This window comes from Winogradskyella marincola (genome assembly GCF_029624125.1).
In the GTDB taxonomy this organism is placed as follows: Bacteria; Bacteroidota; Bacteroidia; order Flavobacteriales; family Flavobacteriaceae; genus Winogradskyella; species Winogradskyella marincola.
This window is the reverse complement of the sequence record NZ_JARSBN010000004.1, coordinates 403701-458960: the sequence shown is the minus strand read 5'-3', so window position 1 is coordinate 458960 and position 55260 is coordinate 403701. Positions and strand designations below refer to the sequence as shown.

The following is a 55260-nucleotide window of genomic DNA, read 5'->3' as shown; positions in this document are numbered from 1 at the left end:
TCGTTTGTTTGACCAAACCACTCATCTACATAGTTGTTTTTAGAGTAAACTAATGTTCCGTTTCTGTTAAAGATTTCAAGTTTTACAACATTAAAACTACTTAAGTCGAAATTATCGTTTAAGTCATCATTGTTAGGTGATATACCTTCTGGGAAAATACAAGTTTCAGCTTCTTCAACAAAAACAGTTAAAGAGTTAGTACATTCTGTATCATTAAAAGTGATGTCTGCAGTATAATCTCCAGAAACCAAAACACTGTTTAATGTTAAACCAGAAGCGCCAGCAATTAATGCACCATCTAAAGACCAAGTTACGCTTACATCCGAAGCTGTAAAGTTTTCTGGTACAATACCTATTGTAATAGGTGTTGTTGCGTTAGGGCATACAACGTATTCAAATTGTTGGTCAAAACTAGCTAAAGGCACTAGATTAACTTCTAAATTGAAAGATGTAGTTTCATAACATCCTGTGTTGTTGTCTTCCACTCTTACATAAACTGTTTCACCACTACTAGTGTAAGGACTAGTTAAGGCTGCAGCGTTGTTTTCAGCATCATCTTGTGAGGTATGATAAGTAATGGTAACATTTGCATCTGTACTTACTTCGTCATTAATAGATGTAAGATCAAATTGAGTTGTACCATCAACGGTTCCGTCTGTATCATCACATACTACGAAATCTTCTGGTTGATTAGCTATTGGTCTTGGATTAACAACTAATTCTACCTCTGGATAAGGGTTAGATTGACATCCTAAATAGCCATCATTGTATGCATCTGCATCTTGAATTCTCATAAACAAAGTTTCACCAGCACTTGTATAAAGAGGTCCTACAGGATCTATGGCTTGGTTGGCGTTGTCTATACTAGTATGATAGCTTACAACGAAATCTTCTCCTAAGTCTAATGAAGCTGTTAAAGCACCTAAATCAAATTCTTCTACACCATCAGAACCAGGTCCATCACAAACTGTAATGTTTTGAGAATCTACAGTAGGAGCTTCGTCGTATAATTTAACATCGATTAATGCAGAGAAATATGTTTCACTTTGGTCACAAATTCCTCCTAATACTTGTACTTGGTATGTACCAGACTCAGTAACAGTTAAATTAGGTTGGTTATAGTCAGGAATGATAAATCCATTTTCATACCATCTATATTCTTCTACTGAGTAGAAGGTATCTGCTGTTAATTCAACACTTTCGTATCCACAGAATTCAAAAGTTTCATCTGGTGTTATAGGATCTTCTACATCGTCTTCAACTTCACCACCTTCTATAGATAATGTAACATCACAAACAACATCACAATTAGTTCCGTCTGGTGGTCCAGAATCTTGGCTAAAGACATAGTAACCTGGATCTTGAGAGAAGTTAGTGATTAATATTACATAAACTGAGTTTTCAGGCACATCTGTAAGAGTAATAGTTTCACTAGCAGTAGCAGAATAGCTACAATCTGCTATGGTTTCAGGCAATAAATCTACACAGCCACCTTGTTGGTTAACAAATGGTCCCCAAACAATAAAGTCGATATCTATAGGGTTTCCAGATAGATCTACTTGGTCTAAACTAAATACATAATCACCTGCTATATCAATGTTTATTGTGTTCCATTGAGGATCTGGTTGAGATCCTAAACAGTCATAATCTAAGTAAGGAGGTGCTGTTTGGTCACCAACTATACTTTCGTATTGAATTGTTGGGTCAGCACATATAGGTAGAGCATCTAAACAGTAAGTTGGTGTACCTATTGTACTAATACATAAATCGAATGTGCTAGTTTCTGCAGAACTACCAGCAGAGAAAACTCTAATGTAATATGTTTGACCAATAGTTAACGCAGAAGTTATACTATATGTATCATCAGAACAATATAGTTCTACAAGGTTGCCACAATCTCCACTGTAAAGTGCGTGGTCTAAATTTGTAGTACCACCAGTTATATTTTGAAGGTCTATAATTTGTTGGTCACCAGCTGCTACAAATTGAAACCATACATCGTCATCTGGATTACCTCCACAACTTCCATCAGGTATTCCAGAAGGAGTAGCTGCAAGAATAGTACCTGGAGTTACAGATTCGCAACTTTCACCTGGATTTACCGATGCTTCGGTTGCGTTTATACAGTCATCATTACTAGGTGGACATGCTAATACTTCAAAAGATTCACTGCTTATAGTACAGTTGTTATCATCATTATTAGCTACAAAAACTTTAACACTGTTTCCAAATGGGAAAGGACCAGCTTGATATACATCAGCAGTAGGAACAGGTACAGTAGAAGCGTCATAGTCATTAGAAATTTCTATAGAAGAAGCGTCTCCCATATCAGTAACATCTACTTCAATATAGAATTCATTAGTATCACAATCTGTAATTACTGAATAGTTAGCCTCAGGTAATGTACATGTTAATTCTTGAATATTTACTGTGAAGTCTAGCGTTACACCCCAAGAACCATTATAGCAAGGGTTTGGTGTTGCTTGACCACTATCTGCAGTACCAATACGCATTCTATGCACACCTATTGGAGCAGTTAATGGCATTACAAATGAAGCGTCTAATGTAGTTGGGTTTGCATTAGTAGATTCGCCAGAAAAAACTAATTCTGTGTCTTCAAATACAAGGTTGTCATTAAAGTCAATCCAAATATTAGTACCATAAGTAAAGCCTGTTGCAAAAGTTACAGCAACATTGGTATCGATACCTTGGAATACATTTACTGTTGGAGATGTATGATCTTCGTAAGTAACGTCCCCAAAACTTGGGAAGTCTGTAAAACCTATAGTTACGTTAGATACACCTTGACCATCATTACTAGTAGGTTCTGACTGGCAATACCCAGTGTAGAAAGAACCTGGTCCAGAAAATGAACTTAAGTTAGTTGGGTCACATTCTGCTTGCACATAAAAATCATAATCAGTATCAGATGTTAATCCTTCTAATGCAAATGGATTTGTAGTAACACCTGTAACTAAAGTTCCTGTTCCTGGCACAAAACCATCAGGACCATATTCTATATTCCATGTGTCTGCAGTACCTGTTTCTGTCCAGCCTACCTCTGTAGAGGTTAAACTTAAGTTGTTTGAAGTTAAATCTGTCGGCTCAGGACAAGTAGGAATGCCTCTTACTCTAAAGTTATCTACAAATACATCATTATCTTCAGTGTCATCAACAGAACCTTCAGAAGCTAAGATACCAAATTGTACTGTTTGACCTACGTAAGCTTCTAAAGTAACTACAGGATGAGCACCAGTAGCAGGAACAGCAGAAGTGTTGTCGTAAGTAAGTAAAGTAGTCCATGTAGCACCACCATCATTAGTTATAAGTAATTGTACAGTATCATCAGAACCTAATGTACCAGCATTGGTAGAACTTCCAAATTGCATAATACCAAAGTCAAATTCTACTTGGAAAGGACCTCCAGTTAAATCAAATTGAGGAGATAAAATCCAATCGCTTTTACTTGCTTGCCATAAGTTAATTTTATAAGCACCAGTAAAACCGTCATTTAGGAAACCATCAGCAGCCCATGCTCCAGCACCAAGATCACCAGGACCTGTAGTAGCATCTCCACTATCTGCTTCGTCCCAACAGTCTGGGATAATAGTATCAAATTGTTGTAAATAATCAGGAACAAAAACATCACATAAAGTTTCGAATGAAATAGGTCCAGTCCAAGAACTTAAGTCACTTGTTCCACATATAGCTTGTACATAAAAATCATAAGAAGTAACTGGATTTAAACCAGAAACACTATAAGGGTTACCAACATCTGTTGCAGTTGGTGTACCAGTTGGAGGTGTTCCGCTTTCTACAATCTCTATGTTATATTCTACAGCACTACCATTTTCTGTCCATGATAATTCTGCACCATCAGCTGTAATGTTTGCTACAGATAAATCTGTTGGCTCAGGACAAGTAGGGATGTTTCTTACTCTAAAGTTGTCTACAAATACATCATTATCTTCAGTATCATCAACTGTACCTTCAGAACCTAAGATACCAAATTGTACTGTTTGACCAGCATAAGCTTCTAGAGTAACTACAGGATGAGCACCAGTAGCAGGAACAGTAGAAGTATTGTCGTAAGTAACTAAAGGCGTCCATGTAGTACCGCCATCATTAGTAATAAGTAATTGTACAGTATCATCAGAGCCTAATGTACCAGCATTGGTAGAACTTCCAAATTGCATAATACCAAAGTCAAACTCTACTTGGAAAGGACCTCCAGTTAAATCAAATTGAGGAGATAAAATCCAATCACTTTTATTTGCTTGCCATAAGTTAATTTTATAAGCACCAGTAAACCCGTCATTAAGGAAACCATCATTTCCCCAAGCTCCAGCGCCAAAGTCACCAGGACCAGTAGTAGCATCACCACTGTCGGCTTCGTCCCAACAATCTGGGATAATAGTATCAAATTGCTCTAAGTAATCTGGTGTGTAAACATCGCAAGTTGTTGTAAATGTAAAAGGACCAACCCAGCTACTTGACCCACTACCACAATTAGACTGAACATAAAAGTCATAAGATGTTACAGCAGACAATCCTGAAACCGTGTAAGGATTAGATACATTGCTTTCTGAAGGAGTTCCTGTAGGAGGGGTTCCTGATGTAACAACTTCTATATTCCAATCGTTTGAAGAACCACTTTCTGTCCAAGATAGCACAGCATCACTAGAATTAATATTTGAAGCGGTAAGTGCAGTTGGTTCAGGACAAGTAACTTCAAAAATGTTAATATCATCAAAACCAAAACCATCATCAACTACAGAGCCGTCAGAACCAAAAGCAATTCTAAAAATTACGCTAGTTTCACCTGCTAAACCTGTTAAAGCATGTCTTGCAGTAACCCAAGCATTGGTTCCACCTGCTCCTGTACCAGACCAACCTTCTTGCTGACCTCCAGGATTTCCACCAATTGTACCATCATTGAACCAATTGTTAGAGTCACCGTTAGCACCAACATTTACCCAAGTAGTACCACCGTCAATAGATGATTGAAGTACGGCACCATCCCAACTAAATTCAGCATCGTACCAGATGCTTAGTTCTATTGAAGGAGCAGATAGTGAAGAAAAATCAAAAACAGGACTGGTAACCCAAGAGTCTTCATTAACGTTGTAAGTACCAGTTAGATTGGTAACCCAAGAATTATCACCAGATGCAGCACTATTAATAATAGCACCAGCAGGTGTTCCTAAGGCCCAAGTTCCGTTGCCAGTATTGTCGGCAACCCAGCCTCCATCACCAGACTCAAAGTCTTCAGTGTATGGAAAAGTAGTTATTTGTGCTTCAAGGCCTGAAAAAGCAAGCAATGAAAACATAAATAAAAATAGAGTAATCTTTTTCATTATTAATCGGTTTGTTAGAAATTAGTTAACCCTTTGTAATACATTGATTACAAAGGATTTGTTTTTTTTTAATTTTTATGAGGCTTTTGGGAGCATATTGGCATGTTGGTTTTCATACTTTTTACGCACACCCGAATATATAAAAAATGCCTAGTAACATAATGTTAACATTACTATAATAGATGAAATACTTTATTTATCGATAAATGGTTTAAGGTGTTTTGAATTGTACAAAAACAGGGAAATGATCGCTATAACCACCTTTATATTTTTTACCTACGTAGGTTCTAAATGGTTGCCCTTTGAATTTACCATGGTATTGGGTTAAAAATTTTGAATTGAAGACCTCTGCTTTTACATATTTTAGTTTTATGCCATTAGGGTCAAAAAAATTACCGCTTATTAAAATTTGATCAAACATATTCCACTGAAAATCATGATTCAAGCTGCCTTTGTTATAAGACAAAAGCGTACTAAAAGGGTTGTATAATTGACTTTCGTTTTCTAACAACTTAATACTTTCATTGTCTGGGTTATCATTAAAGTCTCCCATTACAATGATTTTAGCATTAGTTTGTTCTTTTTTTAACCTTGAGATAACATTATTTACAACCTTAGCAGCAGCAAGTCTTTTGTGTTCGGTTTCTTTTTCACCTTCTCGACGAGAAGACCAATGATTAACTATAATATGAATATCTTCATTATTTAGTTTTCCTTGTACCAACAAAATATCTCTGGTATAATCTCTGTCTCCAAATTCAGTTTGAAGATAGACAGAAAAAGTTTCAGAATTTTCAACGTTAAAAAACTCCTCCTTATATATAAGAGCAACATCAATACCTCTTTCATCTAAGGAATCAAAATGAACAAAATTATATCCAAGATCTTTTAAATGTTCACTATGTATTAAATCTGTAAGTACGTTGTTGTTTTCAACTTCAGCAAGTCCTACAATTGCAGGTGAAGAACCACTTTCATTTTCACCGATTTGTGAAATGACTGAACCTAACTTTCTTAATTTATTTTGATAGCGTTTATAAGTCCATCGTTTAGCAGATGTTGGTAAAAAATCATCATCATTAGTATAAGGATCATTTTCTATATCAAATAAATTTTCGATATTATAAAAAGCTATTGTAAAGATTTTTGAGTTTTCTATCATGTCATAAAAATATAGCTTTTCAAAAATATACGATGGAAAATCCATTTCCTTAACTTTGTACTTTATTTAATTTATGCTAGAGAAAAAAGATATAGAATTAGAAAGTGTCGTACTTATAGGTATTATCACTCAAGATCAAGATGAAGAACAGTCTAAAGAGTATTTAGATGAGCTTGAGTTTTTAACCTACACTGCAGGTGGTGATGTTGTAAAACGATTTACTCAAAAAATGACTCAGCCAAACCCTAAAACTTTTATAGGTACAGGTAAGATGGAAGAAGTCATGAACTTTGTAAAAGAAAATGAGGTTGGTACTGTAATATTTGATGATGAGCTTTCGCCAGCTCAAGAACGTAACATCAGTAAAATATTAAATTGTAAAATTTTAGACAGAACCAATCTTATCTTAGACATTTTTGCGCAACGTGCACAAACCAGTTATGCCCGAACTCAGGTAGAATTGGCGCAATGCGAATACTTATTGCCACGACTAAAAGGAATGTGGACACACCTTGAAAGACAAAAAGGTGGTATTGGTATGCGTGGTCCTGGTGAAACGGAGATAGAAACAGATAGACGTATTGTTCGCGACAAAATTGCATTGCTAAAGGCTAAGATAAAAACCATTGATAAGCAAATGGCTGTGCAACGAGGCAACAGAGGCAAGATGGTACGTGTGGCTTTAGTAGGTTACACCAATGTTGGTAAGTCTACATTAATGAATGTGATTAGTAAAAGTGAAGTCTTTGCCGAAAATAAACTCTTTGCAACCTTAGACACAACGGTAAGAAAAGTAGTAATTGGCAACTTGCCATTTTTAGTAAGTGATACTGTAGGTTTCATAAGAAAATTACCAACGCAATTGGTAGAGTCTTTTAAAAGTACCTTGGATGAAGTTAGGGAAGCCGATTTATTGTTGCACGTGGTGGATATTTCACATTCTAATTTTGAAGAACATATAGAATCGGTAAATCAGATTTTAGACGAAATTGAAAGCAAAGACAAGCCAACTATAATGGTGTTTAACAAAATCGATGCTTACGAACCAGAACCTTTTGATGAAGAAGATTTGCTAGAAGAACGAACCAAAGCAAACTTTACCATTGAAGAATGGAAAAAAACCTGGATGTCTAGAGTTGGCGATAATGCTCTTTTTATTTCGGCATTGAATAAAGAAAATATGGACGAATTTAGAAAACGCGTTTATCAAGAAGTACGAGAAATTCACGTCACTCGTTTTCCATACAATCATTTTCTATATCCAGACGTTGAAGATATAGAGTAAATTATCTTCAAGATGACAACAAACACCAACCAATTCAAAATTAGGATAAAAAAGATTTTTAAAAACAAGTGGGTAAAATGGCTTTCTGTTTGTGCAGGTGCCATTTTACTGTTTTTGGTTGGTCTTTATATCAGTATATATTTAGGATTCTTCGGGAAGCTGCCTACCACAGAAGAACTCAGTTCCATAAAACAAGAGCAAGCCACCCAACTTTTAGACCACAACGGTAAGTTAATTGGTAAGTATTACATCTATGATAGGCAACCTGTAGAATTCAAGGATTTTCCGAAGCATTTAATAGATGCATTAGTTGCGACTGAAGACAGCCGTTTTTACGAGCACGATGGTGTAGATAATATCAGTCTTATGCGTGTGTTTGTAAAGAATTTAATTCTTAGAGATAAAAGTGCTGGTGGTGGAAGCACGATAACGCTTCAATTGGCAAAGAATTTATATGGCAGAAAAAATTATGCGCTATTTAGTATGCTCATCAATAAGTTCAAGGAATCTATTGTAGCCAAGCGTATTGAAGATATTTACTCTAAGGAAGAAATTCTAACGCTTTACCTAAACACGGTTCCGTTTCCTGATAATACTTATGGGATAGAAAGTGCTTCTTTAAAGTTTTTCGACAAATCCGTAAAAGACTTATCGCTAAACGAAGCTGCCACTTTAGTCGGAACACTAAAAGCCAACACCTACTACAATCCACGAGTGCATCAACAACGTAGTGAAGACAGAAGAAATGTAGTGCTCAACCAAATGGTTAATTATGGGTATTTGGCAAAAGATTCTTTAGAGTTTTATAGTAATGAAACATTAGAACTCAGTTACAAATCTTACAATCACGATTTAGGGTTGGCACCTTATTTTAGAGAGGCGGTTAAACAAGAGCTTTCAAAAATATTAGATACGCTAAAAACACCAGATGGCGAAACCTATGATTTGTATAAGGACGGATTGGTTGTGCATACAACGTTAGACTACCAAATGCAACAATATGCTGAAGACGCAATGAAATCGCACTTAACAAAATTGCAAAGTGATTTTGAAGCCTCTTACGGAAAGTACACACCTTGGAATGATAATTCTAAAGTTTTAAAAGCAGCAATTCAAAAATTGCCAATCGTTAAAAAATATAAAGAAGCAGGTTTGTCTGATGCGCAGATTAAAGATTCTTTAAACGTAAAACGAAATGTTGAATTATTCGGTTGGAAAGGCGATACTATCAAAAACGTTTCTGTAGTAGATAGTTTGAAACATTATCTAAAATTCTTAAACACAGGAATGTTATCCATAGACCCAAAAACTGGTGCAGTTAGGACGTATATTGGTGGTATTGATTATCGTTTCTTTAAGTACGACCACGTTTCCCAAAGTGAGCGTCAGGTAGGTTCAACATTTAAACCTTTTGTATATACTGCAGCTATTGAAAACGGTTTAGACCCTTGTACTTATTTTTCATTAAGGGAAGTGACGTATACCAATTATGACGATTGGACACCAAGTAATGCTGGTAGTGATGAAGAAGATCCTCATATTAATTATACTTTAGAAAATGCCTTGAGTAATTCTGTAAATACCATTGCTGTTAAGGTGTTGGAAGAAGTTGGCATACCAAAAACCATAAAGCAGGTTGAAAAATTAGGCATCACACACGAGTTACCTAATAAACCTTCCTTGGCATTAGGCGTTTCAGAAATTAATTTGAAAGAGCTCACAGGTGCTTATGCGAGTTATGTCAATAAAAGTAAGCCAGTAAAACCATTTTTAATCACAAAGATTGAAGATAAAAATGGAAATGTCATCGCTAATTTTGAACCAGAAGTTGCCGAATCACAAGCTTACAATGATTACACAAGGCAAGTAATGCTTCAAATGATGAAATCTACTGTCAATTCTGGTACAGCGACACGATTACGAAACACCTACGGATTACGAAACGACATTGCAGGTAAAACAGGAACAACACAAAATAATAAAGACGGTTGGTTTGTAGCCTTAACGCCAAAATTAGTAACCATTACTTGGGTAGGCAACGACAACCATAGTATAGGTTTTAAATCAACAGGAATAGGGCAAGGTGCAAATTCGGCATTACCAGTTTTTGCGAAGTTTTATCAAAAACTCAATAAAGATTCAGACTATAAGTCTATAACTAACGCTAAGTTTGAAAGTCCATCTGAAGACGTGATAAACGATTTGGATTGCGAGCCAACTAAACGTGATGGTTTTATTAAGCGTTTGTTTAAAAGGAAGAATAAAAAGAAAAAGTTTGACTAAAAGAAAAAAAGGTTGTTTAAAAGTTATGTTTTGTCAATCTGAACTCGTTTCAGATTCTAAACACTTTGAAAATCTACTTAAATGAGATTCTGAAATAAATTCAGAATGACAGATTTTCTACTTTTAAACAACCTTTTTTTATATACTAATAGTCTTAGAACTTATAGCTTAAACCAATTGTGTAATACGTTTGTAAATCGTTGTCTACATTATCAAACGTTGGTTCGTCTGCAGTTCCCATTGGGTCAAACTGACCAAGAGCATAGTTAAGCGCTTCTTGTTTGTTGCTTCTTAAACCAAAATCGAAACCAACACCAATCATTTTCCATAAGGTGTAGCTAAAAGAGTTAGTCCACGTCCAGTTAGACAAGTCGCTAGACTTGTAACTTTGGAATGTAGAGAAGTTAGATTTAAAAGCTATAGCACCAATTTGTCTTGTATAATCTGCAACGATTTTAGCACCCATAGATGAGTCGAAAATAGCATCGTTATCAGCAAATACAAAGTTGTAGTTTAATGGGTGAATAACCACGATTAAATTATCTAATGGTGTCCAAGTAGCACCAACACCAACGTCTAAGTAACCTGGATCGTTAAAGTTGTTTAATAATGTTGTTCTGTATTCCATTAAACCAGAAACAGCCCACTTTTCGCTTAACTTACGACCATAAAGAGATGATAAGTTAAATACATCTGTAGTAGGTTCAAAATCATCGCTATCAGTATCGATGTCTTTGTTGTCTAATTTTACCCACGCTAAGTTTGTAGTTAAAGAATTTCTCCAGAAATACTTGTCTTCAATTTTGTTGGCAAAAGCATTAAAAGTAAAACCAATATTACCAGAAGAGTTATTTGGTGCGCCTTGCGCATACCAGTTGTTAAAGTTAGATAGGCTTCCTCCAATAGTACCAAAAGCACCTACTCTCCAGCCAGGTAAAGCATCTATCTGAGCCTGTAAGGCATTTGCTTCTGCTTGAAACTTATTTGCCTCAGCTTGTTTTTCAGCTTTTTGTGCTTGTAACTCTTCTTTTGTTTGAGAAAAACCAAACGAAATTGCAAGCATTAAGAATGCTGATAAAAGTAATTTTCTGTTCATAATGAATTAAATTTTAATAATTTAAGTTGTTATAAGTTTTACAAATATACGTGTTTACTGACCTTTTTGGATGTCAGAAAACAGCTAATCACTATTGATTAGACCTTAAATTAATAAAGAAGTCACATTTATTTTTTCCTTTTGAAGAGAGGTACAGAAGAACAAGCTTCACCAAACATTATGGATTTTGCAATTGGCTTAAGTTTTTGAGATAATAAAACCAAAGCATTTGCAGGCACTGGTTTGTTAGAACAACCTTTTATAATTACAGGCATATCTTGATAAACACAAAGGTCTAATTCTGCAATGATTGAAGAATAAATCAAAGATTCTAAATCTTCTAAAGTACCAATTACCGTAAGTTTAGAATAGTTTTGAAGCTCTAAAGAAATTAGCATATAAGCCCAGTCAGGTACAATAGCATCTGTAGAACAATGTAGTGCAACATAGCAATTATTATATTGAGACCAATCGTGCTCAGCAACGTGTGCTCTAAACTCTTTTTCTCTGAGGACTAAACCTTCAAGTAACCAATCTTTTATGTCAAAAAGAATACGTTGCCCATTTGGGTAGTAATCCTCTAAGTCTATCACTTTGAGTTTGCTATTAGCGACTCTATTTATAATTTCTTCTGCCATAAATTATTTTACACTATAGCGTCTTAAGCCGTAGTTTGTTTCATCGCGTTCTATGTATTCTAAAGAAATTTTACTACCATTTTCTACAGGTTGCTCTAGCTTAGAACGATGAATGCTTTCATATGTATCTACACTAATAGCTGTTCTGTTTTCAAGAGTTTCAAAGAGTTTAATGTCTTTAATTTTAGACATCCAGTCGTTTTGTACAACACCTTCAAAAACTTTAGATTTAGAACCGCTTCCATAAGCTATAAAACCTACAGGATTACCTGCAATATCTTTATTGTTTCTGTAATTATCAGATAAAAAGCTCAATAAGGACATAAAAATTGAAGCCGTATACATGTTGCCAATTTCTGAAGAAGCCAATTCGCCTTGTGCAATTCTTGAGTTTACAAAATCACTGTATAGCTTCGATTTATAGGCTTTTTTAGACCAATCTTTTGGGTCTGAATCTTCAGATTTGCCGATTTCATTTTCTAAGTCTTGCTGAAGGTTTGAATCTTTAATCCAATGTAACCAATTGTTGAAAATGATACGTCTTCCATGAAAAGCATAAGGCAAATGGAATACAATATGCTGCCACTTTTCATTAAAATCTGTTGGCTTATTTTGGTCGAAATGTTCTAAGGCTTCAGTAATTCTATCGCTATAACAAGCATTAGAGAACTGTCCGTCAAAAACTGGTTCTTCTTTAAAAACTTCAACAACTTCATTGCTATCTGACCAAAATTCAGAATTTGTAGTAGATATAAATTTAGCAATCTTTTCGCTGGAAGCCTCTAAATCTAATTCACTTAAAAGAGACTTTAATAAATCTGCTTTTTTGTAAGAGCGTCTTGGTTTAAAGAAATCTCCTTCGCTCTTAAAGGCAACTCCCCAAACATCATCAATTGTAATGATAGAAGGGTTATGGCTAATTAATACTGCAACTGCACCAGCGCCTTGAGTGTACTCTCCTGTAGAATTGATATCGTATTTAGATAAATCTGAAGCGATGACAATGGCTTTTCTGCTTTGGTCTTGTTTTACCCAGTCAATACTATTCTGTAAAGCATCTACAGCGCCAACACAAGCAAACGTTAAATCAACAACATCACAGTTTTTAAAGCTACGCTCGCCATAAGTGGTTGCTAATTCTTTTTCAACAATTTCTACAGCGTAAGTTGCCGTAGGTTTAGAACCGTCAATAGCACTTTCGGTACCTAGATATACACGACCAATGTCATTTGGATCGATATTGTTTTGTGTGATAAGGTTGAGTAAGGCATTAGCCGCAAAGGTTGCAGCGTCTTCGCCAATGTTTGGTACTGCCATTTTTTGCAGACCAAGTCCTCTTTTTAATTTTTCTGCTTCAATACCTCTGGCTTCTGCCAAATTATCCATTGTTACATAGAGTTGAGGTACATAAAATGCGATAGCGTCAATTCCTGTTGCAGTCATAAAAAATGTTTTATAGCATTCCTAATTCTAGTTTTGCTTCTTCGCTCATTAAGTCTTGAGACCAAGGTGGATCAAAGGTAATTTCTACTTCGGCATCTTTAACCTCGTTAATAGATTTTACTTTTTCTTCAACCTCTAAAGGAAGGGTTTCTGCTACAGGGCAGTTTGGTGTTGTTAAGGTCATTAAGATTTTTACTTCATAATCTTCATTAACAAAAACATCATATATTAATCCTAATTCGTAGATGTCTACAGGAATTTCAGGGTCGAAAATTGTTTTTAATACGCGTACAATTTTATCGCCTAAAACATTTGTGTCTATTGTTGTTTCGCTCATCTTAATTCAACTGTGTTTGGTATGCAATAGCATACATTTTTAATTGTTTTATCATGCTAACCAAACCGTTAGCTCTTGTAGGAGATAAATGATCTTTAAGACCTATTTTGTCAATAAAATCAGTGTTAGCTTCTATAATATCTTTTGGATGTTGATTAGAAAACACTCTAATTAAAATAGCAATGATGCCTTTAGTGATAATAGCATCACTGTCTGCGGTAAATGCTACTTTATCTTCGTTCATTTCGGCATGTACCCAAACTTTACTTTGACACCCTTTTATGATGTGATCTTCGGTTTTGTAATTATCGTCAATCAGTGGTAGTGTTTTACCTAAGTCTATCATGTATTGATAACGTTCTTCCCAATCATCAAACATTGAAAACTCATCAATTATTTCGTTCTGAATTTCTTCAATAGTCATAATAACATTCATTTAAAACAAAGTTACAAAATAGCTACTGTTTAGTCGCTATTTCTGCCATTGATAATATCTTATTAACTATTGATTCTATTTCTTTTGGTGGTTTGCCATGATCAAAACTAGGTGTCATGGTTAGGACATCTCCTTTTATAACAGATAATGTTGCGTGTGCCGCACCATCGAATGCACGATTGTCTGTTGGCGCTTTTAGTAGATCTAGATTTTCCACTATATTATTGCTCAAAAGGTTGTTTAGAGCTTTCCAGTCTTGAGGATTGCATGGGTAAGTGTCAATGTTTTTTAAATCTCTGTCTTCTGAAATTTTTATGTCTGTTTTTGAAACTTCAATCTGTTTAAAAGAACCTCTTGTAGAGGCTTTATATATAACAGAATACCTTTTGTAATTATCTTGAACAACATCATCTTTACCTGGTCTTGAAGCTTCATTTTTTGTTGCTGTAAAAAGCTTGGTGTCATTGTTTAAAAAAGTAAGTGTATTGTCTTTTATAACAAATGAGTTGACTTTGTTTAAGGCTTCAATAAAGTCTTTTTCTACAGTGTTTAGGTCTGGATTACAGTATTTTTTTGAAGTAACAATTGGTCCGAATTTAATTGTATTTTCTTTAAGAGTGTAGCTTCCAAAAAAAGAATTACAGCCCGAAATACCTGAAGCTTCGTTAGTAGAATCATTAAATTTTATTGTTACAGGTTTTAATGCTACGTCTTTAGATCCTAATTGTTGTAAGTTGTAAGTTCCGGATAAGCTTACTTGAGACGAACTTTCTTTTTGTTCGGTTAAAGTTTCTTTTGCAGAATTACAAGAGCCTGTAAGTATTATAAGTGTAAAAATGCTTAGTAAAAATTTCATAAATAAAGGTTTTATTAATCTAAGTTACACTTTTGATGCCAAACTTTAGATAATCTACGTTAAGTATCTCTTAGCTTGTTATAGAAATTAAGAAAGCATCATTATAGCTTTTTTTAATGAAGCTATAAATGTGTCTACTTCTTCTTTTGTATTATAAAACATAAAAGAAGCTCTAACAGTACCAGGAATTTTAAAATAATCCATTATAGGCTGTGCACAATGGTGGCCAGTACGTACAGCAATGCCCAATTTGTCTAAAATAGTGCCAATATCGTAAGGATGAATATTACCAACGTTAAAAGAGATCACAGATGTTTTGTGCTTAGATGTGCCGTAAATTTTTACACCTTCAATAGCTTGTAGTTGAGAAGTAGCGTACTCTAACAGCTCGTTTTCGTAATTGGCTAGAGTATTAAAGCCAACTGTATTCATGTAATCCAGAGCTGCTCCAAAAGCAATTCCGCCACAAATATTCGGTGTTCCGGCTTCAAATTTATGAGGTAAATCAGCGTATGTAGTTTTTTCGAATGTTACTTCGGCAATCATTTCGCCTCCTCCTTGGTAAGGAGGTAGTTTTTTTAGCCATTCTTCTTTTCCATAAAGTATTCCAACACCTGTAGGACCACACATTTTGTGAGCAGAGCAAACGTAAAAATCGACATCTAATTCTTGTACATTGGCTTTAATGTGCGGAGCAGCTTGTGCGCCATCAACTAAAACAGCAGCACCAACGTTATGTGCTTTTTCTATTATGGTTTCAATAGGATTTATTGTACCAAGTGCGTTAGAAACATGGTTGACAAAAACAAGTTTTGTGTTAGGGTTTAATAGCTTTTCAAATTCTGAAATTACTAATTCACCATCAGTATTCATGGGAATTACTTTGAGAATTGCGCCTGTGCGTTCGCAAAGCATTTGCCATGGCACAATATTGCTGTGGTGCTCTAAAGCAGAGACAATGATTTCATCTCCTTTTTTTAATAACGAAGAAAAACCATTAGCAACTAAATTAATACCATGCGTTGTTCCAGAAGTAAAAATTATTTCGTGAGATAGCTTAGCATTAAAATGCTTTTGAATTTTAATACGTGCTTGTTCATAAGCATCAGTAGCTTCTTGACTCAAGCTATGTACACCTCTATGGATGTTAGCATTATAATTACTGTAATAATCTACAATAACATCTATAACCTGTTGAGGTGTTTGCGATGTTGCTGCATTATCCAAATATATTAAAGGCTTGCCATTAACTTCCCTTTTAAGAATAGGGAAATCCTTTCTTATTTGTTCTACATCGAGAGTGGTATGGCTTAAGACTTTATTCATTTATAAATCAAACCCAATATTTACACCAAGCTTGTTGGCAATTATTTTGGTAATTCTATTTTTTATTTCTGGGATTTTAACAGAGTCTAAAACGTTGTTACTAAACGCAAACATTAATAAACCTCTTGCTTCCTTTTCAGGAATACCACGAGATCTTAAATAGAACATAGCACTTTCGTCTAACTGCCCAATTGTACAACCGTGAGAACACTTTACATCGTCAGCAAAAATCTCTAATTGAGGTTTTGTGTTTATAGTAGCTTTATCGCTTAATAAAATATTGTTGTTAGCCTGAAAAGCATCAGTTTTCTGGGCCTCTTTTTCAACTAAAACCTTACCGTTAAATACGCCTGTTGCGCTATCTCCAAATATACCTTTGTAATCTTGGTGACTCTCGCAATTTGGCTCAATATGGTGTACTAAAGTGTTATGGTCTACATGCTGCTTGTTACCAATGATGGTAATACCTTTCATAGTAGAATCTATACGCTCTCCGTTTTGATAGAAGTTAAGATTGTTTCTTGTAATCTTTCCACCAAAAGAAAAGGTATGCACCTTAGCTAAGCTTTCTCTTTTTTGATCTATAAAAGTGTTGTCTATTAAAGAAGCTGTTTCTCTGTCATTCTGAATTTTGTAGTAATCTACAATGGCACGCTTATTTGTAAAAATCTCAGTAACCGAATTGGTTAAAACCGGATTTTCTGTTAAGCTTTGATGACGCTCAATGATTTGAACATGAGCATTTTCGTCTACAACGACTAAGTTTCTAGGTTGTAGCATTAATGCAGCTTCGTTTCCGGTAGAAAAGTGTAAAATCTGTATTGGTTTTTCTACCAGCTTGTTTTTTGGGATGTGTATGTAAGCGCCTTCTGCAGAAAATGCAGTGTTTAAAGCAGACATACTATCTTTTGAAGCTATTTTGTTGAAATAATTTTCAATGACAAGTCTGTATTTTGGCTTTGTTAAGGCTGCAGACATTAAGCAAACATCAATACCATCATGTGTGGTTTGAGACAAATGCGAAGAATACTTACCATCGATAAAAACAATCTTGTAAGAGTCTATATCGTGAATAAAGTATTTTTTTACATCTTTAAATTCCAGAGCATCTTCATGCTTAGGGAACACACTATAGTCGTGTTTTAATATTGAATTTAAGGATGTATACTTCCAAGCTTCTTGTTTTTTTGTCGGAAAACCGTCTGCTTCAAAGGTTTTTATAGCTTCAGTACGTATATCATGTATAGGTGAGTTAACATCTACTGTGTCCTCAAAGGCCATAAATGATGATACTAATTTTTCTTTTAATTCCATTTTTGTAAGTTGAAATGTTTAAAAGTTGGGTGTTTAAAAGTTAATCTATAAACTTTACAACTTTTTACTTTTTAACTCAAGAATTGGTTAAACCAATTCTTGCTTTATCCAATCGTAACCTTTAGCTTCTAACTCGTGCGCTAATTCTTTTGTGCCAGACTTTACAATACGTCCGTTGTAAAGTACGTGTACGTAATCTGGAACAATATAATCTAGTAAACGCTGATAGTGTGTAATAACAATAACAGCATTGTCTTTAGATTTTAGCTTGTTTACACCATTAGCTACAATTCTTAAAGCATCGATATCCAGACCAGAATCTGTTTCGTCAAGGATAGCAAGTTTTGGTTCTAACATTGCCATCTGAAAAATTTCGTTACGTTTTTTCTCACCACCCGAAAAGCCTTCATTTAAAGAGCGTGATAAAAATTTACGGTCTATTTCTAAAAGTTCAGACTTTTCACGAATCATCTTAAGCATTTCGTTAGCAGGCATATCTTCTAAGCCTTTAGCTTTTCGAGTTTCGTTAATAGCTGTTTTCATAAAGTTAGTGACACTAACTCCAGGAATTTCTACAGGATACTGAAATGATAAGAAAACACCTTTGTGTGCACGTTCTTCGGCAGCTAATTCGTCAATGTTTTCGCCTTCTAATAAAATTTCACCTTCTTCAACTTCATACTCTTCTTTACCAGCAATAACTGAAGCTAATGTACTTTTACCAGAGCCATTAGGTCCCATGATAGCATGTACTTCGCCAGGTTTAACTTCAAGGTTAATACCTTTTAAGATTGCTTTATCTTCTACGCTTGCGTGTAAGTTGTTTATCTTTAACATTGTCTTAGTTTGATAATTTTATAACGTCTTCTTTGTTTGTGTTTGGTTTTTCAACCTTTAATATGTCTTTAATTTCTAAAGCATATTCCCACTCAATATTTGGGTTTGTGTTTTTTATTTTTTTTACTCTAACTGTTACAGGTACAGAAGTGTATAGGTTTTCCTTAAATGGTTTTACTTCTTTATTGAGCTGGTGCATATTGTCATCCACAACTACAGAATAAATAGTGCCATTTGGCGACTGAAAAACCGCAGCATTTTGGTTTTCATCATATACAAATTCGCCTTTTATTGTTATGTAACCGTCGTTTTGATCATAAGATTTTGCACGGTTGTCTTCTAAGTTAGTCTCTGGTTTTGTATCATTTTTACAACTCAAAAAACTAACTAATGTCAATAAAATAATTGCAATTTTTTTCATATCTATCCTACTGAACCTTCTAAGCTGATTTCTAATAATTTCTGAGCCTCAACAGCAAATTCCATTGGTAGTTTGTTAAGAACCTCTTTACTAAAACCATTAACGATTAAGGCTATTGCTTTTTCGGTATCTATACCACGTTGGTTACAGTAAAAAATCTGGTCTTCACCAATTTTACTAGTTGTAGCTTCGTGCTCTATTTGTGCAGTTTTGTTTTTGGCTTCTATATATGGAAAGGTGTGTGCACCACACTCGTTACCCATTAACAAACTATCACACTGTGAGAAGTTACGAGCATTTTCTGCTCTTGGGCTTATTTGCACTAAACCTCTATATGAATTTTGAGATTTACCTGCTGAGATTCCTTTTGAGATAATGGTTGACTTGGTATTCTTACCCAAGTGAATCATTTTGGTACCTGTGTCTGCTTGCTGAAAATTGTTAGTAACAGCAATAGAATAAAATTCGCCTACAGAGTTATCTCCTTTAAGTACGCAGCTTGGGTATTTCCATGTTACGGCAGAACCAGTTTCTACCTGTGTCCAAGAAATTTTTGAGTTTTTCTCACATAAACCACGTTTGGTTACAAAGTTGAAAACACCACCTTTACCTTCAGCATTTCCTGGGAACCAGTTTTGTACAGTAGAGTATTTTATTTCGGCATCTTCTAAAGCAATTAGCTCTACAACAGCTGCGTGCAATTGGTTCTCGTCTCTACTTGGTGCAGTACAACCTTCAAGGTAACTTACGTAGCTTCCTTCGTCTGCAATAACAAGCGTTCTTTCAAACTGGCCAGTTCCTGCTTGGTTAATACGGAAATAGGTAGAAAGCTCCATTGGGCAACGCACTCCTTTAGGAATGTAGCAAAATGAACCATCACTAAATACTGCTGAGTTTAAAGCCGCATAGAAATTGTCTTTCTGCGGAACAACAGTACCAATATATTTTTTTACAAGTTCTGGATGCTCTTTAATAGCTTCAGAAATACTCATAAAGATGATGCCTTTTTCAGCAAGAGTTTCTTTGAAGGTAGTAGCTACAGATACAGAATCTACAACTACATCCATTGCGACACCTGCTAATTTTTTTTGCTCATCTAGAGAAATACCAAGTTTTTCAAAAGTAGCTAATAGCTCAGGATCTACCTCATCTAAGCTATCGTATTTTGGTTTGCTGTTTGGTGCAGAATAATAAGAAATTGCCTGGAAATCTGGCTTTTCGTAGTTAACGTTAGCCCAATCCGGTTCTTCCATTTCTTGCCACACCTTAAAAGCTTCGAGCCTCCATTCTGTCATCCATTCTGGCTCTTCTTTCTTTCGAGAAATTGCTTTTATTATGTCTTCGTTAAGTCCATTAGGAAAAGTCTCAGATTCAATATCTGTATAAAAACCATATTCGTATTCTTTGGTTTTTAATTCTTCTCTTAAATCGTCTTCAGTATATTTACTCATATTTAAGTTAAATGTTCTAAAGGTTTAAAGTTATAAAGTTGAGTTTAAATATTTGATTAAGCCACTTAATAACTTTGAAACTTCATTTACTTTTATATTTAATTTAGAGAATTCATCTTTGTTTATATAATTTAAGTCAAATGCTAAATACAGCTGTGAACGAAATTCACCTGAAGAAGCTTTGGCGATATACAAAAATCTAATGAACTCTTTAGTGGTCTCTCTTTCAAATCCTTCAGCTATATTTGAAGAAATTGAAATACTAGATCTTCTAATTTGATCTCTTAATCCAAAATCTTTAGAAAAAGAGTCGTTTTTGTTTGTAATGTTGTAAATGTCTTTGTTTAATTCTCTTGCTTTCTGCCAAGAAATAATTTCTTCGAAAGACCTAAACTTTGCCATTTACTTTTAAACTTTTTACTTTCTACTTTTAAACTGAGTTATAACGAAAAACTCTCGCCACAACCACATGTTCTGTTGGCGTTAGGATTGTTAAAAACAAATCCTGTTCCGTTTAATCCTCCTGAGTATTCTAAAGTAGTACCAATAAGGTATAAGAAACTCTTTTTGTCTACAATGATTTTTACACCATTATCTTCAAAGACTTTATCTCCTTCGATTTGCTCTTTGTCAAATTTTAAATCATACGACAAACCAGAGCAACCTCCACTTTTAACACCAACTCTAATGTAGTCAGTACTAGGATTGTAGCCGTCGTCACTCATTAGTTCAACGACTTTTTTCTTTGCTTGTTCAGAAACTTTAATCATATATTAGAGCAGATTAATTCTAAATTGAATGCAAATATACGATTTAACTAAGGTTTAACCATATTAACTAACATTATATTAGCATATGATTTTATAGCGTTTTCCTATTGATTAAGAAAATCTGGGCTTGGTAATTTGAAGCTTAAGATGAAATAATTGTCTGAGAGTAGTTTGTATGTGCTTGTTCGATACGCTTAACTCTTCAAAGTTACCACTGGCATCTGTTTTTACAACAGCGTTACAGTGAGAACATGTAAGTTCAGCAGTTTGATCAGAATTCGTTTTAGACTTCACATAATTATGACCAAACACAGCACAGGGCAATGCTTTGCTTGTAGTAGATTTCATTTCATAAAGATTTGGGAGTCAAAAAGTAAGTAAAATGAAAGTAGGAGAATGATTAAATTCGATATTTTTCGATGAAATACACTTAAAAACAAGAATATACCTACAAAATTAATTCTGAAAGTCTGGATTTACTAAGAGTGAAGGGTCAGAAAGTGTTAGTAGAAAGGCTTTTAAATCTGCTTTTTCTTGGTCAGATAATTGTACTCCTCCTTGCGCTACTTTTTTCATTAAAGGATCTATGGTAGGAGAATTTTGAAGTCCTTCACTATAATGATCTATAACTTCGTCTAAAGTAGTAAATCTACCATCGTGCATATATGGTGCTGTGTATTCTAAATTACGAAGCGATGGAGTTTTAAACTTGCCATTATCGTTAGGATCTCCTGTAAAAACACCAAGACCTAAGTCTGTTAATGTAGCGTCTAAGCCATTGTTATGGAAATCATTATCCGTCCAAAGCGGGTTGTTTGGGTTGCCGTGACAATGAAAACAATCTCCTTTATCTTCTCTTAAAAAAATGTCTAAACCATTAAGTTCTTGCTGTGTTAATGAGGCTTGACCAAGAGAATATCTATCAAATTTAGAATTTGCAGAAATCAAAGTGCGTTCAAATTGAGCTATGGCTTTTGTGACTAGATCTTTGCTAATCGTTGAGGTGTTAAAGGCTAATTGAAATAATTCTGGGTATTCCGGATGATTTTGTAATCTATCAATAACATCATCCCAGTTGCTTTGTAGTTCAATAGGATTTGTTACTGGTCCTTCGATTTGCCGCTCTAGACTTAGCTCTCTCCCTGTCCATGTAAAACGTTCGTTGTAATTCCATGCTAAATTAAATAAGGGCATAGAGTTGCGAAATCCTGCAACACCTGCAACACCTATGCTAGTTGGTGTGTTGTCTGAAAATGCATTTTGAGGAGAGTGGCAAGAGGCGCAAGATTTTGAACCATCAGAGGAAAGAATTTCATCAAAGAATAATTTTTTTCCTAATGCAACACCTTCAACGGTTTGAGGATTGTCTGTTGGAATTATTGGAGGAATAATATTGTTTGAAAATATTTCGGGAACATCCAAAGGTAACGCTGCAGGTTGATAACCTGAATCGTCCTTAGAACAACTAGAGAACAGAATAATTGTAAGAAGTGTTAATACCTTTTTCACTTTTCTATCTATTGAAATACATCTCCTAGGCTAAAAGCATTTTGTCCGTTTTGGTACATCATAATCTGCGCTGCAGAATTTGGCATAAGCATCTGGTTGTACATGTTTAGATCCCATAAATTGGGACTTTTAAACCATTCTGCAATATTCATTTTTACTTCAATTTCTACGTCGTTAGTAATATCTATGGCTCCAAGATTTACGGTAAAAAATGTGTCTTGTGGAAATGTAGGATTAACTCCGGAATTATCCACAGCTCTTATTGCATGATAGTTAAATCCTTGTTCCTCCATGTTAGAGTTGATAAACTTGCCATCAAATTGCATGTAGTGGTAGCCACCTCCCATCATTTCTGGTACATTAAAGGATGCTGAGTTTAAATCAGTATGGTTTTTGGCATTATCTTCATTGTCTAAGCCAAAGGTAAAAGACACATTTGTATAGTTGCCAATAGGAATACGAGTGTTTGGTGTGTACTCCGTATTTACTTCATTAGTGAGGTCCACCAGATTATATACATCGAGTTCAATTTCTTCTCCATTTTCTTTTGTAAAAATGATATCTGAAATAACATATCGAAGTCTTTCTAAGCCAATAGTTTCTCCATGTGCATTTACATATTGAATAGGACCAAAATTATAATGTCTGATTAATGCTCCATCCCAATTGTGGGTAAACTTAAATGTTGTTGAAACCTCAGTAACATTACCTGAATCGTCACTAGAGTTGCACGAAATCAGTATAACAAGTAGGCAAAAGAGTGAAACAATTTTTTTCATTTTGATTCTGTTTTTTTAATCAATTTTAATAATCAGCAAATCAGAGAATCCTTTATTTTCTATAATATCACCATCATTGCTGGCAGTATCACCAACAGCAATAACTGATCCATTTGCAAGTTCTGCAACATCATATGAGAAGTCAATGTTAGAACCGCCAAAAGTAGTCTCCCATAAAAGGTTTCCGTTGTTGTCGGTTTTTAAAATCCAGGCATCATTTTGTCCTTTGTTTTCAGAGACATCTATATCGCTACTTCTGGAACTACCAGAAATTATAAAACCATTGTTTTGTGAATTTTCTATCGCTCTGGCTACATCAAAATTAGAACCTCCTATGGTTTTTTCCCAAATGAGATTTCCGGTTGGAGAAATTTTTATTAGCCATAAATCTGCAGCTCCTTTATTTTGCGAAACATCATTATCATTACTGCGTGTGTCTCCAGCTATGATGTAATTACCGTCGCCAGATTTAATAATGGCTCTGGCTTCATCTATTTGAGAGCCACCAAATGATTTTTCCCAAACTAGGTCACCGGATGATGAAATTTTAATAACCCAAAAATCATAAGTACCAATATTGCCCGAAATATCAGTGTCTTCGCTGTCTGAGCTTCCTGCGATAATAAACCCGTTATCTTCGGTTTGAACCACTCCGTAAGGTGTGTCAGTGAAGTTTCCGCCATAGTAACGGCTCCATTCTAAATTGCCTGAGATATCGAGTTTCAAAGCCCAGTAATCTCCACCAGCATGTCTGTTGGCTGTTCGTTGGGTATTTCCTTCACCTCCAGAAGCCGTGACATCTAAAATGCCTGTGATTAAAAACCCTTGATCATTAGTTTCAATCAAAGAAATACCAGAATCAGCTCCTTGGTAACCAAACGATTTTTCCCATAATATACTTCCACTTGCATTTAGCTTAACTATCCAATAGTCTTGTAATCCTGCATTGTTTGAAGCATCATCATTGTTGCTAAAGCTATAGCCTAAAATGGCGTAGCCACCATCTGAAGTTTCAATAATATCATTGCCTCTGTCGTCTAAAGATCCTCCATAGGTTTTTTGCCATTGCAGTTGGTCATTTGCGTCAAATTTTAGTATCCAATAATCAAAACTATCGTCTTGTTTGTCTGTAATGTCGTTGTCATTACTTTGCGTGTGTCCTAATACAATATAACCACCATCAGTGGCTGCTGTTACAGATTGAGCACTATCATTTTTTGAGCCTCCATAGGTTTTGACAAACTCAGGAGAGTTATTGTTATTAGCAGGTGAAGAATCATCACTGCTACAGTTCGTTAGTAGAAGAATCAAAAAACAATATGTAGCAACTGTTTTGGACATGAGCTTTAATTTGAAGGTCTTACAATAAACAGTCCACCATTTATGTCACTGACTACAATATTTCCACTTTCAAAAAAAGGATAAATATTCCACGCACCATTAAAAGATGTATTATCATCAGCAATGTAAGTGTCTATGTATGCAGTTTCTGTCATAATTCCGGCATCTAGGTTAGAAATATCAATAGCTCTAAGTCCTGCGGTGTAATTGGCAACATAAAATGTATTGCCAACCACATAGCCGTTGTGGTCTATCGCTGCGGTTGGTCCAAGATATTCCATATGATATTGAGGATTGTCCAGGTCGCTAAAATTAAAAACGATAGTTCTTGAGTTGATACCAAAACTTATTTCGTCGACTTCGTCCCCAAGTATAAAATATACCTTGTCTTCTGTAAACCAGCCTTGATGTGTGTATCCAATGTTACCATAATCTATGGTAGAAATTTGAACAGGATTATCCTTGTCTGTAACATCAACTATGACTACTTCATTTTCGTTACTTCCGATCAAAATTTCTTTGCCAGTGTAATCTGTGTCTGGACCATTGTAAGTCACTACCTGAGCATCATGAGAATAAGCATCTGCAGCATAACCTCCAGCAGCAACAGGAGATGTAGGGTTTTGAATATTTACAAAATGCGGACCTCCACTATATGTATCCGATCCTACTGCGTATGCAAAACCGCTATCTTCATTAATTACGATATTGTGAGCTCGGCCAAACTCATTATAGTTGGCGTCTGCTGTAAACGTTTCTGGAGGATTAGCAACATTCCTCAAACGTGTTAAGTCAAAGACTTGCATGCCATGTCCAGGTGCCTCACTTACAATAAATGCATGGTTATTATATACTTTAATATCTCTCCAAGGACTATTAGAGGTTGCAGTAGGAAGCGTACCCAATAAAATAGGGTTTGATGCGTCTGTAATATCAACAAAAGCAGCATTAACATTAGTGCCAACTAAAGCATATTCTTTTCCGGTTTGAGGGTCTGTCCAGCCCCAAGAATCATTTCCTTCTGCTCCATCTCCACCCAAAATATCGACAGGTATCTGACTCATTAAATCAAAACCATTGCATGGAAGTCCGTTGGCAAATCCATTTTCGCAAGGGTGTTGAGGTGAGGAATTAACGTTGCTGCTGTTGTCGTCATCAGAGCATCCTGATAATAAAAGTGATATAAAAAGGAAGCTAATAATAGTATACGTGTAGGTCTGCCTTTTAAAGACTGTAATTTTCATAAGCTTTTTTTAGCAATTTACAGTAATTTTTAAAAATTATTAGTATTACTAGATAATTAACGTGGGTCTAGACGCTTTTATTTAAAAAAGCATAATATTTTTGCACTATGATAGAAGATAAGAATCCTAAGCGAACACCTTTGAGTGCGTTAGGTGAGTTTAAACTTATAGACCACTTAACAGAACATTTTAAGATTAGTCATAAATCTACTGTAAAAGGTATTGGAGATGATGCAGCAGTTTTAAGTTATGGGAAAAAGCAAATTGTAGTATCTACAGACCTATTGGTAGAAGGAGTGCATTTTGATTTAAGTTATGTGCCGTTAAAACATTTGGGTTATAAGGCTGTAATGGTCAATCTTTCAGATGTATATGCTATGAATGCTAAAGCAACACAAATTACGGTGTCTATAGCTGTGTCTAATCGTTTTCCTCTGGAAGCTTTGGAAGAATTGTATGCTGGTATTACCACAGCAGCAGAAATTTATAAAATTGATGTTGTTGGAGGTGATACAACGTCGTCAACGTCTGGTTTAATTATTTCTGTTACAGCAATAGGTGAAGTTGAAAAAGGAAACGAAGTCTTGCGTTCTGGTGCAAAACCAAATGATTTGTTAGTTGTAACGGGAGATATTGGTGGAGCTTATATGGGACTACAAGTTTTAGAACGCGAAAAGGAAGTTTTTAAGGTAAATCCAAATTCGCAGCCAGACTTGTCTATGTATACCTATATTGTTGAAAGACAATTAAAGCCTGAAGCACGAAGAGATATTATAGAGTTGCTTCAGAAATTAGAGGTAAAACCTACGAGTATGATTGATATTAGTGATGGTTTGTCGTCTGAGGTTATTCATTTATGTAAGCAAAGTAAGGTTGGTGTTGATATCTACGAAAATAAGATTCCACTAGACCCTCAAGTAATATCAACTTGCGAAGAGTTTGATATAGACAGTACAACGGTAGCTTTAAATGGAGGTGAAGATTATGAGTTGTTAATGACAATTTCTCAAGAAGATTATCCGAAGATAAAAGGAAATCCTAATCTTACTGTTATTGGTTACATGACAGAAGAAGAGAGAGGAATGCACTTAGTGACAAGAGCAGAGCAAAAAATACCAATTATTGCAAAAGGTTGGAATGCACTTAATAATCAGCCATAAGAAGTTTTTGGCCTTTTTCTAAACGCTTGTTGTGTACGCGGTTTAAAACCGAATTGATTTCTTTGAATTTTGGTGTTAAAGGAATGAATTTGCCATTGCCATCTATAGTCATTTCAGATTTGCAATGCTTGCATTTGTATTCTTTAACATGATAGGTTACTAATTTTGAGACTTGATAATCATGTCCAAATAACGAGCAATACACATTTTTCATTGTGAGTACTATTTTCTTAGTTTAAGGGATGTAATTCAATAGGAATTAAATATAAGAAAAAGGGTTATTCACAGGTTGTTAACACTTAACAAATCGATGAATTGAGTGTTTTTCGCTTTAAACGCAACATTCTGTTGTTGTATATGCGTTCTAGTGCAGAGTTTATTTCTTGATACTTAGGTGTTAATTCTCTGAGCTTGCCGTTACTATCTGTAGTTAATTGTTTTTTGCAGCAAGTGCAGGTGTACTCTTTAACGTGGTTTGTTACTTTTCTTGTCATCTTGTACTTATGACCAAAGAAATCGCAGTAGATTTTGGTTGCTGACATAGTAGGTTAGGATTATGGGTAAACAAAATGGTTGGTTAAACTTAGTAAAAAATCAACACAAAACGTTTAAATGAGTTATTTTTCGATAAAACGAATTAAAAAGTAAGTTAATTCTGATATATTTTCAATATAACTCATGTGGCCTTCAGATAATTCAGCAAAATTTATATCTGTATTTTCAATTTTAGAAAGAAGTTGTTCTCTGTTGATTAATGTGTCTTTTTTGCCTATAATTACAAGTTTATCAGCATTAAGGGTCTTAAAAACTTCAAATCGGTTCGGTCTAAGCTTCATACCTTCATTAGCAGCCATGTAGCCTTGAAGCGATGTTTTTAGCGCAATGTTTAAAGCAGCTTCATATTGCGCTTTAAAGTTGATTTTGCTTTGAGGTGCAAAAAGATTAGCAAAAGACATGCGTATTAAATTCTCAAAATTAGTCTTAGCCATTTCGTTGGCGCGAGTTCTTAGGGCTTTACGTTCTTCTGTGTCAGCTTCAAACGTAGAATTCATCAAACAAAGTCCTTCAAAAAGTTGAGGTTGTTGTTCTGCTAATGCTAAAGCTACATAGCCTCCCATAGAATGACCTATAAACTTTGCTTTTTCAATGCTTAGGTGTTGCAACACGGCAAAGACTGCGTCAGCCATGTCTTCCATAGTATGCACATAGCCTAAGGACGCTGTTTCTCCATGACCTAAAAGATCTATGGAAACTACTTGATGTGTTCTTGCAATTTCAGGAGCTAAGTCGCGCCACATTTCAGATGTTTCTAAAAATCCGTGCAACAAAACAACAGTTTCACCTTTGCCAGAAACTGTAAAATAAACACTAATGTTTTTGTAGTCTATAGTCATGTTTGCAAAGATAATTTTTGAAATTGGTTAGCGATGCAATCCCTTTCATATTTGTTATATTTACCACTCATTATTATTAACACTATACGTCAGTTCGAATGAATTCGGAATCATTCGAACTGAAGAAAAAATAAAATTTCTATGCTTTTAAAACGACTTTTTATAGCCATTATTTTTATAGGTAGCATCAATGCTTCTGCACAACTAAAAGAAGCTGAAATAGATAAACTAGTGAAAGAAACACTCACTACTTTCGATGTGCCAGGCATTTCGGTTGGTGTATTTAAAGACGGAAAAGAAGTCTATGCAAAAGGGCATGGAGTACGATCTTTAACCTCCAAAAAAGACATGAATTCTGAAACCTTAGTAGGTGTAGCTTCCAATAGTAAAGGCTTTACGTGTTTTGCATTGGCGATGCTGGTTGACGAAGGAAAATTAGATTGGGACGATCCTGTGCGTAAGTACATTCCAGAGTTTCAATTGTACGATCCTTGGGTTACCGAGAATTTTACGGTTAGAGATTTGGTAACACACAGAAGTGGTATGGGATTAGGTGCTGGTGATCTTATGTTTTTTCCTGAAGGGAATGATTTTACGGTTCAGGATATCATTGATAACGTAAAGTTTTTAGAGCCTGAAACCTCATTCAGAAGTAAGTTTGCCTATAACAATAATATGTTCATTATTGCTGGTGAAGTTTTAAAACGCATTAGTGGATTGTCTTGGGAAGATTTCATTGAAACCAAGATTATGAAACCTGTTGGTATGACGAGTTCTAAAGCTTCTTATAATCGTGTTACTGATAAATCTAATATTATTGATGCACACACCAGAGCTGAAGGTAAGGTGATTCAAATTCCACATGATTGGAGCGAAACTGCAAACGCAGCAGGTGGTATTGTGAGTAATGTACATGATATGATGACTTGGGCAAAGTTTTTAATGAATGATGCTGTTACAGAAAAAGGAGAACGTTTATTGAGCGAAGCACAGTTTCACGAGCTTTGGCAATTGCAAACACCATTAAAAGTCAGAGCCAACGATTCGTATGATTCTAATTTTAGAGGTTACGGATTGGGTTGGTTTGTAACAGATGTGAAAGGTGGACATATACAAGTTTATCATACAGGAGGATTGATTGGTACTGTGACGCAGTTTACCATGATTCCAGATTTGGATTTGGCTATTGTAGTATTAACCAATCAAATGAACGGTTCTGCATTTACGACAATTACAAACACCATTAAAGATTCTTATTTAGGCTATGAAAACCGTAATTGGTTGCAACGCTTAGGACAAAATAATGCCGATTATTTAAAATATAACGATAGCATAAAAAGAGAAGTTTTTGCTCAGGTAGAAAAGGCAAAAACGCAATTAACAATACCAAGTGCAGAGCAAATAGTTGGAACCTACACAGACGATTGGTTTGGTGATATCACTATTGCACACGACGGCAAAAAATACAGTATCAAATGCGAGCGTTCGCCAAGGCTATTTGGCGAATTGTTACCATACAACGCAACAACATTTGTTGCCAAATGGAACGATAGAAGTTACGATGCTGATGTATTTGTGCAGTTCACATTTAATGAAAAGGAGGAAGCCGTTTCTGCAACGATGAAGTACATTGCGCCAATTACTGATTTTAGTTTCGATTTTCACGATTTAGAACTTAAAAAGACCAAATAGTGAATATACAACGCAAAGAACTTTTAGTCACAAGTTTCGCTTTGTTTTCCCTTTTTTTTGGAGCGGGAAACTTATTGTTGCCACCAATGTTGGGTTACAATTCTGGCGAAAACTGGCTTTGGGTTGCTGTAGGCTTTATGATTACAGCCGTTGTTATTCCTATCATTGGAATATTAGCACATGCCAGACTTCAAGGTACGTTGTTTGATTTTGGCAAAAAAGTATCGCCAACATTCAGTTTGATTTATTGCATTTTAATTTATGTTATTGCTGTTGCCATTCCATCTCCTCGAACAGCTGCTGCAACACACGAGATTGCTATTCATCCTGCATTTGGTACGTCTCCATTATTAACCAGTAGTATTTATTTTGCTTTAGTGTTGGTTTTTGTGTTGAATCGTTCCAAAATATTGAATCTCATCGGAAAGTTTCTAACACCATTTATTGTTATTATGTTGCTGGCAGTTATAGCGATTGGATTATTTTATTCAGAATTTTCTACAGGAAGTCCTCAATTTAACACACCTCTAGTTTCTGGAATTTTAGAAGGCTATCAAACCTTTGATGCTATTGGTGCAGTGGTTGTAGGTGCAGTGATTATTATATCGCTTAACTTCGATAATATGGAAGTAAGCCGCTTCGAATCGAAACGAAAACTCATTAGAAACTCAGGCTTTATTGCAGGTTTAGGTCTGTTTGTAATTTACGCTGGATTAATTGCTGTTGGTGCGTATTATGGTTCTGAGATTAGCGTTGATAAAGCCTTGAGTAACGATATGCAACGTGCCAATCTACTGAGAGATATTAGCATAAAGTCCTTGGGCGAGTTTGGTAACACGGTTTTGAGTGTTCTTATTTCTTTGGCTTGTTTTACCACAGCTGTTGGTATTATTGCTGGTACAGCAGATTATTTTAAAGGGTTGTTGAATAATTCGCAAACTGTTTTTGTAGTAACTGCAATCATTGGTTGTGTGTTGGGTGTTATTGTTGGGCAGCTCGATTTTAACTCCATTGTTGTAGTGGCTATTCCTGTATTGTTATTAGTATATCCAATTACTATTATGCTTATTTTACTGAATGTTTTGCCTGAGAGACTAGCAACTCCACTTGTGTTTAGAGCTGTAATTATCGTCACTTTAGTATTCAGCATACCAGATGTTATTGGGTTTTTAAGCCCTTTCGAAGGCTTACAAAAACTAACAGGTTACATTCCTTTAGCAAAGCACAGTTTGGGTTGGGTGTTACCTTCAGTTGTAACCTTTGGAATAGTATCTATGGTGAAATCAAAGCCGAAAGACGCATGAAATACATGGGAAGCAAGGCGCGTTTTGCCAAACATATATTACCAATTATTCTAAAAGACAGACAGCCAAATCAATCTTATATTGAGCCTTTTGCAGGTGGTATGAATATGATAGACAAGGTCGATGGTATCCGAATTGCCAACGATCAGCACGAAGAATTAATGGCCATGTGGCAAGCCTTGATTTACGAGAATTGGGATCCTCCAAAATCGGTAAGTGAGGACGAATACAAAGCCATAAAATACAATCAAGACGACTATCCTAAACATTTGGTGGCTTATGTTGGTTTTAATTCGTTTGGTGGGAAATGGTTTGCAGGTTACCGACGCGATAAGCAAGGTAAACGCGATTATTGGGCAGAACATTACCGAAATATTGCCAAACAAGTGCCAAATCTCGAAGGTGTTATTTTATCCTGTAAATCGTATACCGAATTAGAGATTCCTGAAAACAGTATTGTGTACTGCGATCCACCTTACGCGTCTACCACTAAATACAGAGATAGTTTCGACCATGACAAATTTTGGGAATGGTGCAGACAGCAAAGCAAAATAGGACATCAATTGTTTGTTAGCGAATACAATGCACCAGAAGATTTCAACTGTATTTGGGAAAAACCAGCAAAAACAAGTTTCTCATGGCATGCTGATAACTTGCCTGCTAAAAAGAGTGTAGAGCGTTTATTTATCTACAAGAACTAAAGCGCTATTGTCATTCTTGCGCATGCAGGAATCCACCTTTTAGTGATGTCACTCTTCTCGTTTTGTTAATTATATAACAAATTGTAATTAATTGTACTATTTTTTCAAAATTTAGGTCAATAGCTTAAAGGTCATCTACATTTGCGCTCTAAAATAAACGCATTATGTTAGTATATAAGTTTGGTGGCACCTCAGTAGGTTCGGTAGTGAATATGAATCATGTAAAGGATATCATTAACACCAAAGACCGCAAGATTGTTGTGCTATCTGCCATGTCTGGCACCACAAATACGTTGGTTGAAATCTCAAGACTGGTTGAGGTTGGTAATCTTACAACAGCAAAAACCATCATCACAGAACTGAACGAAACGTATAATGCTGTAGTTTACGATTTGTTGCAAGACCAAGCATTACGTTTGGAAGTGAGCAAGTACGTCAACGCTAGGTTTAAGCTGTTATTAGATGCGATTAACGAGCCATTTTCACAAAGGTTGCATAACAGTATCGTTGCCAATGGCGAATTGCTATCTACTTTTATGTTTAGCCGTTTGTTACAACAAGAAGGGTTTAATGTAAGGTTATTGCCAGCTTTAGATTTTATGCGTATTGATAGCCATAATGAACCTGATAATTTCTATATCAAACAAAATCTAAACCGTCTTATAGATACTCTGGAGCCAGCTGATATTTACATCACACAAGGTTTTATTTGTTTAGATGCCGAAGGACAAATTACTAATCTGCAACGTGGTGGAAGCGATTATACAGCAACCATCATTGGTGCGGCCATTGAAGCCGCTGAGGTGCAAATCTGGACCGATATTGACGGTTTCCACAACAACGATCCACGTTATGTCAACGATACACAAGCCTTATCGCATTTATCGTACGATGAAGCTGCTGAGTTGGCTTATTTTGGAGCTAAGATTTTGCATCCGCAAACCGTAATGCCAGTGCGTCAACTGGATATTCCATTACGACTCAAAAACACCATGGCACCACAAGCACATGGTACTTTAATTACCAACCAAATTCATGGAGAAGGCATTAAAGCCATTGCAGCTAAGGATGGTATTACAGCCATAAAAATTAAGTCGGTACGTATGTTGTTGGCACACGGTTTTTTAAAGAAAGTATTTGAAGTTTTTGAGCGTTACGAAACGTCTATAGATATGGTAACAACCTCAGAAATTGCAGTGTCTTTAACCATAGACAACACCACACATTTAGAAGCCATTATCGAAGAACTCGAAAAATTTGCAACGGTAGCCATTGACGACTACATGAGTATTGTTTGTCTGGTTGGTAACCATATTATTTACCATCCTGATACGCCAGAACTCTTCCAGGTGTTACAAGATGTTAATGTACGTATGATTGCTTATGGTGGTAGCAACAATAATATTTCACTTTTAGTAAATACCAGCGATAAGTTAGAAACTTTGCAGAAGTTACAGCGTTATGTTTTTGAGGGTGGTTTTGTGGGAGTTTAGATTTTTTGAATAGAAACAAGTAATTCCTATATTGGAGAAAATCAAATATTCGGAATGAACAGAGTTTTTATTATTGGAAACGGCTTTGATTTAGCTCATGGCTTACCGACTTCTTATAATCATTTTATAAATGATTTTTGGAGTAATTTGAAGGATGATTTTAAGAAACAAATTAACTCTGAATTACTACACATTGATGATAGTTATACAGGTTTCTTCGATTTTACAAAGCCAACGAAGTGCTTTAATGACTTTATTCAAAATATCAAGGATTATGCTAATGAAAGAGAGTGCAGGTTTGATGAAAAAAAAATCAGATTAAAAAAATCGAGAGACCAGTTCAAATTTGTTTTTGAATTTAAGAATGAATTATTCTTAACAATAAATAAAAACCAGTCAATTGATAATTGGGTTGATATAGAAAATTTGTATTATTCAGAGCTTAAAAAGATTGTAAAATCTAAAAGTTTGGACGTAACTGAATCAGATGAGAGTTGGGCAAGGAAAAGTAGAAAAAGAGTAGCGATTTTAAATAAGGAGTTTAAGCAAATTGAGGATTTACTAAAAAGTTATCTAACTAAAATAATAGATAAATATAATTTCGAATCGAAAGATGATGAATGGATGAGTTTTTATCAATTATTTAAACCCATTTCATTATTTAACAACGAATCAAAATTGTTAGAAGAATTTATGGATTCTGAAGATAAAGATTCAATTAAGTTACTGTTTGATGAAGAAAAGAAATCGAATGATAAGACAAGAACAACATCATATTTTTTAAGCTTTAATTACACACCTACATTGTATAAGTATGTTGATTCTTTGAAAAAGGATAATTATGATATCCGATTAAATCAAATACATGGGAAAGTTGAGGGCGATGTAGTTTTTGGTTTCGGAGATGAGTCTGATGTTGATTATCATTTAATTGAAGATATAAATGATAATGAGTATTTAAATTTTTTCAAATCTTTTAAGTATTTGGAGAATAAAAATTATAATAACTTCTTAAATTTTATTGACTCAGAACCTTTTCAGCTAATAATAATGGGTCATTCTCTTGGGCTCTCAGATCGCGTACTCTTAAAAACAATATTTGAAAATGAAAATTGTAAATCTATAAAAGCATATTATCATCAAGGAAATTATGATGACAATTTTAGAGATATTATTCAAAATATGTCACGTCATTTTTCAGATAAATCACTGATGAGAAAAAAAGTGGTAAACAAATTACTTTGCAAACCACTTCCTCAAATACAAATTCCTTTAAAGAGTTAATTTTTTAGCTTTTAATCTTAAGCTTAAAAGTCAAATAAACCTTTTACCTCTTATAAATAGCACCAGTAGCAAAATCAACAATAAGACCAGGTGCAAAAAGTAGAATATCTGCAATAAGCCATCCTACTCTAACATCGCGTTGTTGTTGTCCAGGAGCAGGTTTTGTTTTTTGACTCGATGAAATTGGTCCACCTAAAATAGTGGCACATCCTGTGGTGCTAAAAAGCAAGCTTAAACAAAGTAAGCCTATGCAAATACGTTTCATATATAATCAGTTTTTGGTTATTATGCGTTCATTAATTCCTCAATCTCGTCGGCTTCAATTGGGATATTCGCCATTAAATTAAATGGTTCTCCTTGTTCTTGTATCACTACATCATCCTCTAAACGGATACCAAAACCTTCATCTGGAATATAAATACCAGGCTCTACAGTAAATACCATGTTAGCTTGCATTGGTTCGTGTAGTAAACCATAATCGTGCGTATCTAAACCAATATGGTGACTTGTGCCATGCATAAAGTACTTTTTGTACGCTGGCCAATCTGGGTTTTCGTTTTGCACATCCGCTTTATCCAATAAACCAAGACCCAATAATTCAGATGTCATTAATTTACCAACTTCTATATGATATTGTTCCCAAAGTGTACCAGGAACCAACATCTTGGTCGCTTCATTTTTTACACGCAAAACAGCATTGTAAACTGCTTTTTGGCGTTCAGAGAACTTACCGTTTACAGGAATGGTTCGACTTAAATCACTAGAGTAATTGGCGTATTCAGCAGCTGTATCAAATAGGATTAAATCGCCATCCTTACACTGCTGGTTGTTTTCAATATAATGTAATACATTGGCATTATTTCCTGAGGCAATAATTGGAGTGTAAGCAAAACCTTTAGAACGATTTCTTAAGAATTCGTGCATCATTTCCGCTTCAATTTCAAATTCCCAAACACCAGGTTTTACAAAACCTAAAACTCTTCGGAAGGCTTTTTCGGTAATATTACAAGCCTTTTGCATCAAGTCAATTTCTATAGGATCTTTAACCGAGCGTAAACGTTGTAAAATTGGATTGCTTTTCGCCACAGAATGTGCAGGATACAGATTTTTTAACCATTTCGTGAAACGATCTTCACGTGTTTCGGTCTCAACATTGGCTCTGTAATGTTCGTTAGTGTTAATGTAAACCGTGTCGCATTGCGTCATCAGTTCAAACATAATTTTTTCCATATCCTGTAACCAATACACGGTTTTTACACCAGAGGTTTCAAAGGCTTTTTCTTTAGTGAGTTTTTCGCCTTCCCAAACGGCAATATGATCGTTAGTTTCTTTTAAGAATAAGATTTCACGATGTTTTTCTTTTGGGCAATCTGGAAAAATAACCAAAATACTTTCTTCCTGATCTACACCACTGAGGTAAAAAATATCGCGATGCTGGGCAAAAGGCAAGGTGCTGTCTGCACTTACAGGATAAATATCGTTGGAGTTAAAAACAGCTAAACTGTTTGGCTTCATCTGAGAAGCAAAGTTTTTACGGTTTTTTATGAATAGGTTACGGTCTATAGGATGGTATTTCATTTGTTATGTATTGTTATTCCTGCGAAGGCAGGAATCTTATTAATATTAGTTAAGTGTCTGCTTGAGCGCAGTCGAAAGCTAAATTGAGCTATCAAAAAACACTTCGACTGCGCTCAGTGTGATAAACAATTTCATTTTTCAGCTTAAAGAATTAACAAAGTAAGGTTAAATTATAATGAAGCTGATTGTAATTGTTTGCCAAGTGCCCATTATGGGTTTTCAAAAATAAACAAAGTAAAACGCAAGCCCAAGCCTATTAAGATAATCTGTTAAACTTTATAATCAAATTTTGAAGATATACGGATTAATGGCTAAATTCAGCCATCTTAAAAACTAACCAACATGTTTAAAACTAAATTCCTGTCGTTTGCATTTGCTGCAAGTGCTTTAGTAGCCTTTGCACAACAACCAGCAACCTCTGCTGAAACCGTAAAAAATGCTTTAGTGCAAAAGCGCGAAATGGCAAAAACGTCCTTGGTAAAACAAGTGCCTTTTAAAAATATTGGACCAACCGTAATGAGTGGTCGTGTGGTAGATGTGGATGTCAATCCAGAAATGCCATCGGAATTTTATGTTGGTTATGCGTCTGGTGGTGTTTGGCATACAACCAATAACGGAACTACATTCAATCCAATTTTAGACAGTTCAGACACTCAGAATGTTGGTGATATTGCTGTACACTGGCCAACGAGAACGATATATGTTGGTACAGGCGAAAATAATGCGTCGCGTTCTTCATATGCTGGTATTGGTTTGTTAAAATCTACAGACAACGGAAAGACTTGGGGAAATTTAGGTTTGATGGATGCACATCATTTTGCTCCAATTTTAATCCATCCAGACAATCCAGATGTGGTAACCGTTGGTGCTACAGGACATTTGTACTCACAAAACAAAGAACGCGGAATTTATAAAACGACTGATGGTGGTAAAACTTGGAAGCAGACACTTTTTGTAGATGATGAAAGTGGTATTATCGATTTGCAACACAGTCCAAAAAATTACAATGTGATGTTTGCAACGTCGTGGACTAAAGATCGTAAAGCGTGGAATTTCTCAGGAAACGGTAACAATTCAGCCATTTATAAAAGTACAGATGCAGGTGAAACCTGGACCAAAGTGTCTACTGAAAAAAGTGGTTTTCCAACAGGTGAAGGAGTTGGCCGTATCGGAATTGCGGTTTTTAATGATGATGTGGTATATGCTGTTCATGATAGTCAGTTTAGACGACCAGATGATAAAAAGAAAGATGATAAAGAAGGCTTAACCAAAGAAGATTTTAAGACCATGTCTAATGCAGATTTCTTGGCTTTAGACAACAAAAAATTGAATGTGTTTTTAAGAACGAATGGTTTTCAGGAAAAATACAGACCAGAAAATGTGAAACAAATGGTGCGTTCAGGCAATGTAAAACCTGAAGATTTAGCAAAATATCTTGAAGATGCTAACTCTATGTTGTTTGATACTCCTGTGGTTGGTGCTGAGGTATACAAAAGTACAGATGGTGGAAAAACCTGGAAGAAAACACACGATGATTATTTAGATGGTATTTACTACAGTTATGGCTATTATTTTGGTCATATCCACGTGTCTCCAGTTAATGAAAATGATATTTACATTTATGGTGTGCCGATTGTAAAATCTAAAGATAGCGGAAAAACATGGACGTCTATCAGTGCAGAAAATGTGCATGCCGATCATCATGCGCTTTGGATTAATCCAAAAAATCCAAATCATTTAATCGATGGTAATGATGGAGGTATCAATATTTCTTACGATGATGGCGAAAACTGGATAAAGAATAATTCGCCTTCAGTAGGACAATTTTATGCCATCAATGTGGATAACGAAAAACCATACAATGTGTATGGAGGCTTGCAAGATAATGGTGTTTGGGTTGGTGCACACAATGCACGCGAAGATAAGGCTTGGCAGCAAGAAGGTCAGTATCCATGGAAATCTATAATGGGAGGTGATGGTATGCAAATTCAAATTGACAGCAGAAATTCTAATGTTGTATACACAGGCTATCAATTCGGAAATTATTACCGATTAAATCTTGAAACTGAAAATCAGAAATACATTCAGCCAAAGCATACTTTAGGTGAAAATCCGTACCGTTTCAATTGGCAAACTCCAATTTTATTGTCACCTCACAACCAAGATATTTTGTATTTAGGTGGCAATAAGCTGATGCGTTCTATGAATCAAGGAAACGATTGGGAAGCCATTAGTGAGGATTTAACCAATGGAGGTAAAAAAGGAAATGTAGCTTATGGTACATTGACGTCTATTTCAGAAAGTCCATTTCAGTTTGGGTTAATCTACACAGGAAGTGATGATGGCATAGTCGCATTAACTAAAGATTCTGGTGCTTCTTGGAAACCAATATCAGCATCATTTCCTAAAGATTTATGGGTAAGTCGTGTGGTTGCGTCGCAACATAAAAAAGAACGTGTTTATGTGACCTTGAATGGTTACCGTTGGGACGATTTTAAAGTCTATGCTTACATGAGTGATGATTATGGAAATACCTGGAAAGACATCAGCGGAAATATACCAGCATCTCCAGTAAATGTGATAAAAGAAGATCCTAAAAACGAAAATATCTTGTACTTAGGAACCGATAACGGAGCCTATGTGTCTTTTGATAAAGGTACATCTTGGAACGTGTTTTCAGAAGGCTTGCCAAACGTAGCGATTCATGATATTGTAGTGCAACCAGAAGCTGGCGATTTATTATTAGGAACGCATGGACGTAGTATTTATAAAACCAACATTTCGGCTTTACAGAAGGTAAATTCAGAAATGGAAGCCAAAGCCATAACGTTTTTTGATATGGAGTCTGTACGTCATTCTGGTCGTTGGGGAAGTTCTTGGGGAAGATGGTACGATGCTTTTGAGCCTAAAACAACCATTCAGTTTTACAGTAATGCTTCAGGTACAAAAACCTTGAAAATTTTGTCAGAAAATGGTGCAGAATTAAACAGTATAGCTGTTGATGTTTCTAAGGGTTTAAACTACGTAGATTATGATTTAACGTTGACAGGAAAAGGAAAAAAAGCTTTAGAAAAAGAGAATAAAGAATTAAAGATTGGTAAATCTGGCAACGGAAAATATTACTTGCCAAAAGGAAGTTACACAGTAAAAATTGGTGATAGCTCTACAACGCTCGAAATAAAATAATGGATGAGAAGGAACATTATATTTCTGTAAAGCCTTCTAGCAAGAGTTTGCAGAAATATATTGCGTATTATTATTTCAACTTTTCTAATCAAGAGGACTATAAAAAGCGGTACATTTTTTATCCGCATTTTAGAAATGCTATAACGGTTTATAAGCGTTCAAAAATCAGTTTTTCAAAAACGGGATCTATTGTGGTACCTGATGCTTCCAAAGAGTTTGAAATTATCTACACAGGCATTCATAATCAAAGTAGAATAGGTGAAATTAATGCTCCTTTTGATAAAATAGGCATTGTGTTTCAGCCATTAGGAATCAATAATTTTTTGAGCGAACCCTTCAGCGATATTATTAAAGAAAGTCCAATAAATGATTTTAATTATTTTGGACATAATTTCGAAATTGCTCTAAAAAAAGTTTACAACACCAATAATGTCGATGAAAAAGTAGCTGCGCTTGATGCCTTTTTTAAAGACGAGCTCAACCCTTTAGCTGAAACTAGAATTATTAAAGCAGTCAACTATTTGTTTGAAGAAGACTTAACCATCCAAGAATTGTCTGAAAAATTGCAGTTGAGCAGAAAAACAGTGCTTCGGTTATTTCGTAAACACCTTAACTGTTCGCCAAAAGAGTTTTCGAATTTGGTGAAGTTTAGAAAAGCCATAGAAATTTATCAGAAAGGAAATTCCAATTTTACAGAATTGGCACATGCCAACAAGTATTATGACCAATCTGATTTTATAAAACACTTCAAAAAAGCAACAGGTTTTAATCCCAAAAAATTCTTCTCAGGAATTTCTCATTTGGGTACAGAAGACACGTTTTGGACACTTTTAAAAAATTAACTGTCCCATTTCTACAATTTTTATAAAAGCAAGGCTGATAGATTTGTAATCTGTTTTTAATAAATCATCAAATCATGAAGCGAACATTTACCATAATATCAATCCTTTTTTCATTAATTCTATCTGCACAACAGTATAGTGGTATTTCAAAATCGCATAAGATAACATCTACAGTTTTTGATACCGAACGTGAAATCCGAGTATTTATGCCTTTTTCTTACACAGAAAGCGATACGCAGAAATACCCTACAATCTATCTTTTTGATGCGCAATTTGATGCGTTTTTTGATATGACAGCAGGTTTAATGGATTATATGGCACAAATTGGTGAGCTCAATGAGTTTATTATTGTGGGTATAAAAACCGAGCACAGACCAAAAGAGTTTACTCCAAAATACGTTAACGAAAAAACCAAAACCGATTGGAAGGATATAGAAATCGGTAAGTCTCAGCTTTTAGAAAATCACTTAAGAGATGAGGTGTTTCCTTTTGTAGAGCAAAATTACAGAGTAGAGCCTTTTAAGATGGCAATAGGTCATTCTTTGGGAGGAACTTTTGTGCTCAATACTGTGTTTTCACAACCCGATTTTTTTCAGGCAATAATCGCCATAAGTCCCAATTTGTCTTACGATTATGAGCAGTTGGTAAAAGCGTTTGATGATTATTTTAAATCTAACGAAAGCTTAAATAAACTAATTTATATGTCAGCTGGTACTGTTGGAAATATGGAAAATAAATTTAGGAAATCAGCACAAAAGTTAGATCATATTATAAAATACCATAACCCTAAAAATTTAAATTATACGTTTAGAATTTTTGAAGGTGAAAATCATTCTACAACACCAATTTACACGATTAGTAATGCTTTTAAAGAAGTTGCAAAAATATGGACAATTTCAGAAGAGAATAAGCAAAAATTTCTAGAAGATGAATCCAAATTATTTGTTGAGAATTTAAAGAATTTTTACGCAGAGTTATCTGTCTGGGCTAACTATGAGGTAAGGCCTGGAGTAGACGAAGTCAATGGCTATGGTTATTTCTGTTTGAATGCTGAAAAAACAGAAGAAGCTTTAAAAGTTTTTGATTGGGCACTAGAACTGTATCCTAATGATGCTAATCTTTATGATAGTAAAGCCGAAGCATTAGAAAAAAGCAACCAACTAAAAGAAGCTAAACGCTACTACAAAAAAGCATTGGACGTATTGGAAAAAACTAAGAACCAGTATGATCCTGAAAATTATGACTATTACAAATCGATGTTTAGCGAACATTTAGAAAATTTAAAAAAATAAGAAGTAGAACAGCTCTAATTAAATTCATTCTAAATAATTAATTATACTACAACGCAGTTGGCTAAAAACCATCTGCGCTGTATCTTTGTGGTATAAACAACAAAGATTTAATCTACAATGAGCGGAATTTTAAATTCTTCGATAGGAAGAAAGTTTGCCATGGCACTTTCGGCACTTTTCCTAATGGTGTTCTTACTTCAACACTTTGCAATTAATATCCTTTCAGTTTTTAGTCCAGATGCATTTAACGAAGTGTCTCATTTTATGGGAACGTTTTGGGCTGTACAGTATTTATTGCAACCTGTATTAATTTTTGGTGTAATCTTTCACTTTGTGATGGGTTTTGTACTAGAAATTAAAAACAACAAAGCAAGACAAATAAGCTACGCTAAAAACAATGGAGCTGCAAATTCATCTTGGATGAGCCGCAACATGATTTGGAGTGGTTTAGCAATTTTAGCTTTTATAGTGCTTCACTTTATTGATTTCTGGATTCCAGAGATTAATACAAAATATATTGTTGGTGATATGTCTGGTATGCACAATGGTGAGTTCAGATATTTTCACGAATTAGTAGAAAAATTCCATAGTCCACTTCGTGTTGGAGCTTATGTAGTAGCATTTGTGTTTTTAGCATTGCACTTACTGCATGGTTTTAATTCGGCATTTCAATCGGTTGGTGCTAACAACAAGTACACAAAAGGGTTGAAAACATTTAGTAAAATTTATGCAATAGGTATTCCAGCAGGATTCATCTTTATTGCATTGTTTCATCATTTAACAGGACATTAAAATATCTAAATATGGCTTTAGATTCTAAAATACCTCAAGGTCCAATTGCAGACAAATGGACAAATTATAAAAATCATATCAATCTTGTTAACCCAGCAAACAAGCGTCTTATTGATGTTATTGTTGTTGGTACAGGATTAGCAGGTGGTTCTGCTGCTGCAACTTTAGCAGAGCTAGGCTACAATGTAAAAGCATTTTGCTTTCAAGATTCACCAAGACGTGCGCACTCTATTGCGGCTCAAGGTGGTATTAATGCAGCAAAAAACTATCAAGGAGATGGTGATTCTACATACCGATTATTTTACGATACAGTAAAAGGTGGTGATTACCGTTCTCGTGAAGCAAACGTATACCGTTTGGCTGAGGTTTCAGCAAATATTATTGACCAATGTGTGGCGCAAGGTGTGCCTTTTGCACGTGAGTATGGTGGACTTTTAGACAACCGTTCTTTTGGTGGTGTATTAGTATCGCGTACGTTTTATGCAGCAGGTCAAACAGGTCAGCAGTTATTATTAGGTGCTTACTCTGCTATGAACCGCCAAATTGGTCGTGGAAAAATAAAAATGTACAACCGTCACGAAATGCTAGATGTTGTTATCGTTGATGGTAAAGCACGTGGAATTATAACACGTAACTTAATTACAGGAGAAATAGAAAGACATTCAGCGCACGCTGTTGTTTTAGGAACAGGTGGTTATGGTAATGTATTCTTCTTATCAACTAATGCGATGGGAAGTAATGTTACTGCAGCTTGGAAAGCTCACAAACGTGGTGCTTACTTCGCTAACCCTTGTTATACACAAATTCACCCAACATGTATTCCGGTTTCTGGAGATCATCAGTCTAAACTAACGTTAATGTCTGAATCTTTAAGAAATGATGGTCGTATTTGGGTACCAAAACACATGAAAGATGTAGAAGCTATTAGAGCTGGTCAATTAAAACCAACACAAATAGCTGAAGAAGATAGAGATTATTATCTAGAGCGTCGTTATCCAGCGTTTGGTAACCTTGTACCTCGTGATGTTGCTTCTCGTGCAGCTAAAGAGCGTTGCGACGCTGGTTACGGAGTAAATGCAACTGGAGAAGCTGTTTATTTAGATTTTGCTTCGGCAATTCAACGTTACGGAAAAGAACAAGCGCATATTAAAGGTTTAGATGAAAACGATGCAGCTCTGGTTAAAAAATTAGGTCAAGAAGTTGTAAGAGTTAAGTATGGTAACTTATTCCAGATGTACGAAAAAATCGTAGATCAAAACCCATACGAAACACCAATGATGATTTATCCTGCGGTACACTATACCATGGGAGGAATTTGGGTAGATTATAACTTAATGACAACCGTACCTGGATTATATGCTATTGGAGAAGCTAACTTCTCTGATCATGGTGCTAACCGTCTTGGTGCTTCGGCATTAATGCAAGGTTTAGCTGATGGTTACTTTGTGTTACCATACACTATTGGAGATTATTTAGCTGATGATATTAGAACAGGACCTATTTCTACAGACACTAAAGAGTTTGAAGAAGCAGAGAAAAATGTAAAAGATAGAATAGCAAGTTTAATCAACAACAACGGATCACATTCAGTAGATTACTTCCACAAGAAATTAGGAAAAATCATGTGGAACAAAGTAGGAATGTCTCGTAACGAAAAAGGATTAAAAGAAGCTATTGAAGAGATTTCAACACTTCGTAAAGAGTTCTGGGCAGATGTAAAAGTTCCAGGAACAGCTGATGAATACAACGAAGAACTTGCAAAAGCAGGTCGTGTAGCAGACTTTTTAGAATTAGGAGAATTATTTGCTAAAGATGCTTTACACAGAACAGAATCTTGTGGAGGTCACTTTAGAGAAGAGTCTGTTGAAGAAGATGGTCCTCAAAAAGGTGAAGCAAAACGTGATGACGAAAACTTTACGTATGTAGCAGCTTGGGAATACAAAGGTGAACCTAAAGATGCAGTGCTTCATAAAGAAGACTTGGAATTTAAAGATATTGAATTAAAACAACGTTCGTATAAATAAGAAAGACTATGAATTTAACCTTAAAAATTTGGCGTCAGAAGAACGCAAGCGATAAAGGAAAAATGGTAGATTATCCAGTAAGTGATATTTCACCAGATATGTCTTTCCTTGAAATGTTAGATGTTTTAAACGAACAACTTATTGAGCAAGGTGAACAACCTGTAGCTTTCGATCACGATTGTCGTGAAGGTATTTGTGGTATGTGTTCTCTATATATCAATGGAGAAGCACATGGTCCTGATCGTGGTGTAACAACATGTCAGTTACACATGCGTATGTTTAAGGATGGTGACACTATTACAATTGAACCATTTAGAGCAACAGCTTTTCCTGTAATTAAAGATTTAGTTGTAGATAGAAGTGCTTTTGATCGTGTACAGCATGCAGGTGGATTTATTTCTGTAAATACCTCTGGTAATACTATAGATGCTAACGCTATTCCTGTAAATAAGCACGATGCAGATGATGCCTTTGCTGCTGCAACATGTATTGGATGTGGTGCTTGTGTAGCGAGTTGTAAAAACTCGTCAGCCATGCTATTTGTTGGAGCTAAAGTATCGCAGTTTGCATTATTACCACAAGGTCAAGTTGAAGCAACTGATCGTGTACTAAACATGGTGAAGCAAATGGACGAAGAAGGTTTTGGTAACTGTACTAATACAGGTGCATGTGAAGTGGAGTGTCCAAAAGGTATTTCTCTTGAAAACATTGCTCGTATGAATCGCGAATACTTAAAAGCGGCTTTTAAAGGATAAATAAAACGTATTTAAGTTTATAATATTAAACCTCAAGTTATTAGCTTGAGGTTTTTTTGTAACATAAAGTCAAATCTTTCGTCTTTTATTATAACATCTAATCAATCAAAAAATGAAAAAATTTATCCTTGTGCTTTGTGTGCTATGTCTTTGTTTTTCATGTAGTAAGACATTAGACCACACTATTAACTACACTGTTACACCTTCAAAAGACCATTCTGGTCTAAATGTAAAAATGACTTTCCAAGCCAATGAAAATGGTCAAACAACCTTGTTATTTCAAGATAAAGCTTGGGGACAAGATAGTTTACATAATGTAATTCATGATGTAAAAGTACTTTCTGAACAGGCTGAAATAACAACCAATAGAGATAGTGGTTGGTATGTGATTTCGCATCCTAAAAAATTAAACCAGATTGAAGTTGAATATACAATAAAGCAAGACAGTAAAGGTGATTTAAAAACCAGACAAGCATACAGACCAATTATTCAACCTCAATATTTTCATTTGTTTTCACATAACTTTTTTATGCTTCCAAAGCATGTTTTAAAACAGTCAGAAGATAATTTTAATGTCAATATTTCTTGGAATGATTTTCCTCATGATTACAAGCTGGTCAATAGTTTTGGGAGTGGAGAATACCATCAAACTATAGAAGGTATTTCGGAGGAAAAATTTCATACTGCTGTTTTTGTTGGTGGTGATTTCAGAGCACACAAGATGGACATCAATGGTAATAAAGTGGTGTTTGCCATAAGAGGTAATTGGGAAGTGTTTGAAGACTCTGAGATGTTGAGTATTCTAGACAAAACGGTAACTGCGCAGCGTGAATTTTGGCAAGACAATTCTCAAAAATACTATGTAGTTACTATGATTCCAACAGTGCAAGAACGAGGCAGTTCCTTCCAAGGGTCTGGATTAACCAATTCATTTGCGACCAATGCTTCAAATAATGAGTATTTAGAAGTTTCAGGATTGGTATATCTATTCAATCATGAGTTGCAACACAATTGGATTGGGTCTTTAATCAGAAACGATGATGAAGAAAAACAATACTGGTTTAGCGAAGGATTTACAGACTATTACACTTTAAAAAACATAGCCAGGAATAACATTTATAATTATGATGAAAGCTATTTTATCAATGAATTTAATACTTTTGTAAAGGCACTTTATACCAATCCGGCAAGAGAAATGCCAAATAGTGAAATGACGTATGAAAACTTTTGGAGTGGGAAAGAAGGCATTCAAAAACTACCTTACAGACGAGGTGCTTTCCTTGCGTTTTACTTAGATCAAAAAATAAAACAAGATTCTGATGGTACTAAAAGTTTAGATGATGTGATGCTCGATTTTAAAAATGATGCTGAAAAAACGGAGCAAAAAATCACACATGCTTATTTTATTAAAACTGTAAATCAATATTTGAAAGAAGACTTTCAACCATTCTTTACTAAGCATATTGAAGAGGGAAAACTCTATGATTTTAAATCAATTTATGATGAATTAGGTTTTGAATACGAACCAACTTCTAAAGTGTTTGATTTAGGTTTTACCTTTCCAGAAGATAGAAAGCAGATTGCGTCTATCGATGAGAATTCAGAAGCTTATAAGGCAGGTTTAAGACAAGGAGATTCGGTAAAAGGAATGAGCTATTACTATGATTCTATAGATCACGAAGCAGAATTCACTATTGAAAGAGAAGGTAAAGACGTTCTGGTAAAATACTTACCAATAAAAGAAGTGGACTTGCCTAAATTGTTGGATAATGACTTTAACAAATCGCATTTAGACTTTTAATATAAAGCTAAAGTTAGGCTATAAAGTATGGGTTTTTCATATATTTCGACTTCGAAAAGTTTATGATGAAAAACCCAAATACATTTTATAAAGCACAACTGCAAATACACCAGCAAACCGCAAAGGATTTGTATAAAAAGATGGGATTATACAGTGTGCTTAGGCTTACCGTATTTTTGTTGGCTAGCTTTGGTATCTATCTAACCTATCAAAACTGGCAAGTTGCAGCAATTATAGCTGTGGTTGGCATTGCTGTGTTTCTGTTTTTACTATCCAGACATACAGATCTTAAAACCAAACGCGAACTACACAAACGTTTAGCCACTATTAATGAAGATGAAATTAAAATAGCTTCTGGCGATTTTCATGATAGAGCAGATGGAAAAGTATTTCAAAATCCTGCTCATGCCTATAGTTTAGATATCGATTTGTTTGGAAGAGGTTCTTTCTTTCAATACATCAACAGAACAACTATAAATGAAGGCACGCAATCGCTTGTTAATTGTTTGTTGGCAAACGATATTACTAATATAGAAGCAAGACAAAATGCGATTAAAGAATTAGCTGATGAGCCCGAATGGAGGCAATACTATTCTGGTGTAGCGCAAGGTGTAAAAGTGGAGCATTCTGCAAAATCTATTATTGAATGGCTAAAGGATTATAAACCATTTTTAAACGCTACATTATATTGGTTAACAATTGGCTTTAGTGTAGCTTCAGTAGCACTTTTGGTCTTAGGATTTACTGAAATTATTCCAATAAAATATGCTGGATATTGGTTGCTTTTAGGTTTAGCGATTACTGGAAGATTTTTAAAATCAATTAATAATGTTGCCCAAAACACCGAAAAAGCTAAAGACACCTTTAGACAATATGCTTTATTACTGAAAGAAATTGAACAGAAAGAATTTCAGTCTGAGTTATTGCAACAACAGCAACAAAAAATACAGTCTGAAGGTGAAAAAGCCTCACAGATATTTACAAAATTCTCAAAAGCTTTAGATGCTTTAGATAACAGAAATAACCTCATATCAGCCATTTTTGGAAATGGATATTTGCTTTGGGATATAAGGCAAACCTATCGTGTGGAACAATGGATTAGTAAGTATGCACATAAGGTTGAGGATTGGTTTGAAGTGGTGACGTTTTTTGATGCGTACAACACTTTGGGTAATTATGCTTATAATAATCAAGACTTTAGTTACCCTGAAATTACTTCAGAAAATATTACAATTAAAGCCGAAAGTTTAGGACATCCTTTGTTGAATGCTGAAAAGCGAATTGATAGCGATTTAGAATTGTTACAAGAGCAGTTTTTCATCGTTACAGGAGCTAATATGGCTGGTAAGAGTACCTTTTTAAGAACGGTTGCGTTGCACATTGTTATGGCAAATGTTGGTTTGCCTATTTGTGCGAAAACAAGCAAATACAAGCCGATTAAACTCATTACAAGTATGCGTACTACAGATTCGTTGACCGATGATAGTTCGTACTTTTTTAGTGAGCTTACACGACTAAAATTTATTGTAGACACTATTGCTGAAGACAAAAACTATTTCGTGATTTTAGATGAAATCTTAAAAGGCACCAATTCAACTGACAAAGCCATTGGCTCAAGAAAGTTTGTAGAAAAATTAGTTGGCCAAAATGCTACAGGAATTATAGCAACGCACGATTTAAGTCTTACTGAAATTGAAACTGAATTAGAGGCTGTAAAAAACTACTACTTTGATGCTGAAATTAAAAACGACGAACTCTTTTTTGACTACAAACTAAAGAAAGGCGTTTGCCAAAATATGAATGCGAGCTTCCTATTGAAGAAGATGGAAATTGTTTAGAAATTATTCTATTATTTTAATTATTATAGGTGCAACACCTTTTAATTTGTACCTAGAGTTGCCTGAAAGTCTAATTTTTATATCGAATATTATTACGGAATCATCAGGCTGAAGTAAAGTGAATAAATCATTAGCTCTAACATTCATTTTATTACCGCTTATTTTAATTACTCTATAGTGAGGCATTTTAATCTTAAATGAAATCACTGCTATGCCTAAATCATGTAAAAAGTTTTTCATTTCAGCATTTATTACAGCATCAGTTAAATCTTCTTTCTTCAATTTAAGTTCACATTTACTACCACAACCAATGCCATTTATTGTGCCAATAGGTGCAGAAATATCTTTAATCCTCAATGTTTTTGTTTCGGTTAAAGAATCTCCATTTTTAAGTTTAGATTTTATTGTAATATCTACTGCTCTACCTGTACCAGGACTTAAATTATAATTTCCTAAACTGTCAATTTTTCTCAGGCCTGGAGCAGTAGCTTCAAAGGAAACAGCATTAGGTTTTGATATGTAAACTGGATTTATAACACCTCGATAAACCACATTCATTTTTTTAAGTTCAATAGCGGCTTCTTGATTTACAGTATCAGCAGTTTCAAGTTTTTTAATACGTTCTTTTAAGGCTTTATTTTCTTTAAGTAATTCAGTTTTGCTGTATGAAGATTTACAACTTTGTAAAAGAAATACAAGACTTAAAAAGAGTACTAAGCGTTTCATAAAGATTGGTTGGTTTTCAATACAATAACGGAAATTAAATGGGAATAGTGTTGGCAAAACTATAATTACACCCCTGAAGTCCCCTCAAGGGGACAATAGTTACAATTAAACTTATGAGGGCTGTCCCCTTGAGGGGACTTTAGGGGTGTTTTTTAAATAAAAAACCCTTTCCAAAACAGAAAGGGTTCTTAACCAATTATAAAAATTAACTTGAAAAAAATTACTTCAACTTTAATGAATCAAGAGCATGAAAGAAAAAGTCTTGCTCGTCATTCATAGATACAAATAGTCCGTTTGGATATTTTTTGCCTAAAGGTGTCGTTACAACATCGCAACCGTCTGTCTCAATCGTTCCTAAGTTTATTTCCTTTACAAAGCTGTTATCGCTTCGTTTAAAGATGTTAAAACTGTGGTTTTGTTGGTTAGACACGATAAGGAAACCTTCTCCGTTTGGGTAAGTTGCAATCGCAATACCTTCAATGTCATCCTTAAAATTATCCGTTCCGAATAGTGCAATTTCCTTGTTTCCCTTTTTAGGGTCTGCGTGGTATTTTCTAATACCAACGCCTTCGTCAGAGAAATACACAAAACCTAATTCGTCATCTACAGCAATGGCTTCAATTTCTTTTTGGCCACTAAAAGTTCCCATTTTACGCAATAAGTTAGAATGTACTCCTAAAGAATCGCTAACCAAGGCATATTGGTATAAATAACCTTCCGTTGGTCCTGCTTTTCTACTCACAAATACAGAAATCTCTTTAGTTGATGGATTCTTATAAATAGAAACTCCCATTGGTCGTTTTTGTAAAACATCTGTTTCATCTTCAAACACTTTGAAGCCTCCATTATCCAATGGTTTCATATCAGGTACTGAGTATACTCTAATTTGGTTTTTCTCACGTTCAGAAAATACTATAATGTCGGTTTTTGTAGAGTCGTTCAGTTTAAAACCGTATTCTACATCCACATTATTAGGATAACTTACTCCAGTTAAACTTTTCTCTTTTATGATTTTTCCGTCTAAATCTAAAGCGTAAACTCCACCATCAATTTCATCTTTATCAGTGCCAAAGACAATACTTTGTTCAGGGTTTTTGTGATTAATCCAAATTGCTGGGTCGTCACTATCGTGTGGTAATTTTTCGGATTTAAGTGTTGGTGCAATTTCTGGTAATCCGTTTCCGCAAGAAAAAACTACAGCAGAAATGACACCTAGTATTAAGGTTTTCTTCATCATTTTACTTTTTGAATAGATCATATTTTAATCCGAATGTTAAACGCATATCGTAGTATTCCATTTGCATTGTTCTGCTACTCACACCTTGGTAATAACGTAACGGTTGGTTGGTAATGTTATTAAGGTTTAAGTAAAGGCTTAAGTTGTTATTTAAAGCCACGTTTGCATTGAAATCTAAGAAGAATTGCTGATCGTAATAACGGTCTTCAAACGCATTTCCACCAATTTCATCGATATAAGCATCAGAATAATTAGCCGATAAACGTAAGCTGAATTTTTTACCAGCATAACCTAATGAACCGTTGAACATATTTGGCGACGTTTGTGGTAAATCTAAATCTGTACGCTTTTCACCATCCTCGTTACGGATACCATCTGCACTGGAAGTTAAGTAGGTATAGTTAAGATAAATACTGAAATTCTTAGCAAAACCAGGTAAGAAATCTAATCGACGTTGAAAAGATACTTCTGCACCAAATACAGAAGCGTCATCACCATTTAAAGGTTGGTAAACCTCGTAGCCGTTTTCATCTTCAGATTGAAACACATAAGTAAAGTCAGATATACTTTTGTAGAATAAACCTCCAGAAACAATACCAACAGATTTAAAGTAGTGCTCTGCCATAAAGTCGAAATTCATAGATGTTGTTGGGTCTAGTTCAGAGTTTCCTAAGAAAATTTCTTCATCTTCGTTATTGATTTCTCTGTATGGTACTAAATCTACATAGTTTGGTCTTGCTAAAGTGTTAGTCCAAGCAAAACGTAAAACGGTATTATCCGTTATATCATATTTAAAATGTACACCAGGTAATATGTTGGTGTATGAGTTTTCGTCTTTAACTTCAGCAATACCATCAACATCACCATCTTCGTTAAAAACAAGCTCGTTACCTGTACTTTCTATAGAAGTATGCTCTAATCTCACACCTGCCAAAACACTTAATTTGTCTGTAATGTTTTGGTTAAGCATAGCGTAACCAGCATATACGTTTTCGTTAACATCGAAGTTAGCAGTAGCATATTCTTCTGGTAAATCTTCAGCTTCAAAAAGGTTAGTGTCGTTAAGATTTATACTTCCTAAAAATTCTGGACTAGCAAAGGTGCCGATTTGGTATTGGCTACCAGCTAAGAAGTCTGTATCAGAATAGCTTCTTGTAGGTACCATTCCTAAAAATTCTAAAGCGCCAGTTTCATCACTGTATTCGATAAAACCGTTTGTTCTGTTTTTATTTTTTAATCTTGTTTTAGCACCAAACTTTAAAAAGCCATCATTACCATCAATAACAGATAAAGGTAATTGTGCATTCACAAAAATATTAATGTCCTCTTCTTCTGTATATTGGTTTTCTTCTGTAAGCTCGCCAAATTCAAAATCTGCGAAGCTAGCATCAGCAGGATTTGTAGGCGAGAATAAAGGTTTATCTTGATTGTTATTAAAGTTGATAGCATATTCGCTTTCGTACTCTAAATAACGCTCGTTTAAACGCTCTTCTGAAGCTTTAGCGAAAGATGCCATCCAGTCTAGTTGTACGTTGCTCAATAAATGCTCTCCACCAAGACTGTAGTTTTGCATACGTTGGTCTTCTAAACGTCTGTTTTTGTTGCGGTCGTTATTAATACCACCTTTAGATTGGCGTTTTGCCTCAACAGGGAACATAGTAAGGTTGCCATTGCCATCTACTGAGAAATCACCAGCCTCAATATCTTCGCCATCTAAGATTTCATGCTCTAATCTAAAACGGTTTTCTCTATCGTCTCTCCAGTTGTAGATTGATTTGAAATAAACAGAATTATTATCATCGAATTTGTAATCTAAATTAGCTGAAAAGCTACGACGTACACGTTGTACAAGGTATTCTCTAATTTCAAAAACGTTAGCATAAGGATTAACATCTACAGCTTCGAGGTTGTCAGCATCTCCATTGTTAAATTCAAACTCGTCTGTCCATTCTGCTTCAACGTTATCGCTACCAAAGTCGTTATCGTTAATAGATGCAGAAACCATCCAACCGAATTTATCGTTTTTACTTCGGTCTCCAACTAAGAACGATCCGTTTAAAATTCTTTTGTCTGTAATAAAGTTAAGGCCAGAACCAACTGTTGCAGACAAACGGAAACCTTGAGGCGATGTACGCGTAATTAAGTTTACAGAACCACCAAGAGCGTCAGCATCCATATCTGGCGTTACGGCTTTGTTTACTTCGATAGTCTGAATCATATCCGATGGAATTAAATCCATTTGAACGTTACGGTTATCGCCTTCAGCAGACGGAATTCTACTTCCGTTTAAGGTAACTGAGTTTAATTGAGGAGAAAGACCACGAACAATTATGTTACGTGCTTCACCTTGATCTACCTGCATTGTAATACCAGGAATACGTTTTACAGCATCTCCAATGTTTGCGTCTGGGAATTTACCAATTTGGTCTGTAGACACTACGTTAGTAATGTTTTGTTTGTTCTTTTGGGTGTTTAGTGCTCTTGCTTGTCCGCTAAGTCCAAAGCCACTAATTGTAACTTCTTTTAATTCGGTATCTTCAGAATTTAGGGTAAAGTTTAATGCTACAGTTTGGTCTGCTACAATGTCTATATCTTGAGTAACATCTGAAAAACCAAGATATTTTACGGTAATGGTATGCTTTCCTTCAGGAATATTTACCAGAACGTATTTTCCATTAAAATCTGTTACAGTTCCTTTGTTAAGCGATGCAACAGACACCGTTGCGCCAGGAATGGTAATACCATCCTTATCTGTTATAACACCTTGTAAGTTTCCGGATTGAGCCAATCCGAAGAAAGATATTGTTAATAATAAAAGGGTAAAATAATGTTTCATTTAAGGTTGATTTTTGTTTACCTCAAAACTATACTCAAGACTGTACTTGTAGATAAAATGAGCGTTAACAAAAAGTAACTTACCTGCCTAAAAACACTATAAAACATGGCAACATTTACAATTACGTAACATTGCATAAAGGTTGACAAAACATTGGTTATAAATTGAGAAGATAAGCTTGTAGGTCGTCCTTGGATTCTAAAGGCAGTTTTTTTCTAAGTCTGTAACGTGCTATTCTAACACTATCTGATGTAATTCTTAAGATACCTCCAATTTCTTTAGATGAAAGGTTAAGACGGAGCAACATACACAATCGCATTTCTGAAGAAGAGAGTTTTTCTTTAGCATCATTTTTAAGTTTTGAAAAGAAACTTGGATGTATCTGGCCAAAATAACTCATAAGTTCTGTCCATTCATTATTGTTTTCTAAATCTGATTCTATGTCTTTAACAATATCTTTTAGCTTTTTTGAAACCAGTGCACTGTTGCGGTCTTTTAATTTAGAGAGTGTCTTAGAAATGTCAGAAAGCATTTTGTTTTTGTGCGCAATATGAAGACTATAATTTGTGAGAGCAGAGACTTTAATGTCTATTTCTCTGTTTAGAGCAATTTCTTTGGCTGCTTTTTTATCTAAATCTGCCTGTAGTAATTGTTGCTGATATTCTAAGATGTGTTTTTCGTGTTTTTTTCTTTTCTTCCAGTATAAAAAAAGTGCACATAGTCCTAGAGTTAGAGCACTTGCTATAATAAGGATAATGCTTTGCTGTACTTTGTTTATTTCGTTTTGCTTATTTAGTAATTGCACCTCATTCTCTTTTTCTTTTACATCGTGTAGAATTTGTAGTGCGCTTACTATTTCATTGTTGTTTTGAATAAGCTCTTCTTCGTTAGCAATGTTTTGATTGTTGAGGTATTCATAAGCTTTGGAAAAGTTGCCCATGTCAGCATAGGTTCTGGATAGATCTTTAAGAGCGCTAACCAATTGTGACTGGTTGTTTGAGGTTTTGGCGAGTTCCAGAGCTTGTTCTGTGTAGCCGATAGCTTCAATATATTTTTTTGTTTTTCTGTTAATATCACCAATGTTATTAATGATATTTATTTTTAAATCCCATGGACTATTCTTAGAAAAGCTCTGTGCAACATTAAAGTAATTTAAGGCCTTTTGGTATTGCTCTAAATCTTCGTAAATACTGCCAATGTTTTCGTTAGTAATGGCAATGCCAGTGCTGTCTTTTAAAAAGCTAAACAAGGCTAAACTCTTTTTCTGAAATTTTAGTGCATCGTTGTAGTTACTTTGTTTTTCTGCCACACTCCCTAACAAAGCGTTAGATGTTGCTTCTCCTTTTTTGTAATTTATATACTCTGAAGTCCTTAGCGCAAGTGAAGCATGGCTTTCTGCCAAACCATATTGTTTTAGTTCTAAGTTAATAAGAGCCAGTT

45 protein-coding genes (1 of these 45 cut by a window edge) are annotated in these 55260 nt (G+C 35.0%); 16 read left to right on the top strand and 29 right to left on the bottom strand.

Annotated elements, in window-relative coordinates; translation table 11 throughout:
- On the bottom strand, window positions 1-5357 hold a 5357-nt coding region (locus P7122_RS09885), incomplete at its 3' end, for an FIDD domain-containing protein (RefSeq protein WP_278005622.1).
- 211 nt (window positions 5358-5568) lie between these two features.
- Window positions 5569-6564, bottom strand: coding sequence for an endonuclease/exonuclease/phosphatase family protein (locus P7122_RS09880; RefSeq protein ID WP_347402817.1), 996 nt, complete (start codon window positions 6562-6564; stop codon window positions 5569-5571).
- Window positions 6565-6592: 28 nt separating this feature from the next.
- Between P7122_RS09880 and hflX the strand changes: the two genes are divergently transcribed.
- Window positions 6593-7804: a GTPase HflX gene (hflX, locus tag P7122_RS09875; RefSeq protein WP_278005621.1), complete on the top strand. Its 1212-nt coding sequence runs from the start codon at window positions 6593-6595 to the stop codon at window positions 7802-7804.
- Window positions 7805-7816: 12 nt separating this feature from the next.
- Window positions 7817-10087: a penicillin-binding protein 1A gene (locus P7122_RS09870; RefSeq protein ID WP_278005620.1), complete on the top strand. Its 2271-nt coding sequence runs from the start codon at window positions 7817-7819 to the stop codon at window positions 10085-10087.
- Between the two features lie 154 nt (window positions 10088-10241).
- Here the strand turns inward: P7122_RS09870 and P7122_RS09865 are convergent, their stop codons facing one another.
- From P7122_RS09865 to P7122_RS09780, 18 genes are all read right to left on the bottom strand, one after another.
- On the bottom strand, window positions 10242-11183 hold the full coding sequence (locus P7122_RS09865; RefSeq protein ID WP_278005619.1) for a DUF3078 domain-containing protein: 942 nt from the start codon (window positions 11181-11183) through the stop codon (window positions 10242-10244).
- Window positions 11184-11311: 128 nt separating this feature from the next.
- Window positions 11312-11821: a DUF2480 family protein gene (locus tag P7122_RS09860; RefSeq protein WP_278005618.1), complete on the bottom strand. Its 510-nt coding sequence runs from the start codon at window positions 11819-11821 to the stop codon at window positions 11312-11314.
- A gap of 3 nt (window positions 11822-11824) precedes the next feature.
- Window positions 11825-13264, bottom strand: a complete 1440-nt coding sequence (locus P7122_RS09855) for a hydroxymethylglutaryl-CoA synthase family protein (protein ID WP_278005617.1) — start codon at window positions 13262-13264, stop codon at window positions 11825-11827.
- 10 nt (window positions 13265-13274) lie between these two features.
- Window positions 13275-13601: a DUF59 domain-containing protein gene (locus P7122_RS09850; protein WP_278005616.1), complete on the bottom strand. Its 327-nt coding sequence runs from the start codon at window positions 13599-13601 to the stop codon at window positions 13275-13277.
- 1 nt (window position 13602) lies between these two features.
- Complete coding sequence (locus tag P7122_RS09845; protein ID WP_278005615.1) at window positions 13603-14025, bottom strand: SufE family protein; 423 nt, start codon at window positions 14023-14025, stop codon at window positions 13603-13605.
- 34 nt (window positions 14026-14059) lie between these two features.
- Window positions 14060-14893, bottom strand: a complete 834-nt coding sequence (locus P7122_RS09840; protein ID WP_278005614.1) for an META domain-containing protein — start codon at window positions 14891-14893, stop codon at window positions 14060-14062.
- 87 nt (window positions 14894-14980) lie between these two features.
- Window positions 14981-16219: an aminotransferase class V-fold PLP-dependent enzyme gene (locus tag P7122_RS09835; RefSeq protein ID WP_278005613.1), complete on the bottom strand. Its 1239-nt coding sequence runs from the start codon at window positions 16217-16219 to the stop codon at window positions 14981-14983.
- Window positions 16220-17533, bottom strand: coding sequence for a Fe-S cluster assembly protein SufD (gene sufD / locus P7122_RS09830; protein ID WP_278005612.1), 1314 nt, complete (start codon window positions 17531-17533; stop codon window positions 16220-16222). It lies immediately after the preceding gene.
- Between the two features lie 87 nt (window positions 17534-17620).
- Window positions 17621-18370 carry a Fe-S cluster assembly ATPase SufC gene (sufC, locus tag P7122_RS09825; protein ID WP_278005611.1) on the bottom strand — a complete coding sequence of 250 codons (750 nt, stop codon included), beginning with the start codon at window positions 18368-18370 and terminating at the stop codon, window positions 17621-17623.
- Between the two features lie 4 nt (window positions 18371-18374).
- Window positions 18375-18791, bottom strand: a complete 417-nt coding sequence (locus P7122_RS09820) for a hypothetical protein (RefSeq protein WP_278005610.1) — start codon at window positions 18789-18791, stop codon at window positions 18375-18377.
- Between the two features lie 2 nt (window positions 18792-18793).
- Window positions 18794-20242, bottom strand: coding sequence for a Fe-S cluster assembly protein SufB (gene sufB, locus P7122_RS09815; RefSeq protein WP_278005609.1), 1449 nt, complete (start codon window positions 20240-20242; stop codon window positions 18794-18796).
- A gap of 30 nt (window positions 20243-20272) precedes the next feature.
- Window positions 20273-20644: a four helix bundle protein gene (locus tag P7122_RS09810; protein ID WP_278005608.1), complete on the bottom strand. Its 372-nt coding sequence runs from the start codon at window positions 20642-20644 to the stop codon at window positions 20273-20275.
- A 38-nt stretch (window positions 20645-20682) separates the two neighbouring features.
- Window positions 20683-21012, bottom strand: a complete 330-nt coding sequence (locus P7122_RS09805; RefSeq protein WP_278005607.1) for a HesB/IscA family protein — start codon at window positions 21010-21012, stop codon at window positions 20683-20685.
- A 111-nt stretch (window positions 21013-21123) separates the two neighbouring features.
- Window positions 21124-21360, bottom strand: coding sequence for a hypothetical protein (locus P7122_RS09800; RefSeq protein ID WP_278005606.1), 237 nt, complete (start codon window positions 21358-21360; stop codon window positions 21124-21126).
- Window positions 21361-21468: 108 nt separating this feature from the next.
- Window positions 21469-22521: a cytochrome-c peroxidase gene (locus P7122_RS09795; RefSeq protein WP_278005605.1), complete on the bottom strand. Its 1053-nt coding sequence runs from the start codon at window positions 22519-22521 to the stop codon at window positions 21469-21471.
- A gap of 8 nt (window positions 22522-22529) precedes the next feature.
- A complete protein-coding gene (locus P7122_RS09790; protein ID WP_278005604.1) occupies window positions 22530-23300 on the bottom strand; it encodes an MbnP family protein in 771 nt (256 codons plus the stop codon).
- A gap of 15 nt (window positions 23301-23315) precedes the next feature.
- On the bottom strand, window positions 23316-24641 hold the full coding sequence (locus tag P7122_RS09785) for a hypothetical protein (protein ID WP_278005603.1): 1326 nt from the start codon (window positions 24639-24641) through the stop codon (window positions 23316-23318).
- 5 nt (window positions 24642-24646) lie between these two features.
- Entirely contained in the window at window positions 24647-25885 is a 1239-nt protein-coding gene (locus tag P7122_RS09780) for a choice-of-anchor B family protein (RefSeq protein ID WP_278005602.1), read from the bottom strand.
- Window positions 25886-25992: 107 nt separating this feature from the next.
- Here P7122_RS09780 and thiL point away from each other — a divergent pair, with 107 nt between their 5' ends.
- Window positions 25993-27045 carry a thiamine-phosphate kinase gene (gene thiL / locus P7122_RS09775; RefSeq protein WP_278005601.1) on the top strand — a complete coding sequence of 351 codons (1053 nt, stop codon included), beginning with the start codon at window positions 25993-25995 and terminating at the stop codon, window positions 27043-27045.
- Here the strand turns inward: thiL and P7122_RS09770 are convergent.
- The 3 genes from P7122_RS09770 to P7122_RS09760 all read right to left on the bottom strand — a co-directional run bounded on the left by P7122_RS09770 (window position 27029) and on the right by P7122_RS09760 (window position 28439).
- Window positions 27029-27259, bottom strand: coding sequence for a DUF1660 family phage protein (locus tag P7122_RS09770; protein ID WP_278005600.1), 231 nt, complete (start codon window positions 27257-27259; stop codon window positions 27029-27031). The two genes, thiL and P7122_RS09770, sit on opposite strands and share 17 nt — an antisense overlap.
- Window positions 27260-27344: 85 nt before the next feature.
- Window positions 27345-27587, bottom strand: a complete 243-nt coding sequence (locus P7122_RS09765; RefSeq protein WP_278005599.1) for a DUF1660 family phage protein — start codon at window positions 27585-27587, stop codon at window positions 27345-27347.
- A 75-nt stretch (window positions 27588-27662) separates the two neighbouring features.
- Window positions 27663-28439, bottom strand: a complete 777-nt coding sequence (locus P7122_RS09760; RefSeq protein WP_278005598.1) for an alpha/beta fold hydrolase — start codon at window positions 28437-28439, stop codon at window positions 27663-27665.
- Window positions 28440-28580: 141 nt separating this feature from the next.
- On the opposite strand from P7122_RS09760, the gene P7122_RS09755 reads away from it, so the two are divergent.
- The 5 genes from P7122_RS09755 to P7122_RS09735 all read left to right on the top strand — a co-directional run bounded on the left by P7122_RS09755 (window position 28581) and on the right by P7122_RS09735 (window position 34913).
- Window positions 28581-30131, top strand: coding sequence for a serine hydrolase (locus tag P7122_RS09755; protein WP_278005597.1), 1551 nt, complete (start codon window positions 28581-28583; stop codon window positions 30129-30131).
- Window positions 30131-31435: a branched-chain amino acid transport system II carrier protein gene (gene brnQ, locus P7122_RS09750; RefSeq protein WP_278005596.1), complete on the top strand. Its 1305-nt coding sequence runs from the start codon at window positions 30131-30133 to the stop codon at window positions 31433-31435. The genes P7122_RS09755 and brnQ overlap by 1 nt, the downstream gene beginning before the upstream one ends.
- Window positions 31432-32136: a DNA adenine methylase gene (locus P7122_RS09745; RefSeq protein WP_278005595.1), complete on the top strand. Its 705-nt coding sequence runs from the start codon at window positions 31432-31434 to the stop codon at window positions 32134-32136. The genes brnQ and P7122_RS09745 overlap by 4 nt, the downstream gene beginning before the upstream one ends.
- A 164-nt stretch (window positions 32137-32300) precedes the next feature.
- Complete coding sequence (locus P7122_RS09740) at window positions 32301-33629, top strand: aspartate kinase (RefSeq protein WP_278005594.1); 1329 nt, start codon at window positions 32301-32303, stop codon at window positions 33627-33629.
- 54 nt (window positions 33630-33683) lie between these two features.
- Complete coding sequence (locus tag P7122_RS09735) at window positions 33684-34913, top strand: AbiH family protein (RefSeq protein ID WP_278005593.1); 1230 nt, start codon at window positions 33684-33686, stop codon at window positions 34911-34913.
- Between the two features lie 43 nt (window positions 34914-34956).
- Here P7122_RS09735 and P7122_RS09730 read toward each other — a convergent pair whose 3' ends face one another.
- Window positions 34957-35178, bottom strand: a complete 222-nt coding sequence (locus P7122_RS09730) for a hypothetical protein (RefSeq protein ID WP_134198251.1) — start codon at window positions 35176-35178, stop codon at window positions 34957-34959.
- Window positions 35179-35198: 20 nt separating this feature from the next.
- Window positions 35199-36491: an aminopeptidase P family protein gene (locus P7122_RS09725; protein ID WP_278005592.1), complete on the bottom strand. Its 1293-nt coding sequence runs from the start codon at window positions 36489-36491 to the stop codon at window positions 35199-35201.
- 342 nt (window positions 36492-36833) lie between these two features.
- Between P7122_RS09725 and P7122_RS09720 the strand changes: the two genes are divergently transcribed.
- From P7122_RS09720 to P7122_RS09685, 8 genes are all read left to right on the top strand, one after another.
- Complete coding sequence (locus P7122_RS09720) at window positions 36834-39677, top strand: WD40/YVTN/BNR-like repeat-containing protein (RefSeq protein WP_278005591.1); 2844 nt, start codon at window positions 36834-36836, stop codon at window positions 39675-39677.
- Entirely contained in the window at window positions 39677-40519 is an 843-nt protein-coding gene (locus P7122_RS09715) for a helix-turn-helix domain-containing protein (RefSeq protein WP_278005590.1), read from the top strand. Before P7122_RS09720 ends, P7122_RS09715 begins: the two co-directional genes overlap by 1 nt.
- A 74-nt stretch (window positions 40520-40593) precedes the next feature.
- Window positions 40594-41811, top strand: coding sequence for an alpha/beta hydrolase-fold protein (locus tag P7122_RS09710; RefSeq protein ID WP_278005589.1), 1218 nt, complete (start codon window positions 40594-40596; stop codon window positions 41809-41811).
- 117 nt (window positions 41812-41928) lie between these two features.
- Window positions 41929-42603, top strand: a complete 675-nt coding sequence (locus P7122_RS09705) for a succinate dehydrogenase cytochrome b subunit (protein WP_278005588.1) — start codon at window positions 41929-41931, stop codon at window positions 42601-42603.
- A gap of 11 nt (window positions 42604-42614) precedes the next feature.
- Window positions 42615-44627, top strand: a complete 2013-nt coding sequence (locus tag P7122_RS09700) for a fumarate reductase/succinate dehydrogenase flavoprotein subunit (RefSeq protein ID WP_134198258.1) — start codon at window positions 42615-42617, stop codon at window positions 44625-44627.
- An 8-nt stretch (window positions 44628-44635) separates the two neighbouring features.
- Window positions 44636-45382: a succinate dehydrogenase/fumarate reductase iron-sulfur subunit gene (locus P7122_RS09695; protein WP_129759902.1), complete on the top strand. Its 747-nt coding sequence runs from the start codon at window positions 44636-44638 to the stop codon at window positions 45380-45382.
- 112 nt (window positions 45383-45494) lie between these two features.
- Window positions 45495-47183 carry a M61 family metallopeptidase gene (locus P7122_RS09690; RefSeq protein ID WP_278005587.1) on the top strand — a complete coding sequence of 563 codons (1689 nt, stop codon included), beginning with the start codon at window positions 45495-45497 and terminating at the stop codon, window positions 47181-47183.
- Between the two features lie 65 nt (window positions 47184-47248).
- On the top strand, window positions 47249-49021 hold the full coding sequence (locus P7122_RS09685; RefSeq protein WP_278005632.1) for a MutS-related protein: 1773 nt from the start codon (window positions 47249-47251) through the stop codon (window positions 49019-49021).
- 3 nt (window positions 49022-49024) lie between these two features.
- Here P7122_RS09685 and P7122_RS09680 read toward each other — a convergent pair whose 3' ends face one another.
- The 4 genes from P7122_RS09680 to P7122_RS09665 all read right to left on the bottom strand — a co-directional run.
- The gene (locus P7122_RS09680; protein ID WP_278005586.1) at window positions 49025-49747 is read right to left on the bottom strand and encodes a GldM family protein; all 723 of its coding nucleotides are present in this window, start codon (window positions 49745-49747) and stop codon (window positions 49025-49027) included.
- A 220-nt stretch (window positions 49748-49967) separates the two neighbouring features.
- Window positions 49968-50984, bottom strand: coding sequence for a phytase (locus P7122_RS09675; protein WP_347402815.1), 1017 nt, complete (start codon window positions 50982-50984; stop codon window positions 49968-49970).
- Between the two features lies 1 nt (window position 50985).
- Window positions 50986-53820: a TonB-dependent receptor gene (locus tag P7122_RS09670; RefSeq protein WP_278005585.1), complete on the bottom strand. Its 2835-nt coding sequence runs from the start codon at window positions 53818-53820 to the stop codon at window positions 50986-50988.
- A 157-nt stretch (window positions 53821-53977) separates the two neighbouring features.
- Window positions 53978-55260, bottom strand: the 3' portion of a protein-coding gene (locus P7122_RS09665; RefSeq protein ID WP_278005584.1) for a tetratricopeptide repeat protein. Its footprint extends 283 nt past the window's final position; only the last 1283 of its 1566 coding nucleotides appear in the window; its start codon lies beyond the right edge, outside the window; it ends in the stop codon at window positions 53978-53980.

Excerpts from the sequence above, each read along its gene's own strand:
- P7122_RS09880 (WP_347402817.1), bottom strand. The coding sequence starts at position 6,564 with ATGGATTTTCCATCGTATATTTTTGAAAAGCTATATTTTTATGACATG.
- hflX (WP_278005621.1), top strand. The coding sequence starts at position 6,593 with ATGCTAGAGAAAAAAGATATAGAATTAGAAAGTGTCGTACTTATAGGT.
- P7122_RS09870 (WP_278005620.1), top strand. The coding sequence starts at position 7,817 with ATGACAACAAACACCAACCAATTCAAAATTAGGATAAAAAAGATTTTT.
- P7122_RS09865 (WP_278005619.1), bottom strand. The coding sequence starts at position 11,183 with ATGAACAGAAAATTACTTTTATCAGCATTCTTAATGCTTGCAATTTCG.
- P7122_RS09860 (WP_278005618.1), bottom strand. The coding sequence starts at position 11,821 with ATGGCAGAAGAAATTATAAATAGAGTCGCTAATAGCAAACTCAAAGTG.
- P7122_RS09855 (WP_278005617.1), bottom strand. The coding sequence starts at position 13,264 with ATGACTGCAACAGGAATTGACGCTATCGCATTTTATGTACCTCAACTC.
- P7122_RS09850 (WP_278005616.1), bottom strand. The coding sequence starts at position 13,601 with ATGAGCGAAACAACAATAGACACAAATGTTTTAGGCGATAAAATTGTA.
- P7122_RS09845 (WP_278005615.1), bottom strand. The coding sequence starts at position 14,025 with ATGACTATTGAAGAAATTCAGAACGAAATAATTGATGAGTTTTCAATG.
- P7122_RS09840 (WP_278005614.1), bottom strand. The coding sequence starts at position 14,893 with ATGAAATTTTTACTAAGCATTTTTACACTTATAATACTTACAGGCTCT.
- P7122_RS09835 (WP_278005613.1), bottom strand. The coding sequence starts at position 16,219 with ATGAATAAAGTCTTAAGCCATACCACTCTCGATGTAGAACAAATAAGA.
- sufD (WP_278005612.1), bottom strand. The coding sequence starts at position 17,533 with ATGGAATTAAAAGAAAAATTAGTATCATCATTTATGGCCTTTGAGGAC.
- sufC (WP_278005611.1), bottom strand. The coding sequence starts at position 18,370 with ATGTTAAAGATAAACAACTTACACGCAAGCGTAGAAGATAAAGCAATC.
- P7122_RS09820 (WP_278005610.1), bottom strand. The coding sequence starts at position 18,791 with ATGAAAAAAATTGCAATTATTTTATTGACATTAGTTAGTTTTTTGAGT.
- sufB (WP_278005609.1), bottom strand. The coding sequence starts at position 20,242 with ATGAGTAAATATACTGAAGACGATTTAAGAGAAGAATTAAAAACCAAA.
- P7122_RS09810 (WP_278005608.1), bottom strand. The coding sequence starts at position 20,644 with ATGGCAAAGTTTAGGTCTTTCGAAGAAATTATTTCTTGGCAGAAAGCA.
- P7122_RS09805 (WP_278005607.1), bottom strand. The coding sequence starts at position 21,012 with ATGATTAAAGTTTCTGAACAAGCAAAGAAAAAAGTCGTTGAACTAATG.
- P7122_RS09800 (WP_278005606.1), bottom strand. The coding sequence starts at position 21,360 with ATGAAATCTACTACAAGCAAAGCATTGCCCTGTGCTGTGTTTGGTCAT.
- P7122_RS09790 (WP_278005604.1), bottom strand. The coding sequence starts at position 23,300 with ATGAAAAAAATTGTTTCACTCTTTTGCCTACTTGTTATACTGATTTCG.
- P7122_RS09785 (WP_278005603.1), bottom strand. The coding sequence starts at position 24,641 with ATGTCCAAAACAGTTGCTACATATTGTTTTTTGATTCTTCTACTAACG.
- P7122_RS09780 (WP_278005602.1), bottom strand. The coding sequence starts at position 25,885 with ATGAAAATTACAGTCTTTAAAAGGCAGACCTACACGTATACTATTATT.
- thiL (WP_278005601.1), top strand. The coding sequence starts at position 25,993 with ATGATAGAAGATAAGAATCCTAAGCGAACACCTTTGAGTGCGTTAGGT.
- P7122_RS09770 (WP_278005600.1), bottom strand. The coding sequence starts at position 27,259 with ATGAAAAATGTGTATTGCTCGTTATTTGGACATGATTATCAAGTCTCA.
- P7122_RS09765 (WP_278005599.1), bottom strand. The coding sequence starts at position 27,587 with ATGTCAGCAACCAAAATCTACTGCGATTTCTTTGGTCATAAGTACAAG.
- P7122_RS09760 (WP_278005598.1), bottom strand. The coding sequence starts at position 28,439 with ATGACTATAGACTACAAAAACATTAGTGTTTATTTTACAGTTTCTGGC.
- P7122_RS09755 (WP_278005597.1), top strand. The coding sequence starts at position 28,581 with ATGCTTTTAAAACGACTTTTTATAGCCATTATTTTTATAGGTAGCATC.
- P7122_RS09745 (WP_278005595.1), top strand. The coding sequence starts at position 31,432 with ATGAAATACATGGGAAGCAAGGCGCGTTTTGCCAAACATATATTACCA.
- P7122_RS09740 (WP_278005594.1), top strand. The coding sequence starts at position 32,301 with ATGTTAGTATATAAGTTTGGTGGCACCTCAGTAGGTTCGGTAGTGAAT.
- P7122_RS09735 (WP_278005593.1), top strand. The coding sequence starts at position 33,684 with ATGAACAGAGTTTTTATTATTGGAAACGGCTTTGATTTAGCTCATGGC.
- P7122_RS09730 (WP_134198251.1), bottom strand. The coding sequence starts at position 35,178 with ATGAAACGTATTTGCATAGGCTTACTTTGTTTAAGCTTGCTTTTTAGC.
- P7122_RS09725 (WP_278005592.1), bottom strand. The coding sequence starts at position 36,491 with ATGAAATACCATCCTATAGACCGTAACCTATTCATAAAAAACCGTAAA.
- P7122_RS09720 (WP_278005591.1), top strand. The coding sequence starts at position 36,834 with ATGTTTAAAACTAAATTCCTGTCGTTTGCATTTGCTGCAAGTGCTTTA.
- P7122_RS09715 (WP_278005590.1), top strand. The coding sequence starts at position 39,677 with ATGGATGAGAAGGAACATTATATTTCTGTAAAGCCTTCTAGCAAGAGT.
- P7122_RS09710 (WP_278005589.1), top strand. The coding sequence starts at position 40,594 with ATGAAGCGAACATTTACCATAATATCAATCCTTTTTTCATTAATTCTA.
- P7122_RS09705 (WP_278005588.1), top strand. The coding sequence starts at position 41,929 with ATGAGCGGAATTTTAAATTCTTCGATAGGAAGAAAGTTTGCCATGGCA.
- P7122_RS09700 (WP_134198258.1), top strand. The coding sequence starts at position 42,615 with ATGGCTTTAGATTCTAAAATACCTCAAGGTCCAATTGCAGACAAATGG.
- P7122_RS09695 (WP_129759902.1), top strand. The coding sequence starts at position 44,636 with ATGAATTTAACCTTAAAAATTTGGCGTCAGAAGAACGCAAGCGATAAA.
- P7122_RS09690 (WP_278005587.1), top strand. The coding sequence starts at position 45,495 with ATGAAAAAATTTATCCTTGTGCTTTGTGTGCTATGTCTTTGTTTTTCA.
- P7122_RS09685 (WP_278005632.1), top strand. The coding sequence starts at position 47,249 with ATGAAAAACCCAAATACATTTTATAAAGCACAACTGCAAATACACCAG.
- P7122_RS09680 (WP_278005586.1), bottom strand. The coding sequence starts at position 49,747 with ATGAAACGCTTAGTACTCTTTTTAAGTCTTGTATTTCTTTTACAAAGT.
- P7122_RS09675 (WP_347402815.1), bottom strand. The coding sequence starts at position 50,984 with ATGATGAAGAAAACCTTAATACTAGGTGTCATTTCTGCTGTAGTTTTT.
- P7122_RS09670 (WP_278005585.1), bottom strand. The coding sequence starts at position 53,820 with ATGAAACATTATTTTACCCTTTTATTATTAACAATATCTTTCTTCGGA.